The 57,671-nt window shown below is 51.0% G+C and carries 55 protein-coding genes (2 of these 55 cut by a window edge); 39 read left to right on the plus strand and 16 right to left on the minus strand.

Annotation, left to right across the window (positions count from 1 at the left end; translation table 11 throughout):
- A protein-coding gene (locus BDT_RS02535) for a glutathione peroxidase (protein ID WP_015089696.1) crosses the window boundary here: on the minus strand, positions 1–459 show its 5' portion. It extends 27 nt beyond the left edge of the window; only the first 459 of its 486 coding nucleotides appear in the window; its start codon is at positions 457–459; its stop codon lies off the left edge, out of view.
- 323 nt (positions 460–782) lie between these two features.
- Between BDT_RS02535 and BDT_RS02540 the strand changes: the two genes are divergently transcribed.
- From BDT_RS02540 to BDT_RS02550, 3 genes are all read left to right on the plus strand, one after another.
- Complete coding sequence (locus BDT_RS02540) at positions 783–2,228, plus strand: hypothetical protein (RefSeq protein WP_235046233.1); 1,446 nt, start codon at positions 783–785, stop codon at positions 2,226–2,228.
- 68 nt (positions 2,229–2,296) lie between these two features.
- Positions 2,297–3,652 carry a hypothetical protein gene (locus BDT_RS19445; protein ID WP_158320219.1) on the plus strand — a complete coding sequence of 452 codons (1,356 nt, stop codon included), beginning with the start codon at positions 2,297–2,299 and terminating at the stop codon, positions 3,650–3,652.
- Between the two features lie 73 nt (positions 3,653–3,725).
- Entirely contained in the window at positions 3,726–5,096 is a 1,371-nt protein-coding gene (locus BDT_RS02550) for a hypothetical protein (protein WP_235046347.1), read from the plus strand.
- Between the two features lie 12 nt (positions 5,097–5,108).
- Here BDT_RS02550 and BDT_RS02555 read toward each other — a convergent pair whose 3' ends face one another.
- Both BDT_RS02555 and BDT_RS02560 read right to left on the minus strand, forming a co-directional pair.
- Complete coding sequence (locus BDT_RS02555; RefSeq protein WP_015089700.1) at positions 5,109–6,296, minus strand: aspartate kinase; 1,188 nt, start codon at positions 6,294–6,296, stop codon at positions 5,109–5,111.
- Positions 6,293–7,288 (minus strand): lytic transglycosylase domain-containing protein, encoded by a 996-nt coding sequence (locus BDT_RS02560; RefSeq protein ID WP_015089701.1) that lies wholly within the window; start codon positions 7,286–7,288, stop codon positions 6,293–6,295. The genes BDT_RS02555 and BDT_RS02560 overlap by 4 nt, the downstream gene beginning before the upstream one ends.
- A 221-nt stretch (positions 7,289–7,509) precedes the next feature.
- On the opposite strand from BDT_RS02560, the gene flgF reads away from it, so the two are divergent.
- From flgF to fliW, 12 genes are all read left to right on the plus strand, one after another.
- On the plus strand, positions 7,510–8,325 hold the full coding sequence (flgF, locus tag BDT_RS02565) for a flagellar basal-body rod protein FlgF (protein WP_038451336.1): 816 nt from the start codon (positions 7,510–7,512) through the stop codon (positions 8,323–8,325).
- A gap of 61 nt (positions 8,326–8,386) precedes the next feature.
- On the plus strand, positions 8,387–9,172 hold the full coding sequence (gene flgG, locus BDT_RS02570; RefSeq protein WP_015089703.1) for a flagellar basal-body rod protein FlgG: 786 nt from the start codon (positions 8,387–8,389) through the stop codon (positions 9,170–9,172).
- A 3-nt stretch (positions 9,173–9,175) separates the two neighbouring features.
- Positions 9,176–10,105: a flagellar basal body P-ring formation chaperone FlgA gene (gene flgA, locus BDT_RS02575; protein ID WP_015089704.1), complete on the plus strand. Its 930-nt coding sequence runs from the start codon at positions 9,176–9,178 to the stop codon at positions 10,103–10,105.
- Entirely contained in the window at positions 10,102–10,851 is a 750-nt protein-coding gene (locus BDT_RS02580; RefSeq protein ID WP_015089705.1) for a flagellar basal body L-ring protein FlgH, read from the plus strand. The genes flgA and BDT_RS02580 overlap by 4 nt, the downstream gene beginning before the upstream one ends.
- Entirely contained in the window at positions 10,844–11,851 is a 1,008-nt protein-coding gene (locus tag BDT_RS02585; RefSeq protein ID WP_015089706.1) for a flagellar basal body P-ring protein FlgI, read from the plus strand. Before BDT_RS02580 ends, BDT_RS02585 begins: the two co-directional genes overlap by 8 nt.
- 309 nt (positions 11,852–12,160) lie before the next feature.
- Complete coding sequence (locus BDT_RS02595; protein ID WP_015089707.1) at positions 12,161–12,868, plus strand: rod-binding protein; 708 nt, start codon at positions 12,161–12,163, stop codon at positions 12,866–12,868.
- A gap of 82 nt (positions 12,869–12,950) precedes the next feature.
- On the plus strand, positions 12,951–13,280 hold the full coding sequence (gene flgM / locus BDT_RS02600) for a flagellar biosynthesis anti-sigma factor FlgM (protein WP_011163114.1): 330 nt from the start codon (positions 12,951–12,953) through the stop codon (positions 13,278–13,280).
- A 155-nt stretch (positions 13,281–13,435) separates the two neighbouring features.
- Entirely contained in the window at positions 13,436–13,957 is a 522-nt protein-coding gene (locus BDT_RS02605) for a flagellar protein FlgN (protein ID WP_158320220.1), read from the plus strand.
- A gap of 61 nt (positions 13,958–14,018) precedes the next feature.
- The gene (flgK, locus tag BDT_RS02610; protein WP_015089709.1) at positions 14,019–15,428 is read left to right on the plus strand and encodes a flagellar hook-associated protein FlgK; all 1,410 of its coding nucleotides are present in this window, start codon (positions 14,019–14,021) and stop codon (positions 15,426–15,428) included.
- A 3-nt stretch (positions 15,429–15,431) separates the two neighbouring features.
- The gene (gene flgL / locus BDT_RS02615) at positions 15,432–16,517 is read left to right on the plus strand and encodes a flagellar hook-associated protein FlgL (protein WP_148278676.1); all 1,086 of its coding nucleotides are present in this window, start codon (positions 15,432–15,434) and stop codon (positions 16,515–16,517) included.
- A gap of 60 nt (positions 16,518–16,577) precedes the next feature.
- A complete protein-coding gene (csrA, locus tag BDT_RS02620) occupies positions 16,578–16,805 on the plus strand; it encodes a carbon storage regulator CsrA (RefSeq protein ID WP_038451346.1) in 228 nt (75 codons plus the stop codon).
- Positions 16,806–17,070: 265 nt separating this feature from the next.
- Positions 17,071–17,598, plus strand: coding sequence for a flagellar assembly protein FliW (gene fliW / locus BDT_RS02625; protein WP_011163118.1), 528 nt, complete (start codon positions 17,071–17,073; stop codon positions 17,596–17,598).
- A gap of 66 nt (positions 17,599–17,664) precedes the next feature.
- On the opposite strand, the gene BDT_RS02630 is transcribed toward fliW, so the two are convergent.
- Together BDT_RS02630 and BDT_RS02635 are read right to left on the minus strand one after the other, a co-directional pair.
- Positions 17,665–18,615, minus strand: coding sequence for a hypothetical protein (locus BDT_RS02630; RefSeq protein WP_015089711.1), 951 nt, complete (start codon positions 18,613–18,615; stop codon positions 17,665–17,667).
- A gap of 108 nt (positions 18,616–18,723) precedes the next feature.
- A complete protein-coding gene (locus BDT_RS02635) occupies positions 18,724–19,962 on the minus strand; it encodes a DNA recombination protein RmuC (protein WP_015089713.1) in 1,239 nt (412 codons plus the stop codon).
- Positions 19,963–20,063: 101 nt separating this feature from the next.
- Here BDT_RS02635 and menA point away from each other — a divergent pair, with 101 nt between their 5' ends.
- Genes menA through BDT_RS02655 form a run of 4 tightly spaced genes read left to right on the plus strand, consistent with a single transcriptional unit; the run spans position 20,064 to position 23,393 of the window.
- Entirely contained in the window at positions 20,064–20,951 is an 888-nt protein-coding gene (menA, locus tag BDT_RS02640) for a 1,4-dihydroxy-2-naphthoate octaprenyltransferase (RefSeq protein WP_015089714.1), read from the plus strand.
- Positions 20,948–21,940, plus strand: coding sequence for an o-succinylbenzoate synthase MenC (gene menC, locus BDT_RS02645; protein WP_015089715.1), 993 nt, complete (start codon positions 20,948–20,950; stop codon positions 21,938–21,940). The genes menA and menC overlap by 4 nt, the downstream gene beginning before the upstream one ends.
- The gene (locus tag BDT_RS02650; RefSeq protein WP_015089716.1) at positions 21,916–23,079 is read left to right on the plus strand and encodes an AMP-binding protein; all 1,164 of its coding nucleotides are present in this window, start codon (positions 21,916–21,918) and stop codon (positions 23,077–23,079) included. Before menC ends, BDT_RS02650 begins: the two co-directional genes overlap by 25 nt.
- Entirely contained in the window at positions 23,076–23,393 is a 318-nt protein-coding gene (locus tag BDT_RS02655) for a (2Fe-2S) ferredoxin domain-containing protein (protein WP_015089717.1), read from the plus strand. Before BDT_RS02650 ends, BDT_RS02655 begins: the two co-directional genes overlap by 4 nt.
- Positions 23,394–23,396: 3 nt before the next feature.
- Here the strand turns inward: BDT_RS02655 and BDT_RS02660 are convergent, their stop codons facing one another.
- Positions 23,397–25,316, minus strand: coding sequence for a hypothetical protein (locus BDT_RS02660; RefSeq protein WP_235046235.1), 1,920 nt, complete (start codon positions 25,314–25,316; stop codon positions 23,397–23,399).
- Positions 25,317–25,469: 153 nt separating this feature from the next.
- Here BDT_RS02660 and BDT_RS02665 point away from each other — a divergent pair, with 153 nt between their 5' ends.
- The gene (locus tag BDT_RS02665; RefSeq protein ID WP_015089719.1) at positions 25,470–26,135 is read left to right on the plus strand and encodes a hypothetical protein; all 666 of its coding nucleotides are present in this window, start codon (positions 25,470–25,472) and stop codon (positions 26,133–26,135) included.
- A 129-nt stretch (positions 26,136–26,264) separates the two neighbouring features.
- Here the strand turns inward: BDT_RS02665 and BDT_RS02670 are convergent, their stop codons facing one another.
- The 3 genes from BDT_RS02670 to BDT_RS02680 form a co-directional block, all read right to left on the minus strand.
- Positions 26,265–26,879 carry a L,D-transpeptidase family protein gene (locus tag BDT_RS02670; RefSeq protein ID WP_015089720.1) on the minus strand — a complete coding sequence of 205 codons (615 nt, stop codon included), beginning with the start codon at positions 26,877–26,879 and terminating at the stop codon, positions 26,265–26,267.
- 109 nt (positions 26,880–26,988) lie between these two features.
- A complete protein-coding gene (locus tag BDT_RS02675; protein WP_011163128.1) occupies positions 26,989–27,444 on the minus strand; it encodes a YkgJ family cysteine cluster protein in 456 nt (151 codons plus the stop codon).
- Positions 27,445–27,454: 10 nt separating this feature from the next.
- Positions 27,455–27,883 (minus strand): acyl-CoA thioesterase, encoded by a 429-nt coding sequence (locus BDT_RS02680; RefSeq protein WP_015089721.1) that lies wholly within the window; start codon positions 27,881–27,883, stop codon positions 27,455–27,457.
- Between the two features lie 92 nt (positions 27,884–27,975).
- On the opposite strand from BDT_RS02680, the gene BDT_RS02685 reads away from it, so the two are divergent.
- The 6 genes from BDT_RS02685 to BDT_RS02710 all read left to right on the plus strand — a co-directional run bounded on the left by BDT_RS02685 (position 27,976) and on the right by BDT_RS02710 (position 34,114).
- Entirely contained in the window at positions 27,976–28,932 is a 957-nt protein-coding gene (locus BDT_RS02685; RefSeq protein WP_015089722.1) for a polyprenyl synthetase family protein, read from the plus strand.
- Entirely contained in the window at positions 28,929–29,996 is a 1,068-nt protein-coding gene (locus BDT_RS02690; RefSeq protein WP_015089723.1) for a prenyltransferase, read from the plus strand. The genes BDT_RS02685 and BDT_RS02690 overlap by 4 nt, the downstream gene beginning before the upstream one ends.
- A complete protein-coding gene (locus BDT_RS02695; RefSeq protein ID WP_015089724.1) occupies positions 29,972–30,736 on the plus strand; it encodes a class I SAM-dependent methyltransferase in 765 nt (254 codons plus the stop codon). Before BDT_RS02690 ends, BDT_RS02695 begins: the two co-directional genes overlap by 25 nt.
- Positions 30,714–31,883, plus strand: coding sequence for a hypothetical protein (locus BDT_RS02700; RefSeq protein WP_235046236.1), 1,170 nt, complete (start codon positions 30,714–30,716; stop codon positions 31,881–31,883). Before BDT_RS02695 ends, BDT_RS02700 begins: the two co-directional genes overlap by 23 nt.
- A 23-nt stretch (positions 31,884–31,906) precedes the next feature.
- Positions 31,907–32,800: a PP2C family protein-serine/threonine phosphatase gene (locus BDT_RS02705; protein WP_015089726.1), complete on the plus strand. Its 894-nt coding sequence runs from the start codon at positions 31,907–31,909 to the stop codon at positions 32,798–32,800.
- Positions 32,801–32,974: 174 nt separating this feature from the next.
- A complete protein-coding gene (locus BDT_RS02710) occupies positions 32,975–34,114 on the plus strand; it encodes a citrate synthase (protein ID WP_015089727.1) in 1,140 nt (379 codons plus the stop codon).
- 51 nt (positions 34,115–34,165) lie between these two features.
- Here BDT_RS02710 and BDT_RS02715 read toward each other — a convergent pair whose 3' ends face one another.
- Together BDT_RS02715 and BDT_RS02720 are read right to left on the minus strand one after the other, a co-directional pair.
- Entirely contained in the window at positions 34,166–34,999 is an 834-nt protein-coding gene (locus BDT_RS02715) for a S1 family peptidase (protein WP_015089728.1), read from the minus strand.
- 3 nt (positions 35,000–35,002) lie between these two features.
- On the minus strand, positions 35,003–36,700 hold the full coding sequence (locus BDT_RS02720) for a hypothetical protein (RefSeq protein WP_015089729.1): 1,698 nt from the start codon (positions 36,698–36,700) through the stop codon (positions 35,003–35,005).
- Between the two features lie 245 nt (positions 36,701–36,945).
- On the opposite strand from BDT_RS02720, the gene BDT_RS02725 reads away from it, so the two are divergent.
- A complete protein-coding gene (locus BDT_RS02725) occupies positions 36,946–38,463 on the plus strand; it encodes a L,D-transpeptidase family protein (RefSeq protein ID WP_041576911.1) in 1,518 nt (505 codons plus the stop codon).
- Between the two features lie 12 nt (positions 38,464–38,475).
- Here BDT_RS02725 and BDT_RS02730 read toward each other — a convergent pair whose 3' ends face one another.
- Together BDT_RS02730 and BDT_RS02735 are read right to left on the minus strand one after the other, a co-directional pair.
- Positions 38,476–40,281 carry a hypothetical protein gene (locus BDT_RS02730; protein WP_015089731.1) on the minus strand — a complete coding sequence of 602 codons (1,806 nt, stop codon included), beginning with the start codon at positions 40,279–40,281 and terminating at the stop codon, positions 38,476–38,478.
- A 101-nt stretch (positions 40,282–40,382) separates the two neighbouring features.
- Complete coding sequence (locus tag BDT_RS02735) at positions 40,383–41,057, minus strand: response regulator transcription factor (RefSeq protein ID WP_015089732.1); 675 nt, start codon at positions 41,055–41,057, stop codon at positions 40,383–40,385.
- Positions 41,058–41,245: 188 nt separating this feature from the next.
- Here BDT_RS02735 and BDT_RS02740 point away from each other — a divergent pair, with 188 nt between their 5' ends.
- The 11 genes from BDT_RS02740 (at position 41,246) to BDT_RS02790 (ending at position 53,417) form a co-directional block, all read left to right on the plus strand.
- The gene (locus BDT_RS02740; protein ID WP_015089733.1) at positions 41,246–41,647 is read left to right on the plus strand and encodes an HIT family protein; all 402 of its coding nucleotides are present in this window, start codon (positions 41,246–41,248) and stop codon (positions 41,645–41,647) included.
- A 13-nt stretch (positions 41,648–41,660) separates the two neighbouring features.
- Positions 41,661–42,221, plus strand: coding sequence for an inorganic diphosphatase (locus BDT_RS02745; protein ID WP_015089734.1), 561 nt, complete (start codon positions 41,661–41,663; stop codon positions 42,219–42,221).
- Positions 42,214–42,453, plus strand: a complete 240-nt coding sequence (locus BDT_RS02750; protein WP_015089735.1) for a DUF1653 domain-containing protein — start codon at positions 42,214–42,216, stop codon at positions 42,451–42,453. The genes BDT_RS02745 and BDT_RS02750 overlap by 8 nt, the downstream gene beginning before the upstream one ends.
- Before the next feature lie 11 nt (positions 42,454–42,464).
- Positions 42,465–43,490 carry an NAD(P)H-dependent flavin oxidoreductase gene (locus BDT_RS02755; protein ID WP_015089736.1) on the plus strand — a complete coding sequence of 342 codons (1,026 nt, stop codon included), beginning with the start codon at positions 42,465–42,467 and terminating at the stop codon, positions 43,488–43,490.
- A gap of 161 nt (positions 43,491–43,651) precedes the next feature.
- A complete protein-coding gene (locus BDT_RS02760) occupies positions 43,652–45,001 on the plus strand; it encodes a hypothetical protein (RefSeq protein WP_015089737.1) in 1,350 nt (449 codons plus the stop codon).
- Positions 45,002–45,035: 34 nt separating this feature from the next.
- Positions 45,036–46,121, plus strand: a complete 1,086-nt coding sequence (locus BDT_RS02765; RefSeq protein ID WP_015089738.1) for an imelysin family protein — start codon at positions 45,036–45,038, stop codon at positions 46,119–46,121.
- A gap of 11 nt (positions 46,122–46,132) precedes the next feature.
- A complete protein-coding gene (locus tag BDT_RS02770; RefSeq protein ID WP_015089739.1) occupies positions 46,133–47,641 on the plus strand; it encodes a di-heme oxidoredictase family protein in 1,509 nt (502 codons plus the stop codon).
- A gap of 364 nt (positions 47,642–48,005) precedes the next feature.
- Positions 48,006–49,706 (plus strand): chemotaxis protein CheA, encoded by a 1,701-nt coding sequence (locus tag BDT_RS02775; protein ID WP_235046237.1) that lies wholly within the window; start codon positions 48,006–48,008, stop codon positions 49,704–49,706.
- Complete coding sequence (locus BDT_RS02780) at positions 49,703–50,467, plus strand: chemotaxis protein CheW (RefSeq protein WP_015089741.1); 765 nt, start codon at positions 49,703–49,705, stop codon at positions 50,465–50,467. Before BDT_RS02775 ends, BDT_RS02780 begins: the two co-directional genes overlap by 4 nt.
- Positions 50,467–52,023 carry a chemotaxis protein CheB gene (locus BDT_RS02785; protein ID WP_015089742.1) on the plus strand — a complete coding sequence of 519 codons (1,557 nt, stop codon included), beginning with the start codon at positions 50,467–50,469 and terminating at the stop codon, positions 52,021–52,023. Before BDT_RS02780 ends, BDT_RS02785 begins: the two co-directional genes overlap by 1 nt.
- A gap of 8 nt (positions 52,024–52,031) precedes the next feature.
- Positions 52,032–53,417 carry an aldehyde dehydrogenase family protein gene (locus BDT_RS02790; RefSeq protein ID WP_015089743.1) on the plus strand — a complete coding sequence of 462 codons (1,386 nt, stop codon included), beginning with the start codon at positions 52,032–52,034 and terminating at the stop codon, positions 53,415–53,417.
- A 44-nt stretch (positions 53,418–53,461) separates the two neighbouring features.
- Here the strand turns inward: BDT_RS02790 and BDT_RS02795 are convergent, their stop codons facing one another.
- Positions 53,462–53,668 carry a hypothetical protein gene (locus BDT_RS02795; RefSeq protein WP_015089744.1) on the minus strand — a complete coding sequence of 69 codons (207 nt, stop codon included), beginning with the start codon at positions 53,666–53,668 and terminating at the stop codon, positions 53,462–53,464.
- Positions 53,669–53,871: 203 nt separating this feature from the next.
- On the opposite strand from BDT_RS02795, the gene BDT_RS02800 reads away from it, so the two are divergent.
- On the plus strand, positions 53,872–54,795 hold the full coding sequence (locus BDT_RS02800; RefSeq protein ID WP_148278679.1) for a hypothetical protein: 924 nt from the start codon (positions 53,872–53,874) through the stop codon (positions 54,793–54,795).
- Here BDT_RS02800 and BDT_RS02805 read toward each other — a convergent pair.
- Positions 54,792–56,792: a response regulator gene (locus tag BDT_RS02805; RefSeq protein ID WP_015089746.1), complete on the minus strand. Its 2,001-nt coding sequence runs from the start codon at positions 56,790–56,792 to the stop codon at positions 54,792–54,794. The genes BDT_RS02800 and BDT_RS02805 overlap by 4 nt on opposite strands.
- 123 nt (positions 56,793–56,915) lie before the next feature.
- Positions 56,916–57,671 carry the 3' portion of a D-alanine--D-alanine ligase family protein gene (locus BDT_RS02810; protein WP_015089747.1) on the minus strand. It continues 336 nt past the right edge of the window, so only the last 756 of its 1,092 coding nucleotides appear in the window; the start codon falls outside the window, past its right edge; it ends in the stop codon at positions 56,916–56,918.

A 57,671-nucleotide genomic window follows, 5' to 3' on the forward strand; every position in this document is an offset into this window, starting at 1 on the left:
CGCGATGTCTTTGGGCTCGTCCTTCGGAGCAAAACGTTTCAGCACTGCTCCGTCTTTTCCAATCAGGAATTTTGTGAAATTCCATTTGATCATTTCAGTTCCCAGCAGACCCGGAGCTTCCTCTTTCATCCACTGATACAGAGGATCCGCATTGCCGCCGTTCACATCGACTTTGCCCATCACCGGGAAGGACACACCATAGTTCAGTTCACAGAACTGCTGGATCTCTTCATTGGAGCCCGGCTCTTGTGCGCCGAACTGGTTGCAGGGGAAACCCAGAATGACCAGACCGTTGTCTTTGTTCTGCAGATACAGTTCTTCAAGGCCCTTGTACTGAGGAGTGTAACCACACTTGCTGGCTACGTTGACCACCAACACCACTTTGTCGCGGTATTGATCCAGGGACACGGGCTGGCCATTGGCGGCTTTGACGGTGAAATCATAAAGATGCTTTTTCATTGGGACCTCCTCAGAGGGCTTGCGTGTGTAAAAATGCTGATCTCATTCTGAGACAGAAGAGGCCCTCTAATCAAGATTATGATTTGTTAAATTAATTTGAGAACAGGGAACATTAAAACATGAGAATATATTGTGAGGTACTGTAGGAACAGTATGGAAGGACCGAAGAGAAAACCATGGGGAACTGGTACTTTGGGTTTATATCCCTTTTATTTTCGGCATTTATGTTGAGCGCGCCGGCGACTGCCGACACTTTTTTAGGTTGCGCTGAATGGTGTGCCTCCAGATATCTTCCAAAATCCGGTCAGGCTGATCAATCCCAAATGAAAAGATATGACATGTGCGTGGTGCAGACCCAGAATGAAGGGCGCTGCGGTGGCGCACCGTCTCGTCCGACGGTGACCAGTCGACCAACCCCGCGTCAGCAGGAGCCTGCTCAGTCCAACTACAATCCTGATCCTGGAACAGTTCCTTGTGGCGGTCGTTGTCCTGTCAGCGAATGCGTGGATGTGAATGGCAGCGGACGTGATTATCAGTGCCGTATCGACATCATAAATGGAGCGGCTCAGCCCACTGTGAATGACTGCACGACACAATATACCGAACTGCTGAACGAATGTTCCAGCGCGGTTCAGGAAACTTCGCACACTTGTGATGAAAAGAATGACTCGGGTATGTCGGGTATCGCCAACACGGCTTCACAGCTGGGTTTGATGCTGGGACAGCAGACATCGGGCAGTATTCAGTCAGCCTGTTCGCAGATGGCCAGTTTTTCAGCTGCCGCCAACGCTGCCGTGGCGGCCTATCGTATGAATTGCAACAGCTCTTTGGGCACTTGTCGCTCGACTTGCGGCAGGCTTGTTGAGTTCGTACAGAACAATCCGACCTGTACTGTTCAAGGATTCCAGGGAACAGCAGGCACCAATGCGATGCTGCTGCAAAATGCTGAATCCAAAGCGGAACGCTGCGATCAGTTTGAAAACAAGGTTCAAGAGGCTTCTCAAGCCATCAACAATGTGGCGGGCACCATGCGAAATGCAGCCAGTTGTGCCGCGGCGACTTCAGGGACAGGGGCGCCAGTTCCTGAAATCTGCAAAACCAATCCGAATCTTCCAGGATGTGTTGCCACCGGTCCGGTGGATTGTACCAAGCCTGAGCTTGCGGGTACCAAAATTTGTGTGTGTTCCAAGAATCCGACCGATCCGATCTGTATGTCTGAAAACAGCAGCGGTGGATCCACATTCCTAAGCAGCACTAATCCGGGGGCTCGTTTGAACAGCACGGGTGTGGAAATGGCAGGTGGCGATTTGCCGTCACTGCCGGGCATTGAGCATGGTAAACGGGGCACGGGTGGTGCTGGCGAAGCTGTCGATGGAAAAATGGGCGGCGGGGCTGGCATTTCCAGTTCAGGTGGCGGAGGCGGCGGTGCCGCGGGTGCTGGTGCCGGTGAAGGTGCTGCTGAAGGTGAAGACGGTGGTCACGCTGTGAATGCCGGCTTCTATGGTGGTGGCGGATCCTTCGGAGGATCTGGTTACGGAGGCGGCGGTGGTGAAGGCCGCGGCGGCCAAGGTCAGCCAGGTCGTGGCGGTGTTGCTGGTAAAAACGGTTCACCGGATTTGCGTCAGTTCCTGCCGGGTGGAAAATATGATCCGAAAGCCCGCGGTGTTGCGGGGACCGGAGGACCTGATGGTATTACGGGTCCCCATTCAAATATCTGGAAGAAAATTCAGAATCGTTATCAGGTTCTGACGCCGACGTTAATTCCATAATCTCACTCTGAGATTCATTATACTTTAGTAAAGTTCCCCTCTGAAATGCCGAACAGTTTGATATGGGAATGAGATCGTTTTTATCAGTGACTATGTTGTTCGCGCTTTTGATGATTCTCACTCCCGTGGATGCAGAGGCTCGTCGTTGTCGGGCTCAGTGTGCTGAAGGTTTCACCTGCTTTATGCCGGATCCAACGGATGCCAGTGGTCGTAACGACATGTGTGTGGCAGCCAATCAAGTTAACAATACCGATTGTATCTCTCAATACAACCAGCTGGTTGAGCAGTGCCGTGCCCAGGTCACCGACACTTCCTATACATGTGATGAAAAAAACGATTCCGGCATGAGTGGTGTTGCTAACACGGCTTCACAGCTTAGTTTGATGTTCGGTCAACAGACGGCAGGAAGTATCCAGGCAGCATGTTCCAAGATGGCCTCTTTCAGTTCAGCGGCGAATGCGGCCGTGGCGGCGTATCGTTTGACCTGTCAGTCTTCGATAACCAGTTGTCATTCGGCCTGTGATCAGGTTGTTGAATTTGCTGGCAACAATGCGGCCTGTTTGGATGCGGCTGGCGGTGTAGGATCGGCGGCTCAGATGAGATCATCTGCTGAAAGCTCCGCTCAGCGTTGCAGTGACTTTGATGCGAAAGTGGCTGAAGCCAATCAGGCGATCAATAACTTTGCAGGCACAATGCAAAATGCCGCTCAGTGTGCTTCGTTGACGGCGGGTGATTCAGCAGCGATGGAAGAACTTTGTAAAACGAATCCAACGTTGCCAGGTTGTGCCGCGGTGGCTGCCGCGGATTGTACGAATCCAGCAAATGCCGGCAGCAAAATCTGTGTCTGTTCCAAGAATCCGACAGATCCGGTTTGTATGAGTGAAAACAGCGCTGCAGGTTCCACCTTTATCAGCAGCACAAATCCGGGTTCACGTCTGTCGACATCCGGTGCAAGTTTGTCCGGTGGCGATTTGCCAGATCTTCCTTCCATTCTTCCAGGCAAACCAGGTTCTGGTGGTGCTGGTGAAGCGGTGGATGGCAAACAGGGCGGTGGCGCGGGCATTTCCAGTTCTGGTGGTGGCGGCGGCGGTGGATCCGGTGGTGGCGCCGGAGGCGAAGAAGGTCTTGAAGACGGCCTGCAAGTGAATGCCGGCTTCTATGGCGGTGGCGGATCCTTCGGTGGTTCCGGTATGGGCGGTGGAGGAGGCGAGCGCGGTGTCGCCGGCATGGCAGGTCAGGCTGGAGCGGGCAAAGGCAAAGGGGCTCCGGATCTGCGTCAGTTCCTGCCTGGTGGAAAGTTTGATCCGAAAACCCGCGGTCTGGCGGGCAATGCCGGGCCAGATGGAATTACGGGGCCTCATTCAAATATCTGGCAGAAAATTCAAAATAGATATCAGGTTTTAAGCCCAACGCTGATGCCATAGTCTCATTCTAAGACAGTGCCCAGTACCTTGGTAAAGTTCCCATGTTGGAATGCCGATCAGACATACCATGGGAATGAGTACTTTGTTCGCGTTGAAAACGCTATTCACAATTTCGCTATTCTTAGTCGCGAACGAGGCTGTTGCGACGCCGGCCTGTAATATCCAGTGTCCGGCTGGCTCCAGTTGTTTTGTCAGTCCTGAAGGACAGCAGCAATGTACGCCCAACGACGCCTTTGTCGGTCCTCCAGAACCTACTCGCAATGCGATGGTCAGCTGCAGCTCTCAGTTGCAAGTGATCATGGAGGAGTGCCGCACGGCGATCTCTGAAACATCTTATTCCTGTGATGAAAAGAATGACTCGGGCATGAGTGGTGTAGCCAATACGGCCTCACAACTTAGTTTGATGTTCGGTCAACAGACTGCGGGCAGTATTCAAGCTGCGTGTTCCAAGATGGCGTCTTTCAGTTCGGCAGCCAATGCGGCTGTGGCGGCATATCGCATGAATTGCCAGTCTTCCATTGGCAGCTGTCATTCTGCTTGTGACAGAGCTGTTGAATTTGCCCAGCAGAATGCCGCTTGTTTGGATGCAGCGGCTGGTGGCACAGGCGTCAGTCGCCAGGCGCTGGCTTCGGCTGAAAGCTCGGCAAAACGCTGCAGTGACTTTGACTCCAAAGTTCAGGAAGCCAATCAGGCGATCAATAACTTTGCAGGCACAATGCAAAACGCCGCTCAGTGTGCGGAACAAACCGCAGGTGACAGCACGGCTTTGCCTGAGCTTTGTAAAACCAATCCCACTCTTCCGGGGTGCGCGGCGATCGCCGCTGCGGATTGTACGAATCCGGCAAACGCGGGCAGTAAAGTCTGTGTGTGTTCAAAAAATCCAACAGATCCTATTTGCATGAACGAAAACAGTGCGGCTGGTTCAACATTCATCAGCAGCACAAATCCGGGTTCGCGTTTGTCGACATCAGGTGCAGAACTTTCCGGCGGTGATCTGCCAAGTCTTCCTTCCATCCTTCCGGGCAAACCAGGTTCTGGTGGTGCTGGTGAAGCCGTGGACGGAAAACAGGGCGGCGGCGCGGGTATTTCCAGTTCGGGTGGCGGAGGCGGCGGTGGTGCTGCCGGCGGTGGCGCAGGCGAAGAAGGCCTTGAAGACGGTGTTCAGGTGAATGCCGGATTCTATGGCGGGGGCGGATCCTTTGGTGGTTCTGGTGGCAGTGGCGGCGGCGGAGACCGCGGCGCTTCGGGCATGGCAGGTATGGCTGGAGCAAAAGCTAAAGGCGGACCTGACTTAAGCAAGTTCCTTCCCGGTGGACAGTATGATCCGAAGTTGCGTGGCCTGGCTGGCAGTGGAGGCCCGGATGGAATCACCGGACCGCATTCCAATATCTGGCAGAAGATTCAAAACCGCTATCGCGTGATGAGTCCGACTCTTCTGCCGTAAATCAGCAAATAATTAAATCAATGGATGAAGGCACTCGATAACCTGCTTGCGCAGGGGTGCCTCAACAAGAACGGTCAGGCTCATGGCGCTGATCAGAATCTTTTGTGTTTCCAGATTCTTGCCGGTCAAAGTGTCCAGAACCTTCTGGGTCATTTCCGGAGAAGTCGCACCCGTGCAAGTCAGAGTGACTGTGGAATAATCTGTTGGCAGCAGGGTGAAGTCTGTATGCTTTTCCAGCTCTTTTTTCACGGCAAACATGATCTCTTGCGGGCCAGTCAAAAAGATTTCGGTTTTATCCAGACTGGTTTCGCAGCTGAGCAGTTGTGGGAAGGCAATCTGGTTTTTATCCAACAAGTTTTGCAGACCCTGAAGGGCTTTGGCTGGATTCTTTTCGCGGCAGTGAATGCCCAGAACCAGTTCGTGAGAGTTCAAAGAAAGAGCTTTGCAGGATTCAAACATATTCAATCCTTTTTTGACGATGGTTCCGTCAGAGGTTTTGCTGGAGGCCGGGCCGATGTAAAGGGTCACATCACGCATTTTCGCAAGTTCCACCGAGCGATAGTGCAGAACTTTGGCGCCCCAGAACGTCATCTCCATCAATTGGTCGTAATTAAGTTCACTTAAAGGGCGTGCGGATTTCACGATGTTCGGATCGGCAGTGAAGACCGCCGGAACGTCTTTCAGAATCTCGCAGCGTTCGGCATTGAAGGCCGCCGCCATGGCAACAGCCGAGGTGTCAGAACCGCCACGTCCCAGGGTGGTGATTTCTTTGGTGACCGGGGACACGCCCTGGAAACCTGCCAGAATCACCACGCGGTTGTTTTTCAAAGCCTCATCCAGGCGCATGGGTTTGACGTCTTTGATGAACGCATTGACGTGAGAATCATCCGTGAAAATTCCGGCCTGGCTTCCGGTGAAGCTGATCGCGGGACAACCCAGATCATTCAAGGCCATGCTGACAAGGGACATACTGATGCGCTCTCCTACGGTCAGCAGCATGTCCATTTCACGGCGTTGAGGATGACCAGAAACCTGGTTGGCAAGATCGATCAGGGAATTGGTGGTTTTGCCCATGGCACTGACCACCACGATCAGAGAGTTTTCTTTCGACTGGGCGGCAATGCGGGAAGAAACAGATTTGATCTTTTCAGGATCCGCTAAAGTGGCGCCGCCGTATTTCTGAACAATCAGAGGTTTCATTCCAAAGCAACTTTCCGAGAGTGCTGATAGACGTAAGTGGAAACCATTCTTCCAGCTCCTTTCGGAACGCGAATGAAGTGTTTCTCAATCTGACGAGGAATGTATCCCAGATACAGCTCGGCGTTCAAATCTTTTAATGCTTTTCTGGTGACTCCCAAATGATCCGCCAAAGGCTCCAGGTCGGTGCCACCAGGCACAAGGACGACGTCATATTCCAATGGGTCCATTTTTTCCAGATCGCGGAAACCATATAGGTTCGGCGCTTTGGCAATCAGCATGGCTGCCAGGATCTTGGGAACGTAGTCCTGGGTTTCTTGAGGAAGAGCATCCAATTTGATGAGTGCCCAGTAATCTTTGGTGCCGTATTTTTTGATGCGACGGCGCAGACCATTTTCACCCATGTTGTAGCTTGCCGCCACCAGATACCAGGAACCAAATTCTGAATGCAGATCCTTCAGATAGCGAATGGCTGCCAGGGTGGATTTCTTCAAATCACGGCGCTCATCCAACCACCAGCTTTTGCTCAGGCCATATCGGGTTCCCGTGGATTCGATAAACTGCCATGGGCCCACAGCATCAGCCGTACTGATGGCGTTCGGGGCAAAGCCGCTTTCGATCATCACCATATAAGCAAGATCCGATGGCAGACCCGCACGTTTCAGTTCTTCCTGAATGAAGGGCATGTACTTGTACGAGCGCTGCATCCAGGTCCGGAACCACTTGTTGCCGCTTCCCTGGAAGTAAGCCACCCACTGACTGACTTTTTTGTTGTAGGTGACGGGAAGATCAAAGATCAGATTGTCGGATTGAACGTGTGTGGACTTGGCTGTGAGGGCTTTTAATTTTTCTTTCAGGCTGAGCGCCTGATTCACTGGAGCAGGGGATGCCGTGGTCGCTGCGGTAGCCGGGGTTGCTGATGCCACAGAAGCCGCGCCAGCTCCAGTGCTCAGTTGAATGATGCCAATAAAAAGAAGTGCAACCCACGTACTCATAGAATCAATTATGAAGCCGATTCTTTGACACTGTCGACAAAGATCTGACAATTCCCTGGCACCATCGACGAAGGTCAATGCAGCGGCCAAATCGAAAAAAACTTGAGCCCAGATTTTTTTTCCTGAACAAAGGTCTGGCTTGGAACCTTTTTCCCAGACCAAGATCCGTCCTGTCAAAAGATGGCACACGCCTTGCTGCTCAACACTGTGGAGGGGTTTTCATGGCGATAAAAGGGGTCTACACAGCACTCAGTGGGGCGATGGCTCAAAGTACAAAGCTGGATACAATCGCCAATAATTTGGCGAACGTGAACACACCTGCGTTCAAACGTGACCAGCAGCTCTTCCAGGAATATCTGACGGCCAACGAAAAGATGCCAGAGACCACGCAGATCCCGCGCGATGTGGCGGCGATTGAAAGCTTCTATAACATGCAAGGCGGCGACAAGTCGTATGTCGACACCAAAGGTACTTTCACTGACTTTTCTCAAGGTGGTTTGAAACCGACAGGCAACAGTCTGGATGTGGCTATTGATGGCAAAGGTTTCTTTGAAATCGCCACTCCGGGCGGCGTGAAGCTGACTCGTTCCGGTAATTTTACATTGGATGGCAACGGACAGCTGGTTACCAAAGAAGGTTATCCTGTTCTTCGTCAGGGTGAAGCCGGTTCCGATCCTGCCGGCCGGGTGATTCGTTTCACGGGCAATGGTGCTGTGGCTATCGCCGATAATGGCGATGTGTACGAAGGCACTGAAAATCTGGGCAAACTGTCATTGGTGAACGTAAACAATCCCGATTCACTGCAAAAGACCGGCAGCTCTCTTTATACATTCAAACCCAATATCGCTCCAGACATGCAGAATATTGCAAACCCAAGTTTGAAACAGGGGTTCCTGGAAACTTCGAACGTCAACATCGTTCAGGAGATGACAGACATGATTTCCACCAATCGTGTCTTTGAAAGCACACAAAAGGCCATCAGTGCTTACGATCAGATGGCCGACAAAATGATCAATGTGGTGGGAAAAACAAATTAGCTGCTTAGGATTTGCAGCCGGTTTTTGAAATTTTTTATTAAGCCAACGGAAGGATTCGTGAATGCTTAAGAGTTTGAACACAGCAGCTACAGGGATGGCGGCACAACAGACCAACATGGATGTTATCGCCAATAATATCGCCAACGTTTCGACGGCTGGCTTTAAAAGATCCCGCGCTGAGTTTGAAGACCTCATGTACCAGACCCAAAAGGAGCCAGGGACGGCTTCGGGTTTGAATGCTTATTCCCCGAATGGGGTTCAGGTCGGTTTGGGTGTGCGTACGGCGGGCGTGCAAAAGGATTTTGCCGGCGGCCAGGCGCAGATCACCAAGAATCCTCTGGATCTGCAAATTGAAGGTTCCGGTTTCTTCCAGGTGCTGACGGCGGATGGTGAAACAGCCTATACCCGTGACGGCGCCTTCAAAAAAGATCCTAACGGACGTTTGGTCGACAAAAACGGAAATGCCCTGCAGCCGGAAATCACCGTGCCGGCCAACGTTTCCGGTATCGAGGTGGCACCCACAGGCGAAGTGCGTGTGATCACGGGTCTGAATGATGTACCTCAGACGATTGGTCAAATTGATGTGGTGAACTTTGTGAATCCGGCGGGCTTGAAAGCCATGGGTAAGAATCTGTTCACGCAGACTCCGTCCAGCGGTCAGGCGATTGCCTCCCGTCCGGGTCTGAATGGCACAGGCTATCTTGCACAAGGGCAGCTGGAATCCAGCAACGTGAACATTGTGGATGAGATGGTCAATATGATCACTGCCCAGCGTGCGATGGAAACCAACTCCAAAGTGATGCAGGCGTCCGATCAGATGCTTCAAGCCATTAACAATCTGAGATAATTGATGAAGAAGATTTTCTTGCTCGCATTTCTGGTAAGTCTTCAGGCCTTCGCAAGGCCTGAGATCTCTATTCCTTCCAGTGTGGAGATTTCTCAGCGTGAGCTTTTGCGTCTGGGTGACATTGCGACCGTCACGGGCGGCACCGAAGAGCTGGTGAATGCTCTGGATGCTGTGGTTCTGCGCGAGGACTGCCGGGAATTGTTGTTAAGCCAGCATTTGAATTCCAGCGAAATTCTGGTGAAGATGCGTGCGGCATTGAACAGTCAGGAAAATCTGCGTCGTCTGAATCCTCAATTCAAGGTGCCTTCCCAGGTGCAGGTGACTTTTGCTGCCACGCCGGTGTCGCGCCAGGAAGTTGAGAGAAAAGTTCATAATATTCTAAAAGCGCGCTGCAATGAGTGTGAATATCAGATCAGCATCCAAAGCACGCCACGTCCGGCGTCAAAGCTGTGGGATCTTGATTTCACTCAGCTTTCCGCCAAGGGCGGCTTTTTACTGCCACTTCGCGATGGCGATCAGCGCCAGATCAAATGGATTTCCGGCACAATTCGCGTTTCAAAATTAACCCCTGTAACGACCCGTTTGATCTTACAAGGAGAGAGAGTTCAAGCAGATGACCTGCGCATGTCCATGACGGACGTGACTTTTGCCAAGGATGGCAGTTTGCGCATGGAGGATATCCAGGGTCAGATGGCAGCTCGCTCACTTCCCGTTGGAAGCACCGTATGGGCTTCTGATCTCAAACGTGAACCGGCAGCTAAGAAGGGACAGATCGTTAAAGCTTTGCTTGGCGATGACAGTTTCGAGATCTCCGTCAACATGATGGCGGAGGACAGTGGCTTTGTTGGGGATCTTATCAAGGTAAAAAATCTGGAAACCCAAAAAGTTCTGTCCGGTCTGGTCACTGAAAAAGGTGTGGTGAAGTTGCAATGATGAAGATGATTTCTTCTTTCTCAGTTTTGGTTTTGATGGTGTTCACTGCAGGTTGCGCAACCATGCAGGATTTCATGGCGTCTTTGGACGGCCCGAAAGAGGCACCGGCGCTGAAGGATATCAACACGGCGCCAAGATATTCTGACAACCAGAACATGGGTGTGCCGACGGATCGTCAGTACAAACGCATGACGAAAAACCGCATGGAAGAAGAATCCGACCTGGGCGCCAATGCCGGTTCCACATGGGTGATGGAAGGCCAGGGGGCTTATCTGTTTGCGCAAAATAAAATGCGCAAAGAAGGTGACCTGTTGAATGTGACTTTGGATGGCCCGGCCAAAAAACAGGTCGACACCAAGGTGTCTGTGATCAAAAAACTTTTGAAGCAGCTTGAAGAGCAGCAGCAACAGCAGCTAAACAACTCTTTGGCGCAAAATGGGGATGAGGCATCCCGTGCTCCGGCGTCAGTTGAAGCCAAAAAGCCGGAACCTGCGAAGGTGGAAGAAAAGGATGACGGGGCCGCCGATGTGGCGAACATCCCAACCCGTATCGTTGAAAAAATGGCCGATGGCAACTATCGCATCAAAGGTCAGCAGCCGTTCATGATCGGCAAGCGTGAATACAAAGTCATCGTGACGGGTTTGATCCGTCCGGAGGATTTTAATGATGCGGGCATCAACTCGGATAAACTTCTGGATCCACAGTACGATGTGGTTTCTTTAAGAAAGACAAAGAGCAATGAATAAAATCACAAACTTTCTGATTCTTTCCGCTGTCTTGTTTTTCTCTTTGATCGAGTCAGCCAATGCCGCTCGCCTGAAGGACATCGCCAGCATTCGTGGCGTGCGTGAAAATCAGTTGATTGGTTACGGTATCGTGGTCGGCCTTAAAGGCACCGGCGACGGTAAGAATGAATTTATGAGCAAGAGCATGGTGCGCATGCTGGACAAGCTGGGAATGAAACTGGACAACGTGGATTTCTCAAGCAAAAACGTGGCGGCGGTGATCGTGACAGCGACCATGCCGGCGTTCGGCAAAGCGGGCAACCCGATCGACATCACAGTCAGTGCGATCGGTGAGGCGTCTTCCTTGCAGGGGGGCACATTGTTGCAGACGCCTCTGCGTGCTGCCAATGAACAGGTGTTTGCGGTGGCTCAGGGAAGTATCGTGATCGGTGGCGATGGCAAAGATTCGCACACCACTGCGGGCCGTATCCCGAATGGTGCAACGATTGAGCGTGATATGACAGCGGATTTTTCCTCCAGAAAAATGTACCGTCTGACGTTGATCAATCCGGATTTCACCACAGCGGCGCGCTCTATTCTGACGATCAATAAAGAGCTGGGTGGTCACTATGCTTCGGCAAAGGATTCCGGCACGATTGATATCATCACACCGTTTGCTTATGAAAATCGCGGTGTGGAGCTTCTGGCGACGATTGAATCCATTGAGATCAATCCCGACATGAAAGCCCGTGTTGTTGTGAATGAAAAAACAGGAACGATTGTTATCGGTGACAAAGTGAAGATCTCACGCGTTGCTATCTCACACGGAGCACTGTCAGTGAAAGTGGGCGATGGCAAAAAAGGTGCGGAAGAAAAAGTGGCGGTTCTCGACAGTGGTGTCAGCGTCGGTGAACTGGTCCAGGCACTTAACAAGCTGGGAGTCTCGCCTAAGGACCTGATTACAATACTTCAGTCCATAAAATCAGCTGGAGCTTTGCACGGGGAACTCGAAGTTTTATGAGATTTCTGTTTCAGAATGACACAGCATTTAATACAATCAAAGTTATAGTTTCAGACACATGGACGTGTTTGAAACGCGGGGAGGGTGAGAAAGAGATCGCGAACCATGGAAGGTCAAGAGTCAAAAGTTTCTCGCAGGAAACAGGAGCAATAGGTCAGCAGAGATCACGGAGTGATCAACACGAGCCGAAGCTACACTCTCAGAATCGAGTGCAGGATGCACATGATTCTCCGACTCTAACTCCCCTTTTTTTCTCTTTCAAAAAAGGTACATCCGTACCTTTTTCTTTTTTGATCTAGGAGTCTCGCAATGAGCGATGTGGGATCCGGCGGTTTTAAACCCATTGGCAATCGTATGATGGGGCGGCCTGAACAAAAGGCGCCTGAGCAGAAGCTGCGCGAAGTTTCTGACATGTACGAAAAACATTTCCTGCGGGAGATGATGAAAGCCATGCGTTCCACCGTCAAAGAAGGCGGCTTCATTCAGTCCAATCAGGCTGAAAAAATTTTCCGTGAACAATTGGACGACCAGTATGTTGAAAAGTGGGGCGAACGCGGTGGTATCGGTTTGTCCAACATGATCTATGATCAGCTGATGAATAAATTCGGTGTGGCCATGGGTGTCCGTGCACCTGTCACAAAGCCTGTAGGACCTTTGGCTATGGATGAAAAAAGCAACCTGGCTTTGAAGCCATTCCAGCATCCAGGAAAGAAGCAGGCCCTGTCTTACCGTATCGACACTGAATCAGCCCCTGGAGCGGCTTCCGAGGTGAAGGCCCCTTGGGACGGAGTGCTTCTTGGCAAACGCAGTCTGGCTGATGACCAGACCCTGGTCGAGATCGGTCACGACAATGGTCTAAAGAGCCAGATGGTTTTCAAAGGCGGACTGTCAAAAGTTTCGACAGGGGAAAAACTGCAAGCTGGCGACACCCTTGGCTTTTTAAGTCCAGAGGCGAAATCACTCTACTGGACCATCGAACCACAGAGTGAACCTAGACCAGAAACTGTCTCAGAATGATTTGGTGTAATTGTCCCATTGTGATACTATTGAATGAACAGAAGAGTGTGTTTTTACACTCTTTCGACGGAGGAGGATCTCGATGAAGATCACGCACAATAAAGTCGGTCAAAATTTGAATCTTACTGATTCTTCCAGAGCTGACAACGCCGCTGGTATCAAAGGCAAAGCGGATAATATCGGCGCGGCGAAAGCTGACGTTCTGACTTCCTCCAATCTTGGCGAATCTTCACGTGTGGAACTTTCTCCTCGTGCACAAGAAGCAAAACGCATCAAGGAACTTGCCTTGGCAACTCCGGATGTTGATGAAGCTAAAGTTGCAAAATTCCGTGCACTGATCGACGAAGGCAAATACAAAGTTGACGCCAAAGCCATCGCCGACAAAATGGTCGACGAACATTTGGAATTTTAGTCGCCGCCCCAGCGGGCAGGGCTCCGCCTCAGCGGGCAGAGTTGAAGGCCCGGTAGGGCCTGAAGCTGAAGCAGCTCCGCTCCGGCAAAGCCGGAGTAAAAAAGCTGCCAGAACATAAATCTTAACCGCCCACGGCGGCATCAAGGATGATGAAGATGATGGATGCAACAATCGAAAGAGCGTTTCACAAGTTAGAATCAAATCTCGAAGAACTTACCAAAATCTACCGTTCACTGCTGGATATCGTTCGCAAAGAAAAAGAAATTCTTTTGAAGGCGGATCGTGAAGCATTGGATGAAAGCAACAAACTGAAAGAAGAGTTGCTGTTCAAGCTGCGCGCTCAGGATTCCCTGCGTTCCCGCTATGCGATGGAACTGGCGACCCTGGTGGGTGCAGATGTTGAAAATCCACGTTTGCTGGAGCTTGCACAAAAACTTGCAGGCACTCCGGCTGCCGACCGTCTGCGCACGCAGCACGCGGCGCTGGATATTCTGATCAAACGCATCACTGAAATTAACAAAGACAACGAAGAATACACAAAGTCTGCTCTGTCGACATTGAACGGCGCTTTGAATAATATCAAAGACACGCTTTCCGGCAAGAAAACTTACGGAGGCAAAGGCCAGGTAAAACAAGGCCCACAAGTCGCAGGCAACTTCGTTTCGAAAGAAGCGTAGTCCGCCGAAGGGGCGGAGCCCCGAAGGCGGATAAACGGAAACCACCGGAGATGAGGATAGGATGTCTAAAATCTCGGCTATGATGGATACGGGCAAACGCTCTCTGATGAACTCTCAGACGGCGTTGCAAACGGTCGGTCATAACATCGCCAATAAATCGACTGAAGGTTTCTCTCGTCAAAGAGTGGAGCTTCAGACGAACACGCCTATCACTGAAGGAAATCTTCAGATCGGGATGGGTGCCCGGGCAGGGGTCGTTACCCGCGTCAACAATCCATGGCTTGAAAAGCAAATCCAGCGCGAAGGCATGAGCATGGGCTTCCAGGACTCCCGTGCGGATGCTCTGGGTCGTGTTGAGCAGATTTACAATGAACAAAACAACAAGGGTTTGAATCAGTACATGACTGATTTCTTCAACTCTTTCCGTGAACTTTCCAACAACCCTGAAAGTTTGGCTTCCCGTACGATGGTGCGTGAATCCTCTGTGGCGCTGACCAAAGATTTCGGTCGCGTGGTGGGTCAGTTGAAGGCGGTTCAGGAAGACCTTGATGGTCAGATCAAAACGACCGTCGAAGAGGTCAACCAGTTGTCCAAAGAGATCGCCTCCCTGAACGAAAAGGTTCAGATGGTTGAGGTGCAGGGAACCCCTGCCAATGACGAGCGTGACCGCCGTGATCTTTTGTTGAAAAAACTGGGTGAAAAAATCGACATTTCCTGGGCTGAAGGCAGAGACGGCATGGTGACGGTGACTGCGGGTCGCACGGCGATTCTGGTTTCCGGTATCGGTTCTTCTGAATTGAAAGCCCGTCAGACGGATGCCCGTGACCGTGTGGAAGTCTTCTTTGAAGGCAGCAGTTCCACATCTGCGAACATCACCGAACAAATCACCGGGGGCCGCATTGGTGGTGCCCTGGATGTGCGTGACAAGGTGATCGAGGATCTTTTGGGGCATGTTGATAACATGGCCTACACTTTGGCTAAAGAGGTCAATACCGCTCATATCGAGGGGTTTGATAAAAGCGGCCGCAATGGTGTTTTGTTCTTTGATATGCCTGATCAGGTAAAAGGCGCCGCATCGGTTATCGGTCTGAATAAGACTGTCTTTAACGATGTGGGAAGAATCGCGACTGGAGCCCAGCCGGGTGCTGCCGGTGACAACACCGTGGCCAATGTGATCTCGGCTTTGCAATATCGTCAGGTGATGGATGGTGGCACCTCCACATTGGATGATTACTACAGCACGCAGGTGGGGCAGATCGGTGCGGTGGCCCAGCGTGCGGTGAAAGCTCAGGAGTCACAGAAGAATGTGATTTCCCAGCTGACCAATATTCGTGAAAGCATTAGTGGCGTCAGCCTTGATGAAGAAACCACGAAGATGATCGAATTCCAAAAGACTTACGATGCGTCTGCGCGTTTGATCAAAACCGCCGACGAAATGTTTGATACAGTACTGAATCTAAAACGGATGTGATGAGTGAGAATCGCGGATAAGATGTCTTTCAATCAGGTAAACCAGAATCTGACCAAGAACCGGTCAGAGATGGCTGATTTGCAGAATCAGGCTGCGACTCAAAAGCGTATCAACAAGCCGTCGGATGACCCTTTGGCTTCGGCGCGTGTTCTGACGGCGCGAACCGAAGAACGCGGCAACACTCAGTTCATTAAAAACATCAATAACGCCCGAAGCTTCCTGGAGTTTTCGGATCAGTCCCTGAGCGAACTGACCGAGATCCTGGTGCGCGCAAAAGAACTGGCAGTCAGCCAGTCGAATGATGCCAGCGGTAACGAAGAAAGCCGAATGGTCACTGCCAGCGAGATCGAGCAGATCTACAATCAGTCCATCCAGATCGGTAACCGCAAGCTGGGTGAAAGATATATCTTCGGGGGTCAGAAGACCCAGAATACGCCATTCAATCAGACCGGCGAGTACTTTGGTAACGACTCGGACATGAAGATTCAGACCCAGAAGGATTCCTTCGTGGCGATGAACCTTCCGGGCAGCAAAGTGTTCTTGGGCCGTGGTTTGGGCGGGGACGGGATTGTTCGTGCCCAGTACGAGACTCCTACGGATGTAGAGTCCCTGAAGGACTTCCAAAATCAGGAAATCGAGCGTCAACAGATCAATGAGGAAGTGGACTCCAACTTCCTGACAACACGTGGTCCTGCGTCAGAGTCGGGCCGCCAAAGCCGCGCTGACAGGCAGGATCCGGTGACGGGCTCTGTGGGCGTGAATTTGTTCTCGACGCTTAAGAATCTGGAGATTTCCCTGAAAACCAACGATAAATCGGGGGTTCAGGAGGCTTTGGATACCCTGGATCAGGCTATTTCCCAGGTGGTTTTGGCTCGTTCCGAAGTTGGGTCCAGAATTATGGCCGTCAATAGCACCAACGATTCCCTGCAAAAGGCCGTGGTGGACAATAAAGTAACGGCTTCCCAGCTGGAAGATGCCGATGCTTTCCAGGTTATTTCCGACATCAATAAGACCGATAGCACCCTCAAAGCGACTCTCGAAACGTCCGGTAAGCTTATTCAGCCAAGCCTTCTTGACTTTCTAAGATAAAAATAATACCTACAGTTCCGCTTAAAACTACCGATAACGACTGCAGCAAAAGGAGTTGTCATGCTGGTTCTCACACGGAAGTTGGGTGAAAGCATCGCTATCGATGACCACATCAAAATCAGAGTAGTTCAAATTAAAGGTAAACAGGTCCGTCTAGGCATCGAAGCGCCCAAAGATACCAAAATCCACCGTGAAGAAGTTTACGTTGCGATCCAGGACCAGAATCAGCAATCTGCTACCACAGATGCCGATAAAACACGCAATATCGCTAAGTTGTTGAAACCATAGTAGGTTTTTAATACTTGTGAGCAAAAAGGCCTGTGGCAGAGATGCCGGGCCTTTTTTCGTTTCTAACGACGTGGGTGTTTTGTCCTCGGTAGGGACGTCTTTCTCTTTGCAGTGGCCGCTGTCAGCCTGAAGCGCCCAGTCACGTCTACTAGATTTTAATTGAGTCTCCCTAGATTTAGGTCCAGATTTATAGATGTATTCACCATCATAGCGCCTTGGTGTGTCTAAAATAAGGGTGAATCCTGAGTACCTTTTGGGAGGATGAATGATCATTTCAACATCGAGATTCGGCCAAGTTGAGCTGAAACAAGAAGATGTTCTGACTTTCACCGAAGGCCTGTTGGGCTTCGCTGATTTGCGCAAGTTCGTCCTTCTTGACGATCCGAATGATGAAATCTTCGCGTGGTTGCAAAGCTGTGAAGCCCCTGCAATTGCATTCCCGGTACTTGAGCCTGAATTGTTTGCTCCTCAGTACAAAGCAACCCTGACCAAAGGTGATATGGAAGCTTTGAAACTGACGGCTCAGGACAAAGCTCGCTACTTCTCTATCGTGACTATTCCGGATGATCCTACTTTGATGACTGCGAACCTGAAAGCTCCAGTCGTTGTGAACATTGAAGCCCGTACGGCTCGTCAGTGTGTTCTTCAGGATAACAACCTGGCTATCCGCGAGCCTATCTTCACCAAGCTGCAACAGCGTGTGGTGCAGAATCCGGCTGTCGCAATCAAAAATCAATCCACCGGGATTGATGTGGCGACCAAGCTGCATGTTGTTCGCGACGCTGAACTTTAATCTTTAAAGATTCAGAAAATGAAAAGGAGCCCCAAGGGCTCCTTTTTTTATTTGTGCGCAAGTCATCTATTCCAAAGCGCTGAGTTCGGCGTTTTTTTCAATCAAAGAGGATTCCAGGCGACGGATCTGCTGTCGCTGTTGTTCGACGGCACGCTGGGTTTGCAGCAACTGGCGGCGCAGGGAAAAGTCGTTGGTGGTGGTTTCATAGATGTTCTCTTGCAGGGACTGGATCTGGGAACGGCGGATGGCGATTTCTTCCTGCAGGTTGCTGCGGTCCTGATTCAGATCCGACAGGGCCTGTTCGCGGGCTTGCTGCACGCTTTGTGGGCCTTGCAGAGCTTGCGAGGAAAGCAGCAGCTTTTCGTTTTGCATAAGTTCCATCTGCTGCTGTTGTTGCAACAGCAGATTATTCAGGTCATCCAGACGTGCCTGTCGTGCCGTCAGGTCGTTGGTGTTCTGCTGCCAATAGATGATTTCATCCTGAGTCTGGCGAATGTAGTTTTCTTGCGAGCGAATGTTTTCATCAATCTGATTGCGCGCCACCTGGGCCTGACTGCTTTGCAGGCGCAGGGCTTTATCGGCCCGGCGGTTGATGTCTTCGGCCAGGCGGTCATAGGAATTTAACTCGCTGACGAAGTTTTGCAGTTCCAGACTGCTGCTTTGAAGTTCCGAGGAAAAGGTGTCAGCAGTCGGGGCCTGGCTTTCTTCCTGCTGTCGTGCCCGCAGGCTTTCCAGCGACTGCTGGGATTGCTGCAGGCTTGCGTTGGCTTCTATCAGCTGCTGCTGCAGGGTCAGAGCTTCTTGCTGCAGACGGGCCTTGGTTGCGGTGACAGTGCGGTTTTCAGGCGGGGGGGACACAACAACGGGGATCGAGGCGGGACGACGGGCCCGGGTCAGCTCGGCTTGTTCAACCAAGGCATCTTGGGTGGTTTTAATTCCCTTATAGGAAAAATAGAGCCAGATGGATGCGCCGATAATCACGGCCAGACCCAGCAGGAAAAAGTTCTTTCGTGTCATGAGGCCCCTTGAACAGGCTAAGTTTCCAGGGGATCAGGCTCAATCAAATGCAGTGATATTTGCGGTGGAACAAGTGGGGGCTTTGCGCGAACACAGAGCCCGCGGCCTTTAGGCCTGTTCCAGCTGGGGCAGGGATTTTTCAGTCTTGGCACCCAGGCGTTTCAGGTCTTCGACCTGATCGATCAGATTGCCGCGTCCTTCAGAAACTTTCTTCAAAACATCTTCATGGGCTTTCTGGGCGGCGCCCAGTTTTTCGCCCAAGTGCTGAAGGTCCTTCAGCAGACCTGCGAATTTTTCATAAAGCAGTCCACCGCGTTTGGCGATTTCCAAAGCGTTCTTTTCCTGACGATCCTGTTTCCACAAAGCTGCCACAGTTCTTAGGGTCGCCAGCAAAGTCGTCGGGCTGACGATGGCGATGTTTCTTTCCCACGCGTACTGGAAGATTTCAGGCTTCAGCTTGAAGGCCAAAGCAAATGCCGGCTCCAAAGGCATGAACAGAATCACAAAGTCCGGGGAAATCAGTTTGTCAGCCGCGTGGTATTTCTTTTCAGAAAGACCGTCGATGTGTTTTTTCAGGGATTCAATGTGCAGTTTTCCCAGACGTTCCTGTTCTTCAGCGGTTTCGGCGGAAGAATACTGCTCGTAAGCGATCAACGTCATTTTGGAATCGACGATCAGATGTTTTTCATCCGGCAGGTTCACGATCACATCCGGGCGCAGGATCTGACCGTCTTCGCCACGCAGATCCATGTCAGTGCCCTGGATCACGTATTCTTCACCTTTGCGCAGGCCGGATCTTTCCAGAATGTTTTCCAGAATCAGCTCGCCCCAGTTGCCCTGGGTTTTCACTTCGCCCTTAAGGGCTTTTGTCAGATTCTGGGTTTCAGCGGACATGACTTTGTTCAGTTCCATCAGCTTCGTCAGCTCGCCACGCAAAACGCCGCGCTCGGAACGTTCGGTGGAATAAGTTTCTTCCACTTTCTTTTCGAAGTCCTTGATGCGTTCTTTCAGCGGCTCCAGCACAGAAGAGATGTTTTTGTGATTCTGGTCGGTGAATTTGGCGGACTTTTCTTCAAAGATCTTTTGCGCCATCACCTCAAACTGGGTGTTCATGCGCTGGGAAAGCTCTTCCTGTTGTTTACGGGCGTCCACCATCAGGCTTTTTTGTTCTGACAGGCTTTGTGAAAGAAGATCAGCTTTCATCTGGGCCGTGGACAGGTCGGCTTCCAGTTGGGATTTTTCAGAGGCAAACTGCGCTTTCAGCTTGAAATACACCAGCAGTCCGGAAATCACCGCGCCGGCAGCAAAAGCCATCAAAGTCATGCCATTCATAAAAACCCCCTTCATTCGGAAAACCTCCTTCTTTTGCCCTTAGAAATTCTTTTGGTCACGCGAAAAGAATCTGATACAAAGAGGTTGGATTTTAACCCTTAACAATGCGATGCAAAATGACCTCTGCGACCCAGATTAAAAGTATTCTTCTCGCTTTTCGCCCTAAAACTTTGACTGCTGCCCTGGTGCCCTGTGTGGCGGGGACGGCTCTGGTAAAGGCCATTGGTCTTTCCTGGGATGGCTGGGTTTTGTTTTACGCATTGATGGCTTCTTTCCTGATTCAGATCGGGACCAATCTGGTGAACGATGCCGTGGACTTTAAAAAGGGTGCGGATACGGAAAAACGCATCGGCCCTCAGCGTATCACCCAAGCCGGCATTTTGACGGCCAATCAGGTGATGCTGCTGGGTTCGCTTTGTTTCGCCTTGGCCGTGATGTGCGGGATCCCGCTGGTGCTGAAAGGCGGCTGGGTGATCGTGGCCATTGGGGTGGCGTCGGTGCTGATGGGTTATTCCTATACGGCGGGCCCATTTCCGTTGGCTTACCTTGGATTGGGCGATCTGTTTGTGATCATCTTCTTTGGTTTGTTGGCGGTGACGGGGATTGTGTTCCTGAATACCGGTGAATGGCTGTCTGAAGCGTTTGTATTGGGCCTGCAGATCGGTTTGCACGCGACAGTGCTGATTGCGATCAACAACTTGCGCGATCATGCCGGTGATCGTCTGGTGAACAAAAAAACCCTGGCGGTGCGTTTTGGTGTGAAATTCTCTCGCTGGGAAATTGCGGCCTTGGCATTCCTGCCGTTTGTTCTCAATCTGTACTGGTGGTTTGAAGGTTACAAGATCGCGGCGATTGTCTCGATGTTTGCTTTGCCTTTGGCAGTGAAGATCACAAAAAATGTTTTCGCCACGGAGCCAAGTCCGGCATACAATAAATTCCTGGGGCAGGCAGCGGGATTGCATCTGCTCTTTGGACTTCTTATTGCGATTGGATTTGCCTTTTGATCAAGATCAGCTACAGCCCCTACACTCTGAAGCCTGTCCAGTCCCTGAATGCCGCCACAGCGGCCACCGCGCGTGAAGGGATTCTGCTGAAGGTTGAGTGGAATGACGGGCTTTATGGCTTTGCGGATCTGCATCCGTGGCCTGAGCTGGGGGATCTGTCCCTGGAAGAACAGCTTTCTGATCTGCGTATGGGGCGCATGACCACACAGATTGAGCAAAGCATCTGGCTGGCCCGTCGAGACGCGCTTCTTCGCAAAGAAAAGAAACACGTCTTTGATGGCGGCGAAAAAGTCAAAAACAACTATCTGCTTTCCCACTTTCAGGACCTGAAGCCCGGTTTTTTGGATGGACTGAAAAACGAAGGCTACACCACCGTCAAAGTCAAAATGGGCCGTGACCTGCAAAAAGAAGCAGACATGTTGACCCATATCGCAGCTTCCGGCATGCGCATGCGCCTGGATTTCAATGCGTTGGGAAGCTGGCAGACTTTTGAAAAGTTCATGGTGAATCTGCCGCTGACGGTGCGTCCGCTGATTGAATACGTTGAAGATCCCTTTCCGTTTGATTTTCACGCCTGGGGTGAAGCCCGCAAGCTGGCCAAAATCGCGTTGGACAATCAGTACGACAAAGTGCCGTGGGGCAAGATTGCTTCAGCGCCTTTTGATGTGATCGTGATTAAGCCCGCAAAGACCGACGTCGACAAGGCGGTGGCCCAATGCCAGAAGTGGAACCTGAAACTGGCGGTGACCAGCTATATGGATCATCCGGTGGGTGTGGTGCATGCCGTGGGTGTGGCGATGGAATTAAAAGACAAGTACGGGGATATGATTCTTGAATCCGGCTGTCTGACTCATCGCCTGTACCAGATGGATTCTTTTGCGGCCGAGCTTTCCACCCAAGGACCGTATCTTTTGAAGAACAAAGGCACCGGCGTGGGCTTTGATAAATTGCTAAAGGACCTGACGTGGTATCAGCTCAAAGTCCGATAGATCTTCATTGTGAATCCAACGAAATCCTGCTGAATCCACGCTGGCCTGAAACGGACTATCAGGCTTTGTACCGTCTTGCGGAAAAAAGCCAGAGCGAGAAAAATCTGAAAAGTCATGTGTGGATCGCAACATCCGGTTCCACCGCAAACTCCATTTCGGCGACCAAGCTTGTGGCCTTGTCGAAACAGGCCCTGATGGCGTCGGCGCGGGCAGTGAATCTTCATTTGCAAAGTTCTGCCAAAGATGTGTGGACTCAGGTACTGCCGCATTTTCATGTGGGTGGGTTGGGTATTGAAATCCGCGCGCACCTAAGCGGCGCTAAGGTCGTCAACGCCCTGAAGGACGGGCGCTGGGACGTTCAGCACTTTTACGATGTGCTGGTTTCTGAAGGCTGCACTTTGTCGGCTTTGGTGCCGACGCAAGTTTATGATCTGGTTTCCCATGGTTTGAAGGCGCCAGCGACTTTGCGAGCGATCGTCGTTGGTGGCGGAGCCTTTGAAGCGGACCTATACAAAAAAGCGCGCGCACTGGGGTGGCCGGTGCTGCCAAGTTATGGGATGAGCGAAACCGCCTCCCAGATCGCCACGGCGTCTTTGGACAGTCTGAAACAAGATGAGTTTCCACCCGTGGGTTTGTTGACTCATGCGAAGGCCCGCCAGAATGATGGCGGTTATCTTGAAGTATGGGCGGAATCTTTATTCACTTGTTATGCGCAGAATACCGAAACGGGTTCGCGCGTATGGGATCCAAAAACGGCGGACGGATGGTTTACGACGGAAGACAAGGGCTCGGTCGTGCATGACAGTCTGCTGATTGAAGGCCGCAGCAAAGACTATGTCAAGATCGGTGGCGAAGCGACCAATGTGGCAAGACTTCGTTCGGTGCTTGAATCCTGTGCCTTGCACTTGAATCCGCATTGGCCCACTCAAGTGACATTGTTGGACGTGCCTTCTGACAGACTGGGCGCTGAAATTCATCTGGTCAGTCTTTTATCTGAAGCCGACACGGACAAAGTCCTGAAGCTGTATTCAGAAAAAGTGCTTCCCTTTGAAAAAGCACGTAAAATTTATTATATGAACGAAATCCCGCGCAGCGATTTGGGAAAGATCCTGTGGGCGGAGCTGAGGAGAAAACTATGAAGCGCGAAGAAAACCCCTGGTCCCAAGGCATCGTTCTGATCTGCACGAAGTGCCACAAGTCCATCAGTCCCAAGTTGCTGGAAGAAGAAGGCAACAGCGCTGATAATCTGAAAATGTTCCTGAAAAAATCATTCAAGGAAAGTGGTGACGGTTCCAAGATCCGTGTGGTGACAACCAGTTGTCTGGATCTTTGCATTGACGACACTCAGGCCGTGACGTTTGCTTCCACTAAAGGTGAAACAGAAACTTTCGCGATCCATCCGGAAAAGGACCGCGAAAAGCTTCTGAAACATCTGCACGAAAAGATCAAATAGCTATTATTGGAAGGTTCCGTTGAAGGCGGAGCCTGACACTCCAGCGACTGCGGAAACAGTGAGGTCCAGCATCTTGCCGTTCAGGCCGGCAGTTTGTATATACAGAACAGCCGCCCCCATGCCTGATCCCACGGTGATGTAGTTTGATGAAGCCGCTACGCTGCAGCTCGGATCCGCAAAGATCACATTGCTGCCTGGTGTGGGTGTGATGGAAATTGAAATCGGTGCACTGTAGGTCTGGTCGGCGATACGGAAGATCCCTGCTCCATCAGCCACTCCAATAGAGATCGCTTTGCATGCTCCGGCAGTCATATCTATAGGCACAATTTTAAATTGCGTGATCGGAGTTCGAATATTCACGATTGGCGTGTGGTTGGTCAATCCCGATGCATTCACGTTGAAGTGATAAGTACCTGCATTGGCAGCTCCCGCACGGAAATACACTTTCTTAAGAGCCGTATTCTTGGCTACGACAGCAGTTGTTGTTGGTGTTGCACAGGATTCATCAGCATAGAACTGACCCAGATTGCTTTCCTGGGTTGCCAGGTTGACCGTCAAAGCCCCGTTGACTGGCAGCATGGTGCCGTTTGCGTTCATAGTCACAACATTATAGGCATTGCAATAGCCGTTGGCGATATCACGCGGTCCCCAGAAGTCGAGCTTCGCAGCGATGGACTTGCTGCTGAGATCCACACGGAAATTCAGAGGGACTGCATCGTAATAATAGGTGTTTCCAGTCGCCCCGGTAATGGTGAGGTTTACAGAGGCCATGGTGTCTGTTGATGAGGCTTCAGAGAACTTCACATAGCCGACAATCAGGGAATTATAGCTGCTGAAAGTGTAACTGGAGGTGACAGTGCCGCAGGAAGCATCGGTATAGAACTTCATGCGCGCATCACTGGCGACCAGATCCAGAGTGCCGCCGAATTGATCGTAGGCTGGACTGTTGTTGAAATTATTGGATCTTAAGCGGATCGGATAACAGATATTCTTGTAGATCTGGAACATGTGCTCTTCCAGAGACAACCAACGATATGTGGAGGAAGCTTCGGAGTTTCGCAAAGTCACTGCTGCCGCCGTTGTGCTTGCGCGCAGGGCTGAGGTGTTGATGATCTTGAAATTCAATACAGCATCCAGCGGGGTGGATGGGAAACGATAAATGATTTCTGTATAATCAGAGCCGGCCGGAATGGTGAAGGTGTCAGTGATATTGGAATCACTGTGACAGTCGCTCCAGTTCTTATAGGCAGTGATTCCTGAATAGGTGGAACCTGCCACTGTTTTGCTGAGCTTGAAGCTGACATCCGTCGTGTGGGTGGCGCGCTGGCCGTTTTCGGTATTTAAGAAAGCCATGAAGGAGCTGCATTGGTCTGAACCCGCAAAGCCGCGTGGCCAGTTCTTTTCAAGAACCACCAATGCCGCCACCCCCGAGTTTGTGCCGGTTCCCGGGTTGTTGGCATCACCATCCACCAGAGTCAGTGTTTCAGTGTCACCAATCACGGAAGAACCTTTTATATAGATATAGTCCACATCGCTACCGGAGGAGCCGGTCGAAATCCCCCAGATATTCTGAAGATCATTCTTGGTCAGGTAAATATCAAAGCTGCCATCAGCGCAGTCAGAATCATTGGCAAGGCCGGCAGACAAAGTGGTGTCGGTCAAATCTGGTGAAGACGGCGGTTGGTGCCACACGCTTTTATCAAAGCTGACCAGGATCGTACCCACTCGCGTGTCGCAGTTTCCCTGCACGCGTGCATAGTTCTGACTGTCGAAGTCCTGATCAAACGGACTGCCGCCTTTAAGGGAAGGAGCCGGAAGCTTCTTACCCAGGGTTGAAAGCTGCATCTCGGGCTCTTTACACCCAGTCAGTGCAAACACTGTCAGGATAAAAACTATGAGATTCTTGCCACTTACGTTCATCATGACTTTACTCATCGACAGGTCCCGTGGCCCCCTAAAGATTCAAACTGAGAATCTTTACCAACTTTTGTCGGATGTAAGATTGCCGCATCATTCTGAGCTTACAATCCTTGAGTCCCCTCACATAAACGGCCATATTAGGGATGAGGTCTCGCTATGAAACAGATGGTACTTTTCGTTTTGATGTTGGTTTCGGCTCCAGCCCACTCGATTCCGGTTCCGGATCCAATCCCGGGTCTGCAGGCGGCGTTGCAGTTCTGCCTTGCGATCGAGGACGACAGTGAAATCCCCCCATGCGTCCGCCTGGAAAGCGGTGCCAACTGGGTGACTAAAGAGGCTTTACCTATTTGCCGCAATCAAAATTTTGATGCCGACCGTGTGAACTGTCTGGCGGGTATTGTGAACCGAGATATCCGTCCCGAGGAAGTGGACGTTTGTGAGTCTTTGACTTTTGATGATGAAAAGGCCCGTTGTCTTGCCGACATCCGAAGACCTTTTCCGTACCGCACGCGCCTGAAAGTGGACCCTCGCCCGGGGTTGCAGGCGGCAAGCCGTTTGTGCCAGTCCTTCTTTCATGATGAAGACAAACGTCGTTGTCTGAACGAAATGTCCGCCGCGGAATTATTTACCGTGGAGGCGGTGGGATTCTGTGCGGATCGTTTTAGTGATGACGAAAAGATTCAGTGTCTGGGAAAGCTTCGTAACAAGTTTATTGTGCGCGAGGAAGTTCTGATGTGTGACCGGGTCTTTGATGATGGCGGGAAGCTGTCGTGTCTTCAAGGAGTGCAGCGCAAGTATCAGTTGCGCCCGGGCGGCCGTTGAAAAAGGCCCACCTGACTGCGTTGTCGGGGGACCTTTTTCGCTCCGACGTGCTAGGAGCACGCCTGTGCTTCAAAGGGACCCCTCCGCCTTGCAGCTGTGCCTTTTTGAACGGCCTTCAGTTGCTTGGTCCTATTTGGTTGGGCTGATTTTACAGACTTCGACCAGGGTTCTTTCTTTTACCAGGGAATAAATTTCTTCGATCTCGGCGTTGGTCACGGCGATGCAACCCAGTGTCCAGTCATACGGGTGGATTTTGCTGATGCGCTCGTATTTCTGCGGGTTGGATGGCAGACCGTGAATCATGATGTCGCCACCTGGGTCTTTACCCTGGGACTTTGCATAAGCGATATCCGCTTTGTTCGGATAGTCCACATGCAGGGACTTGGTGAACTGGCTCTTTGGGTTTTTATAATCGATGGAATAGATGCCTTCGGGAGTTTTGCCGTCACCCTGGAACTGCTTGTGGCCGATGAAGTTCCAGCCGAATGCCACCGTGTAGGTTCTTAGCAAAGTGTCGCCGGAAACCAGATACAGCTGGCGTTTGTCTTTGGAAACCACAATACGTTCGATCTTCAGACCTTCACGTTGAATACGCTCAACCGATTCGCGGCTGCGATCCAGCAACTTGTCGATTTGGGTCATGTCATCGCAGTACTTGTAGGAACGGTCCGTGGCTTTGGAACCGGCGAAAGACTGCAGGGAAACAAGCGTCAAAGCAATAAGGGGGAAGATGAGTTTTTTCATGAGGTCCTTTGTAACACAAGGGACCTCACTTCTTAGAATTGCAATGATGGAATTTGCTGGATAACGGTAAGAAATGCCTGACTGTCTAAGACTTTGACACTGAAGCAGCTTACTTGCCCCAGCCTTGTTCGCTTTTGATTTGTTCGCGGATTTGTTGCTCGATTCGCTCAGCCGGGATCACAGGGCCTTTACCCACGCCGGGGCAGAAGGCTTTGACGTCCTTGGCCCAGGATTTGGCGTTCATAACCTCGGGCCAGAACGGCCAGGTACGGCATTGGGTCGGGCGGGCCTCATAGACGCTGCAGCCTTTGCCTTTCAGGAACATACAATCCGGGTTTTTCGGGTCTTCTTTCAGGTGCCAGATACCGCCGGTCATATCACAATATTTGCGGGTGAAATCGCCTGTGCGCATTTTCAGGTGTTTGGCAAAACGCTGGCGGTCCTCCAGGCTCAGGTACACAAAGCCGTATTCGCCGTGGGAAGTGCAGCATTTGCCGGAACCTGTGCATTCAAAACGAACGCCTTCGCGCCACCATTCTTTTCCTGTGAATTTAAACTCTTCCATGCGCGCTCCTCTAGCAGCCTTGACCGGTGGATTCCAGATAAGGCTCCAGACGGGATTTCATCAGCGACGGCAGGGTCGCCTTTTGTTTTGTCTTTCCATCAATCACGGAATGAACCATGGTGACGATGGCGTGGGTTTTGTCTTTTTGGGTGAAGACGTACTTCATTTTAAAGGAAGTCTCACCAAAACTTGCGACGGACACATTCACGTCATAGGTTTCGCCGGGGATGAATGGCGCCAGAAAGTTGGATTCTGTGTGGCGCAGGGGAATCAGCAGGTCGCGGGTGGAAAACCACTCGTTCCAGGTGTAGCCGGCGTCGACGATGAATTCTTCAAAAGCATCGTGGGCGAAACCAAAAATATTTCCGAAAAACATGATTCCCGCAGGGTCGGCATCCCTGAAGGTCATGGTCTTTTTCGTGCGAAAGACTTTATTCATAATGTCTCGGACTTTACGGCCTTGAAGCCCTTGACAGCAAGCAGATAAATCGCGAAGTTAGCGGGACTATTCGACCTCTTCAGGAGTTAAAATTGCAACGCAGCGTCATTGATCTTAAAGTCTATGATCCAAAGGATTTTCCGGCGTACCTGCCAAAGCTGAACAAGCTTTACGAGGACCTGTTTTCCGGCGGCAAAGGCTTCCGCGCAAAATTGATCCGCATGATGTCGGCTCACCTGGGCATTGAACCTAAAACTGAGCTGCTCTTGTCCCAGACAATCGAATTCATTCATAACGCCTCTTTGCTTCATGATGATCTGATCGACCGCTCTCATCTTCGCCGTGGCAAGACAGCTGCGTGGCTGAAATACACGCCGGAGTACGCGGTTCTGGCGGGTGACTATCTGCTGGCGCGTGTGATGGTGAACCTTTCCGGTCACGGGAACATCAAGCTGGTTCAGTACACAGCGGAAGTGATTTCTGATCTTTTGGAAGGTGAATGGCTGCAGGACTCTGTGGTGGGTGATTTCTTCGTCACTATGGAACAGCTGGATCGTATTCACAATCTGAAGACCGCAAGTCTGTTTAAGTGGTGCATTCGTGCGCCGTTCATCGCGCAGGAACGCTACGACGAGGAACTGCACAACATTCTTTCTGAAATGGGCACGCTGCTGGGGCAGTTGTTCCAGCGCAGTGATGATCTTCTGGATTACGACATCCGTAACGACGAAGGCAAAGCGATCCTGGGTGATTTGAAATCCGGTTATCTGAATTCCTTCGGGGCGTTCATGTGTGCCGGGGCCACTCGCCATGAAATCGACCATATCGTGAAATCCAAAACTTTGGAGCAGTACTACGAAAACGTCGGCGGCAAAGCGCGCTTTGACCAGAAACTGGCGGAATTCGATGAAATCAACCGCGGCCTGATCAAAATGTATGATCACCATCTGGAGCGCCTGCAGTCCCTGTTGAAACCGGGCGAAGAAAAGCTGATTGATCAACTGCGCCCGCTGACCGAGATTTTGTACTGGAGAAGGAAACCTTCGTGAGTGAACTGATCACGCTTTCCAAAAAAGACGCCCAGTTTGAATCCTATTTGCTGGGGACGTTCTCCAAAACTCACCGGGCTCTGCCGCAGCAGACCCTGAACGTCAACTCTGCTTCCGAGCTGGTGACGTTTCGTGTGCTTCCGTTAAGCGAGATCACCAAGCCTTCTTTCTGGGCCAAGATGTCCCAGATCTACAAGGTGCGCACGTTCCTTCTGATTTTCCTGCCGCTGTTTTTGATTCTGACCAAGAACATTGACGATCACACCATGCAGGATCCGGTGACCACCGCGATCGCGACCATCGGTGTGTTGCTGGCGTTTATCTCCATTAACTTGCGCAACGACTATATGGACCACATGAAGGGTGTTGACCGTGTGCTGGAACGTTCCGGCAGTCGCGCCATTCAAAATGGCTGGATCACAGCCGCACAGGTTAAACATCTGTCGTCCTTCTTCCTTTTCATTGCGCTGGTGTGTGCGGTGCCACTGGTGTTTGCGTTCCCGCAGCTGGCGGGGATCTTTGCTGTCAGCCTGACGGTGGGATTATGGGCTCAGTTTAAAAAACAAAATTCCTTCAAGTACCGTATCGGGGGCGAGTTCGCTCTGTTTGTGATGCTGGGGCCGCTTTTGACGGTGGGCTTTCAGATCGCGATGGGTGTTCCTGGCGATATCGAAGCTTTCTGGCTGGGCTGTGTGTGGGGTTGGCTGGTGCTGTTCGTAGTGCACCTTAGAAACTTCATGAACATCTTCCCAAGCAGTCAGGCGGGTTTCACCAATACCGTGAACTGGCTGGGTTTTGATAAGGCCCGTCGCCTGATTGCCGGCTGGTGGATTTTGTTCCTGATTTTCAATCTGACTTACCATCTGAATTACGCCGGTTTTTACTGGGGCGTTTATCTGACGGTGGTTCTGGCATTTGCATCCGTGGGCTTCATCTATAAACTGAAAAATATCTCAAGCCCTGTGGGCAGCGAGATGCGCAAGGTGTTCCGCGCCGGTTTCTATCTGTTCCTGATCGCCATTGGCATGTGGGTTTTTGAGTGTCTTTGGTATCTGCTTCGCTAGACGGCGGCCTTCGCATTTGTGTTCGGGCTTCCGCTCAGGAAGTCCATGACAAGGCTGTCGAGTGGGCGTCTTTTCTAAAGGCGCCACTGAATCCTGAAAGTCCTGAACAATACTTCTTTCATTTCTTTGTCGAGCCCGAGGGCGTGTATGTGCGCGATCAGGAAAAGCGCCTGCTTGAAATCGATTTTGATAAAAACCATCTGGATTACGAGCGCAAAGGTCATCGCGGCAAAAATGAACTGATCGCCAAGGCACTGGGCGTGGCCAAAGGCGCACGCCGAATTCTGGATCTGTCTGTCGGTATGGGTATCGACAGTGTGTTTTTGACCCAGCTGGGATTCTCGGTGATCGGGGTGGAGCGTTCTCCGGTGTTGTACGCTCTTTTGAAGGAAGCCTTTGCCAGCACCAAAAAGGACTATCTGAAATCCTATGAACTGCACTTTGCCGACAGCCTGCAGTTTCTAAAACAGAACAAGGGTCTGCTTGAAGTGGACGCCATTTATTTTGATCCGATGTATCCGCACAAAAAGAAATCCGCACTTCCCAAGCAGGAAATGGTGGTCTTCCGTGATCTGGTTGGTCACGACGATGACGCCAGTCTGGTTCTGCAAGAGGCCCTGACGTGGCCGGTGAAGCGCGTGGTGGTGAAACGTCCGATGCAGGCTGAAGAGCTGCTTCCGGGTGTTCGTCATTCTTACGAGGGAAAGGTGGTTCGCTATGATACTTATGTGGTTGGGTAGTTTTGTCATGATGATGCTGGGGCTTTATCTGTCACAAAAGTACGTGGCGGTGGTTTTCTCTGGCCTGCAAAAAAGTTTTCTGGAAAAGGGGTTGGACACAACTCTGGGGAAAATGTTCATCCGCGCTTTGGATGTGGTGGTGCTGGAAGCATCCCCGCAAAAGTCTTTGTACTCGGGAATGGCGCTTTTAAATTTGCGTGTTCTGGGAACTCGTCCCAGTGCTTTGCTGATGTGTCTTAGCACCCTGGGTGCGTGGTGGGTGTTGATTCTGGGTTTGTTGTTCATGAGCTTTAACGGTTACTTCCTGCTGGGGCTTGCTGGCGTGGGTCTGCTGACGGTTTTTTTGTCCGTGCAGATTAAAAACATTCTGGGCTGGGTTCTGGGAACGGGGCTTTTCCTGGTGGGTGGTGAAACCATGCTTCGTAATGCCAGTGTGTTGATGACGACCCTGGGGCAAAGTGATCTGGCTTACTTCCTGGCGGATGGCCGTTTTCCGACGGTGATTGCATTGTTCTGTCTGGCGGCTTTGATCAGTTTGATTGTGCAGCTGGAATTCTGGTCCCTGGCATTGGCTTTGGGGTTGCTGTTGACCAACACCATTTCTTTCAACGCGGCCCTGGGCTTGGTTGCGGGGGAGCGTGTGGGTCGCATGCTTTTCTTCTGGTGGCAAAGCCGCTCGTTGAATCAGGAATGCCGTCGCATTGGGACTCAGTTTGCGATGGTTTCGGCCAGCGGGGCGTTCCTGGGTATGATGATCGCGGGTGAAGTCCGCACTTTGCTGAATCTGGGTTTCACCAGCGGGACAGCCGCGGCACAGGATAAAACCCTGCAGTTTGTTCTGTTGTTTGCTTTGATTTTGGGTGTGCAGTGGGTGGCGCAGATGATCTGGGGTCATTTCGGCGGCAACGTGAAGGTTGATGAAATGCAGGCGTCCCGCTATTTTGGTCCGACCTGGAAACGCTGGGAGCTTCTGTCCGCCACCGTGATGTCCTGGGCCCGTGAAAAAGTCCACAAGCGACACAGCGAGATCCGCTATCACCTGCAGGGTCTGGGCAGTTTGAAAGAAGGGCAGGTGCCCGAGCACATTCAAGCCCGACTAAAGGCCGAAGAAGAACAGCTCAATATGTTCCTTCACGACTGGGCGTGAAAAAGAATTTAATATAAGCCGTCATGGCAAAAGAACAAGACGAACTCAAAGAGCGAATTTCAGAACTGGAACATGAACTGGCGGTGAAAGAGGCAGAGCTTCACCGTTACCGCCTTGAGCTTTCCAAGGCCAATGGCGCCCTGGAAAAGATGATTGCCCAGATCAGCCAGGAGCTGAAGCTGGCGCAGGTCATGCAAAAGTTTCTTTCGCCCACTGAACTTCCCAATGTCCAGGGTTTTGAGTTCAGCACCAAATTCCTTCCCGGCACTCGTTCGGGGGGTGACTACTTCGATATCTTTGAACACGAAGACAAACTCAAGTTCGGCATTCTGATTTCCAGTGCCAGCGGTTACTCGCTGTCTTCGGTGTTGTTGTCCGTGATCATTAAAATTTCTTCGCAGATCGAGGCCCGTCGCGGTTTGGAGGCCCACAAAGTGCTGGCGTTGCTGGCCAAGGAAGTTGTGCCGTCCATCCAGAATGAAGACAAAGCCAGCGTGTTCTACGGGATCGTGGATCGCCGCAATTTTGAAATGCAGTACTGCTCTGTCGGGAACATCGACGGCTTCATGCAGGTCTATGGTCAGGACAGTCTGGTGGAGCTTCTGCCGACCGGTCCAAGTCTGGGCAAGGACTTTAACACGGAGCCACAAAGCCGGGTGATCCAGCTCAATCCGCGGGATCGTCTGATTATGGCGACCGAAGGTTTGAAGCTGTCCCAAAATTCCCTGGGGGTGAACTGGGGTGGACACGGGATTTCCGAGGCGATTTCTCGGGCCCCGAAGCAGGGTGTGCATGAGCTGCGCAACGAGATTCTGCTCTCGAATGAGCGATACTCAGGTAAACAGGATCCCGTCCGGGACCAGACACTGATCGTCACCGAAGTTAAAGACAGAGTCATCAAGCTCGCCAGCCGGTAAAGCAGGGTCGTTGGACCGAATGCCGGTGGTTCCGAGAAACTGATTGTTACTATGTTTTCAGTCGCGGGGTTTGTAAGACCTAGGATCGGGAACCGCGTGACAACTTGTGAAAACTCCTGTTAAGTCTACAATGTTTAAAAAAGAAGTATTTGATAAGTCAGAAAGGAAACTACGATGGCTGAAGTAAATATCTATGAAGGCGCCTTGGACAAGGGTTTGGAAGGCGTTGTTGCATGTACGACGAAAGTATCTTTTATCGTCGGTGATTCTCTAAATTTCCGTGGTTACACGATCGATGATCTTGCTGCGAATTCAACTTTTGAGGAAGTAACTTATCTTCTTTGGAACGACAAACTTCCAAATGCTCAAGAGCTGGCGGCATTCTCCACTCAACTTCGCAATGAAATGGCTTTGAGCCCTGATTTCATCAAAGTTTTGAAAGCAATCCCTACCAATGTTCACCCAATGGGTTGGTTGCGTACGGCTGTTTCTTTGATGGCGCACTGGGATTCTGATGCTAACGACAACGGCGCTGAAGCAAACTTGCGCAAGTCTGTTCGTTTGACAGCGAAAATGGGCACTCTTCTTTGCGCATTCGATGCAATCCGCAAGGGTAAAGAGCCTGTGGCTCCTAAAACTGACAAATCCATGGCTTGGAACATGATGTACATGCTGGGCGGCGGAGCTGAGCCAAAAGCTGAGCACGTAAAAGTGATGGACACTTGCTTGATCCTTCACGCTGACCACGAGCTGAACTGCTCTGCGTTCGCAACTCGCGTAACGGCTTCTTCATTGTCTGACCTTCACTCTGCGATCGTGTCTGCGATTGGCGCGTTGAAAGGTCCTTTGCACGGTGGTGCGAACGAACAAGTGATCCTGATGCTGCAAAAAATCGGCAACATGGAAAAAGCCCAACAGTTCGTTAAAGACGCTTTGGCTGCAAAAGAAAAAGTTATGGGTATCGGTCACCGCGTTTACAAAAACGGCGACCCTCGCGCTCGTATCCTGCGCAGCATGTCCGACAAGTTGACTAAAGATGCTGGTATTCACCACATGTACGAAATGTCCACTTTGATCGACGATACCATGTTCAACGAAAAAGGTTTGATGCCGAACGTGGACTTCTACTCTGCAACTGTATACTTCTCTATGGGCATCCCGACAGATTTGTTCACTCCGATCTTCGCGGCTTCCCGTATTTCCGGCTGGTGCGCACACGCTTTCGAGCAGTACGCAAACAACCGTATCTACCGTCCTCGTGGCAAATGGGCAGGCAAAGAGGGTCTGAAATGGACTCCGGCCAACCAACGCTAGGAATTTCGGTTTAAGATCGAATGAAAAAGGGAGCTGCAAAGCTCCCTTTTTTTATTTGTCGGAATGATCAGACAGAATTTTCAGATTTTTATGGATCCAGTCCATTTGATTGGCCACGTTGACATAGGCCGCCCGGCCATAACAGTCATTCGAAGGGATCGGGTCCGCTTTGTATTTGAAAGTGGCGTGGGTGATGCCGATGATCACGGGCTCACCGTTTTCATCCGCCTTCAGCAAGGGTCCGCCGGAATCACCCTGGCAGATGCCGATGCCATTTTTCTGGTTTCCGATCAGATGGGTTTCATTGATCTCAGAAATGATGGTCGGGGTTGAATGCAGGATGCCCCGTTCTTTGACCCGGGCGCCGTCAGACGTTTTGCCATAGCCGATGGCCAGATAGTTGGTTGGTTGTTCCAGAGTTGTTACAGGCTGCAGTCCCAGGATTTTCAGGCGTGTTGGTTTGGGATCGCGGATCTTGATCAGGGCGATGTCATCAGCTCCCAGTTTCGATGTGTCCCGAACAAAGTTTTCGTGTGGGATGATTTTGTCTATGCGAAGGACTTTTCTTTTTTCCTCCAGGGGATTCAAGCCATAGGCAATATCATAAGTGGCGCCTTTTTCATCCACACAGTGGGCGGCAGTCAGAATCACATCTTCAGCAATGAAAGCGCCGGTGCAGATGCCCGAGCTTTTGAAAAGAAAAGATCCTTTGCTCCCGCGTATCATGACGACCCAGTTGGCGCGGGGATCGGTGTTGGTGACACGACGGCCACCGACGATGGCAGAGTCATCATCGTCAGGCAACGAGTGCTCGAACGCGGTCTCTTGTGCAGATGGCGCGCAGGCACTCAGTAAAAATAGAAAACTCAGGAAGCACTTCTTCACAAATTATATCTCGCAGGAATTAAGGGCTTTGGAGTTTTGCGCAGACACCAGTTTTTTGCAAGTGTCTGGGATTGTTTCTTTACGAACTTGCGCAATTTGCAAGGCGCGGTACAGACCTGAGGAATGCACAGCTTCGACACCTTCAACAATTTGAACTTTCAAAGACGGATCTTTTTCTTCAGAAGCGAAGAAGCATCCATAGTTCGATTGTTTTTTAGGCAGAACGTTTTGCAGTTGTGACACAACCTTAGCTGCCAGCACGTCCGAGAAATCTTCATTCAGGAACTGGGTGGATCCCTGCTTGTCTGTCAGGCAGGCTTTCGCGGTTTCAAACTGTTTTGCATGCGCAAACACGTGGTGGGCGAACTCGTGCGCCAGAATGGAAATTCCATAAGTCGGCAGTTTCACAGACATCCAGCTGACCTTGATACCGATAAGTCCCGGGCTGGCAAAATCAGAAATACCCAGGTTTACCAGATCATCACAAAGCATGTCGTTTTCACCCAGGGTCTGCGACAGCAAAGCACCCAGCATCAGTGTTGTGGATGCGTCCATTTTTAGAAGCATCTCCACTTGCAATTTGTCGGTGCGGGCTCTGTCGGTCAGTGATTGAGCCAGGGATTTGGACAGATCATTGATGGACTCAGGCATATAGACGCTGATCTTTTTCACGATTTCATATGCGGGATCCTGAGAGTTCAGGTTTTTCAAAACCTGTTCGCGCACCACTTCCACTTTTTCCTGGAAGGCAGTCACGTCTTTGACTTCCGGATACAGATTGAGCCCTTGGTACATGCGCACTTCGCAGGCTGATTTCAGACCGGGAGCTTCAGCAAGACGCTTTTGCAGGCGGGTTTTCAAATCGGACTTCGCCAGATTGGTGCGGATGGTTTCGGCCTGCAGGGGCAGAGCATCGGCAATAGCCGTCTCTTTCAAGGTCAGTGTGTGCACCAAGCGCACGCTGTAAGAACTTTGAATCAGATCCTTCAGTTCAGTTGCGTCGGCAGTGCCACCGGCTTTCAAGCGGGCGATGACCCCGTGGTCCAGGTCGATAAATCGGAAGCCGATGGCCTTATTTAAAGTCTCCTGCATTTCAAGGACAAGGTTGATTTCGGCACGGGCTGCATCCATCACAGTTTTTTCCGGATGCATTGCCAACAGATAGGCCTGAGGTCCCTGCAGGTGCGCCCGGTCGTTGGCCTTTGCAAAGTCATATTCGCCAATCTTGGCAAAGATCGCTTTTCGGTCAGATTCTGAAATGTCTTTTCCGCTCAGGATATAGATGACTTTGATCAAACGCATTTGCGTTTCGTTCAGTTCTGCATTGGCAAATTCAGATTCTTTCGCCTGCAGTTGATTCAGGGTGGTGGTGTGCAGTTGCACCTTGGCATTGATCACTTCTTTTAAGCGGCCGTCCAGATGTTGCTGGTAATAAGCCTTCTGAGTGTCACTTGGTTGGGCTGCCTTCGCCATCAAATTTGCGTAGGAGATCTCTGTCGACTGAGAGGCGCACAGATCCTGATAACACAGTTGTTCTGAGGTCATTGCGGCTCTTTCCGCCTTTTGTTTTTCAGTCAGGGGAACTGCGGTTTTGGTGGCCTTGGCAGTGCGCACGGGATTGTTGGACTGCTTTTTACATGCAGCCAGATTTACGCTGACGGCAACCAAACCCAGAGTCAGAAGTGATTTTGACCATCTCATTTTGAGACCTCCCAAAAAAGTTCAACAGCTGTAGATCTTTTATGCGATGAACTCGCATTGGATTGCAGCCGGGGAACGATGTTGTTACTGAGAATGATAAGGAGCAAAGTCGGAGCCAGTTTTTTGTGGCAAAACATCCAGTTTGTTTTGTTTTGGAAATCTTCAAGTCCGTCGACCAGACCCAGCCTAACAATGCCGCAAGAACGGAGACAAAATTAATTTAAAAGAAGACATGAGGAGGGGTTATGGAGTTGGTGCGTCTCATGGGTTTCTTGACTGTTCTGAGCCTTGCTTTGAGTGCGAACGCGCAGAATTCAAAGGACTACTTGGTCGTTGTGGACAGAATTCCGGTAAGTGAACTGCGCTGGGTGATGACACAGTCAGGGGATCACGGAGTCAATGCGAAGAGCTACTGGTCGGATTCAATGGAGCAAACTTTTTTGGTGGATCCGTTAAATCCCGCTTTGCGAAATCAGGCGAGTATTAATTATTTGCGCCTGTTGCAGAATGTTTCCACCGGCATCGTCGATCCGGCACTGGTGGGCGTGGATGTGAAACTGACCAAGAAAAAATTCCCGACACCTGTTGAGCTGCAGACAGCTTTGGCTGCCGCCGGGCAAAACCCCAACGTCCTGTTGGAGTCCATGTCTTCACAAATGCCCCAGTATCTGGCATTGCGTGACAGCCTTCGCAAAATGAACAATGCCTGCGTGAATAATCTTTGGCCCGCACTGCCCAAAGTTAAAAAAACTTTGAAGCTGGGTGGCAAAGACCCGATTGTGATTCCACTAAAGATCCGTATCGCTCAACTGGGCTATCCTATGGCCAGCTTTGACAACGTTTATGATGAGCAGATGGTGGCTGCGGTGAATGATATTCAGTGGAACCTGCGGTTTAAACCCGACAGCAAGATTTCTCCGGGAGGAAAAACCTGGAAATATCTGAATGTGTCCTGTCAGGACCGTATGCGACAGATCCGCCTGGATATGGAAAAGCTGCGCTGGTTCCCTCAATACGTGGAAGAACGCTATATCTTTGTGAACCTGGCGATGTCCTATTTCAGTCTGGTCGATAAAAGCGGCGGAGGTTTCTATTCGATGAGCTTCCGCACCATCAACGGCCGGCCTGAAAGAAAATCACCGACCATGAAAGACAAAATCGTTTACATTGTGATCAACCCATTCTGGGTGGTGCCACCGACGATCTTCCGCGAAGACAAGGTTGAAGAGATCAAGAACCTGTGGCCATGGGAAATTCGTCAATACTTTGATTCCCGCCATTATCAGGTCTGGAACAAGTCATTCACCCAAAGAATCGATCCGGCCACTATTGACTGGTACAATATGGATCCCACTCAGGATGCCAATATTTATATCCGTCAAAGCCCGCACCGCATGAATGCGCTGGGTTCACTGAAATTCATGATGACCAATTCCTATGCGATCTATCTGCATGATACGAATCAGCGGGAATTGTTTGCCGAGCCTCATCGACTGCTTAGTTCCGGTTGTGTGCGGGTGGAAAAACCCGTGGATCTGGCAGAATACCTGATGAAGGGAACCGAGTGGGACCGTGCCGCGATCGAACGCTATATGGCAAAACCGGGGGAAGTGCTGGATAAAGACACCAAGGTTCAACTGAAACAGCAGATACCGGTCTATATGGTGTTCCTGACATCGCAGCTGAGTTCTGATGGAATTCTGCGCTTTGCCGAGGACTCTTACAGACAGGGCACCCGTTTGTTAAGACTGGGTGCCTGGTAGTTGGCTGAAAACCTAGCGCCCGGCAGGAATCGTTGTGGTGGTAGTTGAATTGATGATCGGCACCGGTGCCAGGGAACTGGTGCCGGTAGAGTAAATCGGAGTCGGGCCCAGTGAAGTGCTGGAGCTGAGTGTGCCACCCAGATAACTTGTGCCGCCGTACTGGACTTGCTGAATTCGGTACATTAGATTGTACATCTCTTGCTGCAGGGAAGAAACAGTCTGATATTTCTGCACCATCTGTTGCTGGTACTGCTGCTGGTACTGCTGCTGATACTGCATCGCTGTTTGGTATTGTTGCATCTGCATTTGCATCATCTGCTGCTGCAAAGCCATCGACGAAGAATCATATCCCGTCATTGAACCCATCATGGAGCCCATCATCGAGCCATAGCCCATCATGCTCCCAGTGTAAGTTCCCATCATTCCGCCATAACCCGCCATGCCCCCAAGCATTGAACCGTAGCCAGTCATCGAGCCCATCATAGAACCATAGTTACCCATCATGCCGCCGTAGCCGACAAGACCACCAACCATACTGCTCATCATCGATCCCGGGTAAGCACCCATCATCGAGCCGTAGCCGGCCATGGATCCCATCATGTTGCCATAACCACCCATCATGCCGCCCATATTCATCCCATTCATGCCCCACGGGCCCATGCCCGAGGCGTACATTCCGCCACCCATCATGTTGCCCATCATGCCTGCGGGGTATCCGAAAGCTCCACCCATGCCGGCATTTCCGTACATGCCACCCATGCCATAGGCGCCCGTCATGCCCATGGCACCATTCATGTTGCCCGTGCCGTTCATACCACTGCCGCAGCCGAAGCTGCCCTGACCGGTGCCCCCGCTGACGGCGCCGTAAAGACCCGCCATCAGATAGGGGTATCCATAACTTAAAGCCGGGTAAGACTGCGTCGGCCAGCCGGCGTTGGAGTTGTACTCTGCCACCATCTGGTTTTGTTTGTAACCCATATACGAAGCGAACAATCCTGTGCCCACGTTGGCGATCACATTGGCCCAATCTGTTTTCGGAGCGGAGGCCTGGGATCCATTTCCTTGAGCAATACACTCGACACAAACGCCACCCTCGGTGTCCGAGGAAGCAAGGCCGTTGCGGCGGTCTTCCAACGCGTCGGCTTTGGCGTCTTTCAGATCTTGTTTCAGGTTGGTGATCTGGCCTTCCATGCGTTCGATTTCACGTTGCAGTTTTTCGGACTGGGAATACTGCTTGCGATAATCAGACAGCCCTTTTTTGCAAGTGGTGGCATCACTGCCACGGCCGCCGTCAGTTTCACGGTACTTTGAATTAGAGCAAACTGAACCGCTGACAGAACCCGCTTTGCCACGGTCACAGTACTGTTTCCATTCTGCGGTGGAAAAACCATACACTGGAATCATGTCGGCGTTGGGTGCTGCGGCTTCGCCACCTTCTTCACCCTGGGCAACAAATTCCCCGGATTGCTCCTGCAGGCCTTTGTATTCTTCGCAGCGGCGTGAATTTTCCATGTGTTCAAAGATGAAATCGGCATAGTCGCTGGAAATGGATTTTTCCACATCGGTGCGGGTCCGTTGCAGGGTGCGGTCGATCTTTTTCTTTTCCGCTTTTTTGGTTTTCAGCTGTTGCTGGGCTTCTTGCAGTTCCGCCTGAATTTCTTTGGTGCCGTCGTCGATGCTGGTGGCACCGTTGCCGGCGCGCATTCCGGTTGAGCAGCTTTGCATGCCGCCGTACATTCCAGTGCCCCACATTGAAGTTTGTGCCGTGGCCATCACCGGTCCGAGAAGTAAAATTGTCAGAAGAATTTTTTGTAACATGGTCCCGCCTTATTTACACATTCAGGATAGCGGGCAAGTATTGAGCGATTGTGGAGTTAGGACCTCACGGTTTAAAGTGAGATCCTGTGGAGGGCGGGGATTTAGACGGCTTTTTCCAGGCGATAACCCTGGCCATAAACGGAATTGATTTTCACCATGGTGACACCGTTTTTGGTCAGCTTGGAACGGATGTGACTGATATGGGAATCCACGGTGCGATCATAGATTTCCTCGCCTGAAGCCAGGCGTTCAATCAGCTGTTCGCGGGTCACAATTGTTTCCGGGTGTTCAAAGAACGTCGTCAGAATTTCAAATTCACGGCGATTCAGATTGATCAGCGCCTCACCGTTTTTTAGCACCTGCTGATTTTTGATCAGAGTCAGGCCGGCAAAGCGAACCAGATCCAAAGTGGCCTTGTTGTCAGCCAGCTGGTTGCGGATGCGGGCGATCAGTTCGCGTTGGCTAAAAGGTTTGCGAACATAATCGTTGGCACCCTGGTCAAAGCCCTGAACAACACTTTCTTCGTCAGTGCGTGCGGTCAGGAAAATCACGGGATTTTTCTGGTCTTGGGTGCGCAGCCAGTTGCAGAACTCCATCCCGCTGCCGTCAGGAAGGTTGATATCCAGCAGAAACAAATCGGCTTTGCATTCCGCGCTTTGGCGTTTGGCATCAGCAAGGGTTTGCACCCACTCTACTTTATAGTTTTCAAGTTCCAACTGCAGTTGGACGGCTTTGCCAATTACTGGGTCATCTTCAAGCAGAAAAATAGTGCTCATATAGTCTCCAGCCTACCATAGGCTACGTGGTTATCTCAGGTCTTATTCTTACTGGCGAGTATTGAGCAATTGTGGAAGCTGGGCCAATGTCCCGGTTTGGAACGGGGACCCGGGGTGTTGAAGCTGGTCAAAGCCTTTGGGTTCAGGCATGATTTCCCAGAGTTTTTCAGTAAATGTAAGGAGACCTCATGGCTTCAGTTTTCACCAAAATTATCAACGGCGAATTTCCCTGCTACAAAATCTATGAGGACGACAGCATCCTGTCCTTCCTGGCGCTGGATCAGGTCAATTTGGGACATACGCTGGTGATCAGCAAAGAAGAAATCAATCATTGGACAGAAGTGCCGCCAGAAACCTACGCTCATCTTCACAAAGTATCCCAGAAAATCGGTAAAGCTATTTTGAAGGCGTCTGGTTCTCCGCGGGTGGGTCAGATTGTCGCGGGCTTTGAAGTTCCGCACTATCACCTGCACCTGATCCCGGCATGGTCTATTCCGGATCTGGATTTCAAACGCGCTCAGCGCCGTTCCGATGCTGAGATGAAGCAGATCCAGGCAGAAATCATCAAACACCTGGAAGCGATGAAATAAAAACGGAGGCCCTATGAATCCCTGGCATGATTTGAGTCCCGGAAAAAAAGCTCCGGAAGTGGTGACCGCGCTGATTGAAATTCCCGCGGGATCCAAAACCAAGTTTGAGCTGGATAAGGTTTCAGGCCTTCTGAAAGTGGACCGTGTGCTTTACAGCTCGGTTCACTATCCCGCCAACTACGGCTTTATTCCGCGCACTTATTGTGGCGACCATGACCCGCTGGACATTCTGGTGTTGGGTCAGGCGCAAGTTTATCCGCTCAGTATCATGCGGGCCCGTCCGGTGGGTTGCATGCGCATGCTGGATCAGGGCGAGATGGACGACAAGGTCATTGCGGTTCACGAAGATGATCCCGAGATGGCGCACATCCATTCCATCAAGGACCTGGCTCCGCACCAGTTGAAAGAAATCCGCAACTTCTTTGAAATCTACAAGGGTCTTGAAAACAAAAAGGTCGAAGTCGAAGGCTTCCACGATCTGCCGGAAACCCTGAAGATCATTAACGAGGCTTTTGATCTGTACAAACAAGAGCGCACCAATTTGTTGAAACAATCCGAAAGTCATCATGATTAAAGAAACCGCCCATGACATCGTTGCTGGTGGCATCTACCAGCATTATTCCGGAAAGCAGTATCGTGTGATCGGCGTGGGTCGGCACAGCGAAAGCCTGGATGAGATGGTGTTTTACGAATCTTTGTACAACAACTCGGTCGGACGTCTGTGGTGCCGGCCTTTACCGATGTGGAATGAAACCGTTGAAGTCGACGGGCAGAAGGTGCCGCGCTTTAAATTCCTGTTCAAGTAACGAGGTTGATCATGTCTGAAGCCCACTGGAAGCTAACAAGTATCCCTGTGATTCAAGGCCCGATGGCGGGTGGGTACACGACAGCCGAACTGGTTTCAGCCGTCAGCAATATCGGGGGCTTGGGTTCTATCGGGGCCGGATACATGTCGCCGGATTCTTTGCGGTCACTTATTAAAAAAGTAAAATCACTGACGGCAAATCCATTCGCAGTAAACCTGTTTATTCCGACATCGCCGGTTATGGATCAAGCGCAGCTGGAAAGAATGAAAAAGCATCTGTTACCATACTACCGACTGGTGGGAATGGATTCAGTGCCGGAACTTTCCTATGACCCGGATCTTTTTCAAAAGCAATTTTCCGTTGTGCTGGAAGAAAAAGTCCCCGCATTCAGCTTTACGTTCGGATGCCTGAAGCCTGCTGAAATGGCGGCCCTGAAAGCGCAAAATGTTTTTGTCATGGGCACTGCCACCAGTATGGAAGAAGCTTTGTATCTGCAAGAGCAGGGGTGTGATGCCATTGTTGCCCAGGGGCTTGAAGCCGGAGGACACCGCGGCTCTTTCCTGGAGGGAAAGTTCCCGTTGTTGCCGGCAAAACAACTGGTACTGGAAATGGCGCCAAAGTTGAACATCCCGGTCATCGCTGCCGGGGGCATCGTGACCAGGGCCGATATGCATACCATGCTTTCCAGCGGAGCAAATGCGGTCCAGATCGGAACGGCTTTTCTGGTTTGTCAGGAAAGTGGAGCTTCCCGGGAATACCGCGAGCTTCTGTTAAAAGGAAAACCCGAGGACACAGAACTGATTAAAGTTTTCAGCGGACGGTGGGCCCGGGGATTGAGCAATCGATTCTCAAGCGAGATGAAGGTTCACGAAGCTGACACGCCCGATTATCCGATTCAACACTGGTTGACGGCGGCACTTAGAAAGAAAGCTCAGGAAAGTGGTCATACCGAACTTCAGTCCCTGTGGGCGGGTCAGGGTTTGGGGGCTTTGCGGGCCTGTGCTGTGGCCGAATATATGGCCACATTAACCCGGTAGAATTTTCAAATTATTCAGGAGTTTCCGCCACCTAGGGTGGTCTTATCATTAAGTTTTCAGTTGGCGTTCAAGGCCTTCTCACTTATCCCTAAATAAGGTGGGGGGTCTTTACAGTTTCCGGGGGCAGGCCTACAAACGGGCCTCACTGGAGATCTTGATAAATGAAATGGGCCCTTGCACTTATTTTTGCCATGTCTTCTGCTGCCCAGGCACAGGAGAAAACCACGACCACAACCACGACTGTGATTCAAAGCACGTCGACCACCGAGAACACGCCAAAGATTGAAACCAAGGCGGAAGAAGCTCCGGTACTGACTCAAGTGGCGACTGTCACTGAAGTCAAAAAAGAATACCCGCAATTTGAATTCACTTCTTACGGTTATATCTCTTTCAGCCAAGCAGAGACATTCAAAACTGTTCAGAACCTTGATCCGATCGTTCGTCGTTCCATGGATTTGGCAGAGTTCGCGTTTGAAGGTGAATATAAACTGACTGACAGCTCCAAAATTGAATTCGAAGTTGAAATCGAACACGGTGGTGTCGGTACGACGATCGAATTCGACCCCTTCGAAGAGTTCGGTGAATTCGAACAGGAAATCGAAAAGGGCGGTGAAGTTGTTCTTCATGAAATCTACTACAAAAAGGATTTCAAAAAAACAGACACGGCAGTTCGCATCGGTAAGTTCCCCTTGTTCATCTCTTTGGGTTCTGTTCTGACCAAACCACACAAGTATCCAACCATCCTGGCTTCTGATCTTGAAGGTCGCATGATGCCACTGGGCTGGACGGAAACCGGTGTGGGTCTTGAACAGAAAATCAAATACGGATTCACGGCACGCGCGGCATTGGTGAACGGTTTGAACTCTGAGTTCTTCCGTACCTATTCCTGGGTTGGGGGCGGTTACCAGCGTCACTTCGAAAGCATGAACGCCGACAATCTGGCGACTGTTTTCAGTCTTGAGTGGGGCAATATCTCCAAGGGCACAGGCATCGCCTATGCCCAGTACGCGGGTGACAGCACTGACAACCGCTACAAGGTCGACAAACTGAAAGTTCCGGCTGAAGTTCGTATCACCACGGTGATGGGTAACTACAAATGGAAAGGCATCGGTATCGCGGCTGAGTACATCGAAGGTTCTTTGGACAATTCAGACAAAGTTTCTGCGGCCAACGCCACTTTGGGCGGTCTGGCGAAACCAAAGGCGTTTGCGCCATTGGGTCACAAGGCAAAACTTGAATCCGTGCAGCTTTCCTATGATTGGGAAACTCCGGGCCTGGTGTTCTTCCTGAAAGCAGAGCACGTGAACACTTTTGCTGATGTTCAGGGCAGCATCGTTAAAAATCCACGTTACGATGTCAGTCGCCGTTCTGGTGGTTTCATGTGGATGTGGGATACAGCGGCCTTCATGAAGGTGCAGTATGCCCGCGACAAAACCGAACTGGAAGGTTTGCCTGAAACCTACCAGGCCAACGTGGCCTTCGGTTTCGATCTGTCCGCTTTTGAAAAGTAATTTAATTTTTTATTAACAACCAAGGAGACTTAAAATGAAAGCTCTTAAAATGATGTTGGCAGCAGTAGCGTTCGCAGGTGCGACGGCTCAAGCTGCAACAAACAAAGAAATCATCAATCACGTTTCTTACAATGTGATTCTTGCGACTTACAACGACCTGGCGGCTAAAACTGCGGAATTATCTGCAGCAGTTGACGCTTTGGCAGCTAACACCAATCAGGAAAATCTGGATAAAGCTCAAGCCGCTTGGCGTGCAGCTCGTATCCCTTGGGAAAGCTCTGAATCTTTCCTGTTCGGTCCAGTTGATTCTTTGGGTATTGACCCCTTGCTGGACACTTGGCCTTTGAACAAGCTGGACTTGGACTCTGTTATGTCCTCCAACCGCAAGATCACAGTTGATCTGGTTCGTGCATTGGGTACCAACCTTCAGGGTTTCCACACTTTGGAATATCTGTTGTTCGGTGACGGCAAAGTTACCAACACAAAACCAGCAGCTTCTTTGACTGCGAAACAGCTTGAGTACTTGAAAGCATCTGCTCAATTGCTGGCAGAACACACTGCTGAACTGGCTCACGCCTGGACTACAAACTATGACCCAGAAAACCCAGCTGCTCCAGGTTACGTAAAAGTGATCAGCACTCCGGGCTTGAATAATGAATTCTATTCTTCTGAAAGAGCCGTAATGGAAGAATTCGTTCAAGGCATGATGGGTATCGTTGACGAAGTTGCCAACGGTAAAATGTCTGACCCAATGGGCGCGGACATCGGTTCTGCCAATATGGCGTTGGTTGAATCTCCATTTGCATGGAACTCTTTGAAAGACTTCCAGCACAACATCCGTTCCGTTTACAGCATCTACACTGGCCATTACAAAAACTCCAAAGGCCCAGGCGTAAAAGCTTTGGTTGAAAAAGTTGACGCGTCTTTGGCTGCTCGTGTTGAAGCTGACATCCTGAACTGCATGGCTTTGATTGAAGCAATCCGCCCGGCAAACGGTGGTGACTTCGGTCAGGCTATCTTCACTAAAGACGGCCGTGCTCGCACTCAGACTGCGATTGATGCTCTGAATGCCCTTCACGCAACACTAGAGTCTGAAGTTCTTCCGACTCTGGACATGTAATCGGGAAATATATGAAGGCTTGGATTGTACTGACTGTTTTGAATTTGATGGCAGGGGCGGCTTTGGCTGCTCCTCAAATTGACATGGACTATGTTCACGCGGAGAAATCCGGTGGCGAGACCACAGTGTTTTTCAAAGGCCAGTCCATCTGGGCCTTCCGTAACCCGGCTGCAAATTTGTCTGAAGAAGAGATCGCTCGTCACCTGACGGGCGATGCTCTTTTTGAGAGAAATTTCTCTGACGATCCGAACCGCTTTGAATACGGTTTGGGTCCGGTCCACAACAATACCAGCTGCAATGCCTGCCACGCCAAAGACGGCCGCGGTGCTTTGCCGGTAGTTCCGTTCAATAAAGAATGGGTGCCTTTGCGCCAGAATGAAGCAGTCTTCCTGCGTATCAGCATCGAAGACGGCGTGAAGAAGCCAAAAACAAAAGAAAATAAATTCGGTGCTCCAGTGCCGGTTCCGGGTTTCTCGGATCAATTGTTCCACCTGGGTTCTTTGGGGGTTCGTGAGGATCTTCCAGGGACAGGTCAGGCGCAAGTCTGGATGAAATACGACAAGACTCAGTTCACTTACCCTGACGGTGATGTGGTGGAGCTGCGTAAGCCGGTCTTTAAAGTCATGGGCGCTTATGATGAATATTTCGACTCTGTGACTGGCGAAATGAAAAGCCGTCTTTACGAAAAAGACGTTCGCATGGGCGCGCGTATCGGAACGCCGATGATTGGTCTTGGTTTGCTTGAGGCGATCAAAGAATCCGACATTCTGGCATTGGCTCAGCGTGATCTTTCTGCGGAAGGTGTTTCCGGAAAAGCCAACTGGGTGTTTGATATCGAAAAAAGCATGGCGGGTGATCCGTATCCGGTTTCCATGGGTCGTTTTGGTTTGAAGAACAACACACCATCGGTATTGCACCAGTCTTTGGGTGCTTTGCGCGGTGATATCGGCGTGACGAACTATGCCTTCCCGGATGAAAGCATCGCGGGAACTCCGCTGTATGATGCTTACCGTGCGGGCCGTGAACCTCACGCCGGTTTGGAAGCAACTGATCAGGTGGCCAACGATATCGTTTTCTATTCCCAGACACTGGCGGTACCCGCTCGTCGTGGGGCGACTGAAGCCGAGGTGATCCGCGGTGCGGGGATCTTCCATCAGGTCAGCTGCACAACTTGCCACCAGCCAAGCTTCACAACCGGTGATCATCCGATCCAGGCGTTTGCCAATCAGAAGATCTATCCATACACCGACATGCTATTGCATGACATGGGTGATGGTCTGGCCGACGGTCGTCAGGATTTCGATGCTGACGGGCGCGAGTGGAAAACTCGTCCTCTGTGGGGGATGGGTCACACTCAAACCATCAATCCGCGTGCGGGATTCCTGCATGACGGTCGTGCACGCAATCTGGAAGAAGCGATCCTGTGGCATGGTGGTGAAGCTGAGCACTCCAAAAACAAATTCGTACGACTTCCCAAAGCAGATCGTTCCGCTTTGATTCAGTTCATCAAGTCGTTGTAATAACTTGATTCAGTCTGAACTGGTCGCGTGAAAACTGGACCACAGAATTGTGGCAAAACACAGTTCGAACATAGTATCATCTAATCTAAGCTTCTATTGGGGCTGGTAAGGAGGTGATGCTTATGGTTAAAAACGTAGACATAACCAAGGCGGAGGTGACGTCCTCTTAGGACGCCAAGACCTTCGCCTAGGGTTCGAAAGAATCATAAACCTAAGAGCGACCGTAAGGTCGCTCTTCTTATTTGCAGCACTTGTAATTCAAATCTGGCCTAAATAAACCGCCCTCCGTTCTAACTTAAATCCCTGAAATACCGATAAATTCCCTTATATGTCGGACGAAAACAAACCCCAGGATAACCAAGAGGTGGATCTATCTGCCTTTATCGACTTTGAACAGGTCGAAGAGGTGTCCCGTGCGTTTTTCGAAGAGTCCAAAGAAATTCTGGAAGACCTCGACACACTGATCTTGAAACTGGAAAACAATCCGGAAGATCAGGATCAGGTGAATGTGCTTTTCCGGAAAATTCACACCATCAAAGGCAGTGTCGGCGCCGTTCCCGGCGGTCAGCTGCTGGGCTCTTTGTCGCATGAATTTGAAGCTCTGCTAACTCGAATCAAACGCGAATCCCGTCCGGTCACCAAAGACTGCATTGATCTGTTTCTGAAAAGCTCACGCATCTTGAAAGTTCTGGCGCAAAGCCTGCGCGACAAGCGTGAAGTTTATCCGGAAGAGCTCAGTGAAGCCATTGAGGTTATTTCCGCCTACGGAGTCTTTGATTTCGGAGAGGAATCTGCTGTTCGCAGTCCGCGCCCCCAGACGGGCCGCGCGGTTTCCACTGCAGATGATGAAGGCGTGTGGCTGTCAGTAAAACAACTGAATGAATTCCTGCGTCTGTCCGGCGAACTGCTGGTGTTGAAAAACTTCTTCCAGATGATGAATCAGACCGTGAACTTCCGGGTTCAACCCGAGGTCTTTGAACGTCGCCAAAATGACTTTGCCCAGAACCTGGGTAAAATCAGCGACCAGTTCCAAAGCCAGGTGCAAAGTGTGCGCAAGGAAAAAGCCGGGGAAAGTCTGTCCGGACTGCCTTTGTTGGTGCGCCAGGCTTCGACCGAACTTAACAAAAGTGTCCACTTGGAATTCACTGGCGCCGAGCTTCCGATCGACAAGGGACTTGGAAAAGACCTTTACGAGTGTCTTGTGCATCTGGTGCGAAATTCCATCGATCACGGGATCGAGGACCAATTTGAACGAGCTGTGCAGGGGAAGCCCACCATCGGTTTGTTAAACCTCGATGTGCACGAAAAAAATGGCGCCGTTCACGTGGTCTTTAAAGATGACGGAAAAGGACTGGACCGTGAGCGCATTCTTCAGCGCGCGGTTAAAAATGCCCTGGTGACTGAATCTGACGCCAGGGCTTTGAGTGATGAGCAGATCTATAAATTCATCTTCAGCGCCGGTTTTTCGACGAAAGAAAAAGTCACCACGATTTCAGGTCGTGGCGTTGGGATGGATATTGTTCTTTCCACTGTGGAAAGATACAAAGGCCGCATTCACATAGAAAATAATCCGGGTGCCGGGGCGACCTTCCATCTGGAAATTCCAATTCCTCAGCACATCATGGTGGAAAGTGCCCTGTTGTGCGCATGGAACTCTTACCAGCTGGCGGTGCCGCTGACGTCGGTGGCGCACATCACGTCCTGTGATGAGCTGCAAATCACCACGGTGGATCATCTGCGCTATTGTCAGTTCAGCGGGATGACCGTTCCAATTTTGAATTATCATGAGATTCTGAATATGCGCACGTCCGTGTCGGAAGAAATGGTGCGCAAGTCTTCGGCCGTCTTTATTCGTCAGAAAGAGGCGGTGTTTGCATTGCTGGTGGACCGTATCGAGGCCCAGACGGATCTGGTTGTGAAATCCTTTGGTAACATGATCGGCCAGCAAAAAGGCTTCAAGGGCATTTCCATCCTGGCGGATGAAAAAGTGACCTATATTGTGGATCCGGAAAAAATGATGACGTTGATGATGTATGACCAGCAAAAACACGAGGAGGCCGCATGAGTGATTTCTTCGGTGATGACTTTACAGCGGAACTCAAAGCGTACTTCCTGGACAGCGTGATCAAGGAGATCGACAAGTTCATCGATCTGACCGACGAAAAACTGTGGCGCCGTATTCTGTCTGAGGTCAGCGAGCAAACGCGTGCCTGGGCTGTGGATGCCAAGACGAATGAGTTTTTACATCTGGCTGCATGGCTGGAAGGCTTTGATGAAAAAAGCCGCAACCTGGAAGGGGCTGCGGAGTTGATCAAAGCTTTGAAAACTTTGAAGGGCTATATTGAAGCTCTGGGGGTTGATAAGACCGACACCGCCGATCTGGCGACACGTTTTGCGCTGAATGCGCAGAACCTGCGTGAAATTCTGCTTCTGCACTGCCGGTCCGGTGCGCAGGAGTTTGCGGTGCCGATTTTAAGTGTGATCGAAATCAGCGGCAAGCTGCCGTTGTTTGATCTGCCTGAAAGAAAAGAGGGGCTCTTGGGGGTCATTCCGTTCCGCGGCGAGGCCGTGCCGGTGGTGAACCTTCAGGATCATGGCTTTGCCCGAATGGATGCTGATAATTTCTTCTATGTGATCTGTGAAGAGCAGGGGGTTCGCTTTTGTCTGCAGGTCACAGACACCGAAGACATGATCAGCGTCAAAGAAGCCGATCTGCAAAATTTTGAAAACCAATCCACTATGATGTCTGCGAACTTTGTTCACCAGTTTTTCATCAAAGACCGCCGCAGTATTATGGTTCTGGATCTTGAAAAACTGGTGGCTTGATGAACACTCACTATCTATTTCCCGGTAAACTTGCGGCCTTTAAAGAAGAGACCGTGATTTCCACTTTGTTGGGTTCCTGCGTGGCGGTGGCTTTGCATGATCCCACAACCCGCATCGGCGGCCTGAATCACTATCTGCTGGCTGACGGCATGCCCGATGAACGTGAAAATACCCGCTATGGGGCCCACGCCATTCCTTTGCTGATTGAAGAATGCGTGCGTCTGGGGGCCAATCGTGGCCGCCTGCAGGCGAAGATCTATGGTGGCGGTAACGTCATCAGTGTTTCCCAGATCGGTGAAGGTATCGGCAAACGCAATATTGAATTTGCAGAAAAGATGCTGCGTGATTGTGGCATCCCCATCATCGAAAGAAACGTTGCTGGCGAAGCAGCCAGAACGATCAAGATGAACACTGCGACCTTTGATGTATTACACAACTCCTCGGGCGGCAGTGTTGATAAACCTGTGGATGTCTCGGGCTTCAAACCCTTGACGGTGGCCAAAACCGTGAAGGTTCTGGTGGTGGATGATTCCGCAACCGTACGCACATTATTCACTAATATTTTCACCAAAAGCGGACTGGAAGTGGTGGGCTCTGCCGCCGATGCTTATCAGGCTCGCGAAATGATTTTAAGTAAAAAGCCGGATGTTCTGACATTGGACATCGAGATGCCGAAAATGTCCGGCGTGATGTTTTTGGAAAAGCTGATGAAGCATCATCCGATTCCGGTGGTGATGGTTTCTTCTTTGGCCAGCACCGGGGAAGCGGCGATGAAGGCTCTGGAGCTGGGAGCTGTGGAGTTTGTGCACAAACCCTCGCAGTTTGATCCGGCGGTGTTAAAAGACCTGGCGGGCATGCTGGTTGAAAAAGTTCGCGCCGCTGCTTCTGTGAATATTCTGAGAAAACTCAAAGAGGCTCCGGCCCTTCAGGAAGTCAAAACCACAACCTTTGCGACTCCAACCCGCCGTCGTGCGGCCGAGTTGAAAGTGGTGGTGCTGGGTGGAAATGCCGGCAGCGCAGATGCTCTGGAAAAGTTTGTCAAAGGCCTTGCGGCCGACACGCCTCCGGTGGTGGTGGCGTGCAGTACGGTGGCGAACTTTGTGACGGCTTTTATCAGCAAGCTCAAAGCCGGATCGAAAGTGACTCCGGTGGTTGGTAAAGACGGTGATTTCCTAAGAATGGGACATGTTTATTTTGTTCCGGCTGAACATCACGGAAAGATTGTGACAGGTCCTCAGGGTCCCGTACTGAATCTGACCAAAGGGGCTCCGGTGGCGTCGCAATTGCCGTCGGCCAACGTGTTGTTCCAGTCTGCAGCGCAGTCCTATGCTCAGGGTGTTTACGCTTTGCTGCTGGGTGGATTTGGCACTGATGGGGTTGATGGACTTGTCGAAGTTCAAAAACGCGGTGGCGCCAGCGTGGTGCAGCACCCGGAAGAAGCGCAATTTCCCTATGCTCCGCAAAAAGCGATTGAACTGGGAGTGGCGGATGAGATACTTAAAGCCGACATGTTGGCGCATCATCTGATGCAGTATCGAAACCAAAACTTATACTAGGATCTTCGTTGGAACTGCAAAACTTTATCGGAGGGGCGTTTGTCCCTTCCGACAGTCAGAAAACCTTCGCAAAAATTTCTCCTTTTGATGGCACGGAACTGGCGCGTGTGACTGCGTCCGACGCCATGGATGTGATCAAAGCCATCCAGTCCGCAAAAAAAGCCGCACCCGTGATGAAGGAACTTTCTTTGTCGGACCGTGCTTCTTTGTTGTTGAAGCTGGCTTCAGCGCTGGAAGAAAAATCCTCTGATTATGCCTATCAGGAAGCTCTTCATCAGGGCTTACCGCAAAGTTTTGTTCTGCAGCACAGTCTGCTTCCGGCTGTCAAAGTTCTTAAAGACGTGGCGGCAAGTTTGAATCAGCCTTTGTCAGCTCAGGTGCTGCCTCAGCCCGTGGGCCTTGTGGGCATCATCGCTTCGTGGAATCTGTCTTTGCTTTTGGTTATTGAACGAATGGCCCCGGCTTTGGCTGCGGGAAATGTGTGCGTGGTGAAGATCTCGGATCTTTCGCCGGTCACAGCACAAATTCTGGGCGAGGCTTTGCAAAAAGCGGAGGTTCCGGCAGGTGCGGTGTCTTTGCTTCAAGGCGATGCCGAAGTCGGAAAAATCGTGGCAGGGCACCCCAGCATTCACGCGGTGACGGCGGTGGGAAAGACCTCCACCATGGAACAAATTGCCAAAGCGGGTCTTTCGCAGTTTAAGAAAATGCAACTGGCCGGCAGTGTGAAGAATTCTTCCGTGGTGTTGGCCGGGACGGATTATCAGGCGCAAATGCCTGAGATCATGAAATCCTTCCTGTTGGGGCAAGGACAGCTTTGCTGGAACAGTTCTCGTTTGTTCCTTTTGGAATCCATGTCGACTGAATTTATTGAAGCGATGAAGGCTTATCTTGATAAGCTGGAACCTTTGATGGACCCGAAAGGCAATTCCCCATGGACGCCACTGATCACGTCAGCTCGGCGCGAAGAATTGCAGAAGAAAGTTCAGGAAGGCAAAGTCGAACACGGCAAAGTTCTTTCCGGTGGCGACAGCGGTCCGGGCACGGGCTTTCACATGAAGCCGGTGATGATGCTGGATTTGCCAAACTGTTCGGTTCTGCAACAGGATGAATTGCAGGGGCCTTTGTTCCTGATGACTCCGGTCAAATATCAGCATGAAATTCTGAAATGGGCGAACACGTCTTACCTGGCTCAGTCCGCGGTGGTCTGGGGTCCTCAGGAAAAACTGGCTAAGGTGGTTTCGCAATTGGATTGCGCGCAAGTGTGGCTGAATCAATGGCAGCCCAATTCCGAAAGCAATGTGTTTGGATTCAAACAATCCAGCTTCGGAAATCCAGACCGGGCCTGGTCAGGCACCTTCTATTCGGATGTTAAGATCTTGACGGGGACACTGTAACGTCAAAGAGGTGACGAAATCCCCGTCGAAAAGTTGACCGGACCCTAGTTCAGAATATGGGTGCGGTTGCGGGTTTTGACTTCGCAATGAGGGCAGAAAGCCTCTTCCTTCACTTCAGAAACTTCACGGTCGGCAATGTGTTTTAGCTCCAGTACAGTGCCGCAAAGTATGCAATTGTTTTGGGAAATGATGAACTCACGGTGTTGTGGAGAGTCCGCTTTTTCAAAGTAGTTGATCTTGTTGTAATTCATGCGCCTCTAATCCTTGGCAGTTCATCGTCATCCTGACGAAGTCTCTTTCCCAGAGCATCTCTGTGCCACTGCAAAACCCGTTCACAGGCCAAGGTCCGGAATCCGCTCACGACAACCCGTTATATCCAACAGGCCCCGGGCCGTAACTTGTAAGGCCCCTTTGCGATCTACAAACTTCGAAAGGGTTCGATATGAAGTACGGAATGAATGGAATTTTAGTGGCTGCCTTGGCTTTAACTGCAGGTTGTGTGGAAGTGCGGGACAAAGAAGATGCCACCCCTGTAAAGCCCATGGTTCAGGTTAACAAAGTCAGCCGCATGGTCGTGGACGGCGAGATGTACTTGTTTAACGGCGCTTTCCTGACCCGACCGGAGCTGGAGCTTGAATTGCGAAAAGCCCCCAAAATCTGGCCGGTGGAGGAACTGGAGTTTCACTATAAAGAAGTCATTCTGAAAAAGAACGCCGTCATCTATACCATGGGTCATCGCGTGCGCTGGCATATCGATCGCCTTGAATCCGACGGGGCAAGAATCCAAACACTATCGCCCGAGTTCAAAGCTGGTGTTGGACAAGCCGGACGCCACGGCGGACATATTCTTTTGGATGTGGGAACGGCCAAGGGATCTTTGCGAATTCAAATGCTGGGTCAGGACGGTGGCGCCGGTAAAGCCGGCGCAGCACCTGATGAATCCATGCGCGGACTTGCTGGAGAAAATGGAAAATTCAGTCTGTGCGCGAATTCCGGCGAACACTTTGAAAGGGCTAGCGGAAAAGATGGCAGTAAAGGCCATCAGGGGAAATCCGGCAGTAATGGTTCTTCAGGTGGTGACAGTGGCACTTTGGAAGTGACGATTCAATCGGGCAAAGAGTTTCAATTGAATCACTTTCGCAGCGCAGGCCTTGGTGGTACTGGTGGGGCAGGGGGCAAAGGCGGTCTTGGCGGCGCTGGCGGCAAGGCGATGGGCATGGTGAGAGGGGCGGATGGTACATTTATGCCCTGTGCATTCAAAGCTCGCGAAGGAAAGCAAGGCCTGGATGGCAGTGTGGGTGCGAGCGGGCTGCCGGGCAATCCTGGCGCTGAGCAATCCCTCTGCATCACCCGTCAGCAGGTCATCGAATGTATCTAAATGGTTTCCATTGAATAATTTAAAATGGTCTGAATCAGTGCCTCAACCTGCACGGGTTTCGTCAGATAGTCCGTGCAGCCCGCCTCAAGACAGCGGTCACGATCGTCTTTCATCGCATGCGCCGTCAGGGCGATAATTGGTTTGGAGTAACCGGCCTGACGCAGTTTTCGGGTGGCCGTATAGCCATCCATCACGGGCATCTGAATGTCCATCAGGATGATATCAAATTCTTTCTCAAGCGCTTTGGTCAGACCTTCCTGACCGTTGGTGGCCAAGGTCAGATTCGCTCCACGTTTCGCCAGCATTCTTTGAATTAACAAACGGTTGTCTTCAACGTCATCCACCAAAAGGATCGAGGTGGAAGACAGCTGCTTCCCAAGGTGAACTTCTTTGGGCGGGGCTGGGGCGACTTTCACCGTGTGAATCTTTGGAATATCCAGAGCGATCTTCACACTGAAGGTGCAGCCCTTGCCGGGCTCAGATTCTTCCAGAACCACATCGCCACCCATCATCTGCGCCAGACGGCGCGATAGCACCAGGCCCAGTCCGGTGCCTTCGTATTTGCGCGAAACCGAGTTGTCGATCTGCGAAAAAGCCTGGAACAGATTGGATCTTTGCGACGGAGAAATCCCCACGCCGGTGTCTTTGATGGTGAAAAGCAGGTTGTTGCCAGAGATTTCATAGGTCATGCGCACATAACCCTGCTCGGTAAACTTGATGGCGTTACCGATGATGTTCGTCAGAATCTGGCGCAGGCGCAAAGGGTCGGTGCGGATCATGTCCGGCACGATCCCACGGCGGTTGAATTCAACGTGCACAGGCTTGTCGCCCACGCGGGCCACCATCAGAATATGCAGGTCTTCCAGCAGAGAATTCAGATTCACCGGGTGGCTTTGCATTTCCAGATGTCCGGCTTCCACTTTCGAAAGATCCAGAATGTCGTTGATGATGCGGGTCAGGTGTTCCCCGGTGCGGTGAATGATGTTCACGTACTGCAGACGTTCGCTTTCATCCAGGTGGGATTCCTTCAGCAAATCTGAAAAACCAATGATCGCAGCCAGAGGTGTGCGGATCTCGTGGGACATGTTGGCCAGGAACAGACTTTTCAGCTGACTGGCTTGTTCGGCTTGCTGTCGTTCGCCGATACTGCTGCTCAGATGGTGGGCCATCAGATTGATGGACTCGGCCAGTTGTCCCAGCTCATCACCGGAACGAACCGGCACATGAACATCAAAGCGTCCTTCACCGACTTCGTGGGCCGCATTGTTCAGTTCGGAAAGGCCTTTGGAAAGATTGCGGCTGAAACTGATCGTCAGGAAAAGACCGGTGCCTTCCACAATCAGCACGGCAAAGATCAGCGTGACCATCAGCATGTTTTCCAGCCAGCGCGAGCCTTCCCCCAGAGTGTAAGAAAAGGACGCTTCCAGAATTGTTAGACGATCATTCAGATCATCCACACTGTTCAGAGCCTTGAAGATTTCAGATTCGGGCGCATTTCTTTGAATCAGGGTGTGCAGATTTTTACCCATCACAATCAGCTCTTGAGTCATCTGGTCACCTTCGCGCCAGATCTCTAGGGCTTTTTTCACGTGTTTGAAATTATGGAATCTTAAAACCAGGGAAATGACGCCGGGGATGTCATCGGGATGGACTTTTCCTTCCAGCAGACCCTCTTTGGCTTTTGCGGTGTCGGGTGGAACTTGTTCCAAAGCGTTGCGGGCTTTGCTGTCACCCAAAGGCACGCGCACATTTTCCTGGAAGATGGTGTAGAAATTCGGATCACGCGTGCGCGCATATTTGTGTAAAGTGATGACGGCGTCTTTTTGACCCTTCGACCACATGCTTTCGCCGGCCACGAAGGCGCGCACGGAAGACAAAGAATTCATGGCGAAATACAAAGTGAAAAGCTCCAGGGCAATAAGAAGTGCCATGACGCCGATAACGATATACAGCTTTTTTGCGACCGAAAGATATTTCCAGAAACGTCTGATACCCATGCGAGTAGTGTATCGACTAAATGGGCGATGAAATAAACAAAAATAATTTTTGACGGCGCTTCAGGACATAAGAAGGAAGACCCCGATAAATTTCAGGGTCTTTAACGTGATCATTGCAGAAAGTTAATCCAAGTAGCTGGTTTTGAGGCTTTGCTCGCCTTCGAACTTTTCAAAGCCCAATTGGATTAGCTGAGAGATCAAATCTTTATAACTCAAACCCGTCGCTTCCCACATTTTTGGATACATTGAAATCTTGGTAAAACCAGGAATGGTGTTGATTTCGTTGATGTACAAATCCCCATTCGGGCGAATGAAGAAGTCCACACGGGTCAAACCATCACAGCCCATGGCCTGATAGGTTTGTTCTGCCATTTTCTGCACGGCTTTGGTGGTTTCCGGTGAAAGCTCGGCCGGGATTTTCAGCAGGGCTCCGTTGTCATCGATGTACTTGGCTTCATAAGAATAGAATTCGTGCTGCGGGATCACCTCACCCGGCAAAGAGGCTTTCGGCGCATGGTTGTGACCCATGACGGAACATTCCACTTCGCGGCCCTGGATGAATTCTTCAGCCAGAACTTTGGTGTCGAACTGGAAGGCGTCTTTCAGTTTCACCACAAAGTCTTCAGCCGTTTTGATCTTATGAACACCGACAGAAGAGCCCGCATTGGCCGGTTTGATAAAGAACGGGGAGCCCAGCTGTTTCACGATTTCGTTGTAATCATTTTTCTGATGCGGAGTCAGCAGCAGATAGCGGGCATTCGGGATTTTTGCCACCGCCAAAAGACGCTTCATGATCTCTTTGTCCATGCCGGCCGCTGAAGACCACACGCCACAACCCACAAATGGAAGCTGAACCATCTTAAACAGACCCTGGATCGT

Source organism: Bdellovibrio bacteriovorus str. Tiberius (assembly GCF_000317895.1).
In the GTDB taxonomy this organism is placed as follows: Bacteria; Bdellovibrionota; Bdellovibrionia; order Bdellovibrionales; family Bdellovibrionaceae; genus Bdellovibrio; species Bdellovibrio bacteriovorus_F.

Bases quoted from the DNA above. Each gene is read 5' to 3' on its own strand.
- BDT_RS02670 (WP_015089720.1), bottom strand. From the start codon at position 26,879: ATGAAAAAACTCATCTTCCCCCTTATTGCTTTGACGCTTGTTTCCCTG.
- BDT_RS02555 (WP_015089700.1), bottom strand. From the start codon at position 6,296: ATGAAACCTCTGATTGTTCAGAAATACGGCGGCGCCACTTTAGCGGAT.
- BDT_RS19445 (WP_158320219.1), top strand. From the start codon at position 2,297: ATGAGATCGTTTTTATCAGTGACTATGTTGTTCGCGCTTTTGATGATT.
- BDT_RS02635 (WP_015089713.1), bottom strand. From the start codon at position 19,962: ATGAAGGGGGTTTTTATGAATGGCATGACTTTGATGGCTTTTGCTGCC.
- BDT_RS02540 (WP_235046233.1), top strand. From the start codon at position 783: ATGAAAAGATATGACATGTGCGTGGTGCAGACCCAGAATGAAGGGCGC.
- BDT_RS02805 (WP_015089746.1), bottom strand. From the start codon at position 56,792: ATGGGTATCAGACGTTTCTGGAAATATCTTTCGGTCGCAAAAAAGCTG.
- flgA (WP_015089704.1), top strand. From the start codon at position 9,176: ATGAAGAAGATTTTCTTGCTCGCATTTCTGGTAAGTCTTCAGGCCTTC.
- BDT_RS02725 (WP_041576911.1), top strand. From the start codon at position 36,946: ATGGAGTTGGTGCGTCTCATGGGTTTCTTGACTGTTCTGAGCCTTGCT.
- BDT_RS02700 (WP_235046236.1), top strand. From the start codon at position 30,714: ATGATACTTATGTGGTTGGGTAGTTTTGTCATGATGATGCTGGGGCTT.
- BDT_RS02800 (WP_148278679.1), top strand. From the start codon at position 53,872: ATGAATGGAATTTTAGTGGCTGCCTTGGCTTTAACTGCAGGTTGTGTG.
- BDT_RS02655 (WP_015089717.1), top strand. From the start codon at position 23,076: ATGAAGCGCGAAGAAAACCCCTGGTCCCAAGGCATCGTTCTGATCTGC.
- BDT_RS02680 (WP_015089721.1), bottom strand. From the start codon at position 27,883: ATGAATAAAGTCTTTCGCACGAAAAAGACCATGACCTTCAGGGATGCC.
- flgM (WP_011163114.1), top strand. From the start codon at position 12,951: ATGAAGATCACGCACAATAAAGTCGGTCAAAATTTGAATCTTACTGAT.
- BDT_RS02675 (WP_011163128.1), bottom strand. From the start codon at position 27,444: ATGGAAGAGTTTAAATTCACAGGAAAAGAATGGTGGCGCGAAGGCGTT.
- BDT_RS02785 (WP_015089742.1), top strand. From the start codon at position 50,467: ATGAACACTCACTATCTATTTCCCGGTAAACTTGCGGCCTTTAAAGAA.
- BDT_RS02580 (WP_015089705.1), top strand. From the start codon at position 10,102: ATGATGAAGATGATTTCTTCTTTCTCAGTTTTGGTTTTGATGGTGTTC.
- menA (WP_015089714.1), top strand. From the start codon at position 20,064: ATGACCTCTGCGACCCAGATTAAAAGTATTCTTCTCGCTTTTCGCCCT.
- BDT_RS02710 (WP_015089727.1), top strand. From the start codon at position 32,975: ATGGCTGAAGTAAATATCTATGAAGGCGCCTTGGACAAGGGTTTGGAA.
- BDT_RS02760 (WP_015089737.1), top strand. From the start codon at position 43,652: ATGAAATGGGCCCTTGCACTTATTTTTGCCATGTCTTCTGCTGCCCAG.
- BDT_RS02720 (WP_015089729.1), bottom strand. From the start codon at position 36,700: ATGAGATGGTCAAAATCACTTCTGACTCTGGGTTTGGTTGCCGTCAGC.
- BDT_RS02660 (WP_235046235.1), bottom strand. From the start codon at position 25,316: ATGATGAACGTAAGTGGCAAGAATCTCATAGTTTTTATCCTGACAGTG.
- csrA (WP_038451346.1), top strand. From the start codon at position 16,578: ATGCTGGTTCTCACACGGAAGTTGGGTGAAAGCATCGCTATCGATGAC.
- BDT_RS02585 (WP_015089706.1), top strand. From the start codon at position 10,844: ATGAATAAAATCACAAACTTTCTGATTCTTTCCGCTGTCTTGTTTTTC.
- BDT_RS02770 (WP_015089739.1), top strand. From the start codon at position 46,133: ATGAAGGCTTGGATTGTACTGACTGTTTTGAATTTGATGGCAGGGGCG.
- BDT_RS02730 (WP_015089731.1), bottom strand. From the start codon at position 40,281: ATGTTACAAAAAATTCTTCTGACAATTTTACTTCTCGGACCGGTGATG.
- BDT_RS02745 (WP_015089734.1), top strand. From the start codon at position 41,661: ATGAATCCCTGGCATGATTTGAGTCCCGGAAAAAAAGCTCCGGAAGTG.
- BDT_RS02550 (WP_235046347.1), top strand. From the start codon at position 3,726: ATGAGTACTTTGTTCGCGTTGAAAACGCTATTCACAATTTCGCTATTC.
- flgG (WP_015089703.1), top strand. From the start codon at position 8,387: ATGCTTAAGAGTTTGAACACAGCAGCTACAGGGATGGCGGCACAACAG.
- BDT_RS02735 (WP_015089732.1), bottom strand. From the start codon at position 41,057: ATGAGCACTATTTTTCTGCTTGAAGATGACCCAGTAATTGGCAAAGCC.
- BDT_RS02750 (WP_015089735.1), top strand. From the start codon at position 42,214: ATGATTAAAGAAACCGCCCATGACATCGTTGCTGGTGGCATCTACCAG.
- BDT_RS02780 (WP_015089741.1), top strand. From the start codon at position 49,703: ATGAGTGATTTCTTCGGTGATGACTTTACAGCGGAACTCAAAGCGTAC.
- BDT_RS02765 (WP_015089738.1), top strand. From the start codon at position 45,036: ATGAAAGCTCTTAAAATGATGTTGGCAGCAGTAGCGTTCGCAGGTGCG.
- BDT_RS02740 (WP_015089733.1), top strand. From the start codon at position 41,246: ATGGCTTCAGTTTTCACCAAAATTATCAACGGCGAATTTCCCTGCTAC.
- BDT_RS02605 (WP_158320220.1), top strand. From the start codon at position 13,436: ATGATGGATGCAACAATCGAAAGAGCGTTTCACAAGTTAGAATCAAAT.
- flgK (WP_015089709.1), top strand. From the start codon at position 14,019: ATGTCTAAAATCTCGGCTATGATGGATACGGGCAAACGCTCTCTGATG.
- BDT_RS02630 (WP_015089711.1), bottom strand. From the start codon at position 18,615: ATGACACGAAAGAACTTTTTCCTGCTGGGTCTGGCCGTGATTATCGGC.
- BDT_RS02795 (WP_015089744.1), bottom strand. From the start codon at position 53,668: ATGAATTACAACAAGATCAACTACTTTGAAAAAGCGGACTCTCCACAA.
- BDT_RS02665 (WP_015089719.1), top strand. From the start codon at position 25,470: ATGAAACAGATGGTACTTTTCGTTTTGATGTTGGTTTCGGCTCCAGCC.
- BDT_RS02560 (WP_015089701.1), bottom strand. From the start codon at position 7,288: ATGAGTACGTGGGTTGCACTTCTTTTTATTGGCATCATTCAACTGAGC.
- BDT_RS02595 (WP_015089707.1), top strand. From the start codon at position 12,161: ATGAGCGATGTGGGATCCGGCGGTTTTAAACCCATTGGCAATCGTATG.
- flgF (WP_038451336.1), top strand. From the start codon at position 7,510: ATGGCGATAAAAGGGGTCTACACAGCACTCAGTGGGGCGATGGCTCAA.
- fliW (WP_011163118.1), top strand. From the start codon at position 17,071: ATGATCATTTCAACATCGAGATTCGGCCAAGTTGAGCTGAAACAAGAA.
- BDT_RS02705 (WP_015089726.1), top strand. From the start codon at position 31,907: ATGGCAAAAGAACAAGACGAACTCAAAGAGCGAATTTCAGAACTGGAA.
- BDT_RS02755 (WP_015089736.1), top strand. From the start codon at position 42,465: ATGTCTGAAGCCCACTGGAAGCTAACAAGTATCCCTGTGATTCAAGGC.